We start from the raw sequence: 56037 nt of genomic DNA on the forward strand, positions 1-56037 counted from the left end.
GCCGCCGCGGCGAGCACGCCCGCGAAGACGGTCGCGAGGGTCACCAGCGCACGCAAGGTGAACGCGGTCGTCTCCGGCTCGGCGAGCAGCGCGGCGAGCGCTCGCGCGCGCCGGCCGGCCGAGGGGGCGTCGGCGAGCTCCCGGGCGCGCGGCGTGCCGACCGCGACGAGCGCCGCCTCGAGCGCCGCCACCACGGCGCGGACCGCGAGGAGCGCGGCGGCCGCGGCGGCGAGGAGGAGGAACTGGCGGAGGTCGGGGGCGGGGGGCATTTGGCCCCGGAACCCTAGCAAAAGGGCGGGAACGCGGCGGGGGTGGATCTGTTATAAAGCCGCGCATGGCGAAGAAGGCGCGGGTGTACGTCACGCTCAAGCGGGGAGTGCTCGACCCCCAGGGCTCGGCGGTGAACCGGGCGCTCCACGCGATGGGCTACGGCGAGGTCTCCGACGTCCGCCTCGGGAAGTACATCGAGGTCACGATCGACGAGAAGGCGCCGGAGGCGGAGGAGCGCAGGCGGCTCGAGGAGATGTGCAAGAAGCTCCTCGCGAACACGGTCATCGAGGACTTCCGGATCGAGCTGTGAGGCCGACGCTCGTGCTTCGTCAGGCCTGAGCACGAGCGGCCCACGGCGCTCGACCCGAGCGAGAGACCATGAAGATCGGGATCGTCACCTTCCCCGGCTCGAACTGCGACCACGACGTCTACCACGTGGTGAAGCACGCCTGCGGCGCGCCGGCCGAGTACGTCTGGCACAAGGACCGGCTCCCCGCCGGGCTCGACGCCGTGATCCTCCCCGGCGGCTTCAGCTACGGCGACTACCTCCGCTGCGGGGCGCTCGCGCGCTTCTCGCCGGTGATGGAGGATGTGGTCGAGTTCGCGAAGCAGGGCCGGCCGGTCCTCGGCATCTGCAACGGCTTCCAGATCCTCTGCGAGTCGGGGCTCCTGCCCGGCGTGCTCATGCGGAACGCCTCGCTCAAGTTCATCTGCCGCGACGTCACGCTCCGCGTCGAGGGCGGCGAGACGCCGCTCACCCGCGGCCTCGCCGGCCAGACGCTCACGATGCCGGTCGCGCACGCGGAGGGGAACTACTTCGCCGACGCGGAGACGCTCGACCGCCTCGAAGGCGAGGGCAGCGTCGTGTTCCGCTACGTGGGCGGCGCGCCGAACGGCGCCGCGCGCGACATCGCCGGCATCTGCGGGGGGCCGCGCCGGAACGTCGTCGGGCTCATGCCGCACCCGGAGCGCGCGGCCGAGGCGATCCTCGGGCGCGACGACGGGCGGCGGCTGTTCGAGTCGCTGCTCTCCTGATCGACGGCGGGCCGGCGCTCGGGCCGGCCTCGCGCCGCGCTCCCCGGAGGCGCCTCCAGTGCAGGTGGACATCCCAGGACCCGCCGGCCGGCTGGAGGCGCTCGTCGAGGAGCCCCTCGGCCTCCCCGCGGGCGGCGCGCCGCGCTTCGCGGCGATGGTGTGCCACCCTCACCCGCGCTTCGGCGGCACGCTGCACACGCACGCCGCCCACCGGCTCGCGAAGGCGGTCCGCGCCGCGGGCGGCGTCGCGCTCCGCTTCAACTTCCGCGGCGTGGGGCGCAGCGCCGGCGCCTACGACCGCGGCCGGGGCGAGGCCGACGACGCGCGCGCGGCCCTCGCCTGGCTCGCACGCGAGCGGCCGGAGCTCCCCCGCCTCGCGGGCGGCTTCTCGTTCGGCGCGTGGATGGCGGTGCTCGCGGGCGGCGCCGACGCGAGCGTGCGCGGCCTGCTCCTCGCCGGGCTCGCCCTGCGCTCCGCCGATGCCGACCTCGTCCGCGACACGGCGCTCGTGACCGCGGTGGAGAAGCCGGTCGCGATCGTGCAGGCGGCGAACGACGAGTTCGGCACGCCGGACGAGGTGCGGCTCGCGCTCGCGGGATCGCGCGGGCCGCGGCGGATCGCGGCGGTCCCGAACGCCACTCACCTCTTCACGGAGGATCTGGCGGCGCTGCAGCGCGAGGCCGAGGCGTCGATCGCCTGGTTGATGGAGGACGCGGGGCGCTGAGGGCGGCCGAGGGGCTACATCGGCGCGTGGGGCGAGTCGATCCGCCCGCCGCTGCCGCCCGCGTGACCGTCGGCGTACTCGCGGACCGCGTCGAGCAGCTCGTCGAGATCGAACGGCTTCTGGATGAAGCCCGCCGCGTCCATGCCGGCCACGCGGCCGAGCGCGGAGAGCACGACCACCGGGATGTCCGACAGCTCCGGATCGCCCTTCTGCGCGGCGCGGAACTCCCAGCCGTTCATGCCGGGCATCATGAGATCGAGCAGGACGATGTTCGGGTGGACGGCGCGCGCCTTGCGAAGGGCCTCGGCGCCGTCCCCGGCGCCGTGGACCACGTAGCCCTCGTCCGCCAGGACCTCCGCCACGGCTTCGCGGATGTCGCTCTCATCGTCCACCACAAGTACGGAGACCATTCTGGATAAGAATTACGGATGGTTGGACCGGGAGGCAAATCGGCGCCGCGCGGAGGCGCGGGTATGCCCCAAACGGCTCATGGAAGTCCGGCTCCTGTCCTCGACAGGGACCGATCGAGCGCGCGCCTTGCGCGGGCTCCCCTGCGGCACGTCCGGCCGAACGCGAGGCGAGGACGTGCACGCGCCGCCGGCGGGCCAGTCCCTTGACTCCGGGTCCGGGCGAGCGACCTCGGACTCCCCGTCCGTGTTCACGTACCGGCGAACTGAACCCCTTCGAAGACGAGCGTCGGCGTCCGCATCGCCGAGTAGGGGTACGGGTCGTCACCTACCGCGGCGAGCCGCTTCCACAGCTCGAGGTGGTTGCCCGAGACGTTCATCTCACCCACCGGCTCCGCGAGCCGGCCGCCGCGCACGCGGAAACCACGCACGCCCAGCGAGAAGTCGCCGGTCGTTCCGTTCGAGTTGCCGCCCAGGAAGCCGGTGACGAGCACGCCCTCGCCGAGGTCGGTGAGAAGCTGTGCCTGCGACCTTCCGCCCAGCGCCCACGCGAGATTCGAGCTGCGCGAGGTGGTGGGCGGGAGGCCGAGCTTCCGCCCGTAATACGTGTCGACGTAGTAGCTGCGCAGCACGCCCTCCTCGAAGACCGGGAACGGCCGCGCTGCGATCCCCTCGCCGTCGTAGAGGCGCGAGCCGAGGCCGCGCGGCACGAGCGGATCGTCCTTCACGGTGAGCAGCGGGCTGCCGAGCTGCACGCCGATCTTGCCCTCGAGGAACGAGCGCTTCTGCTGGATGGCCGCCGCGGCGAGCGGGCCGAAGAGCATGCCGACCATCCTGCCGGACGCGCGGTTGTCGAGCGCCATGGTGAGCACCGCCGACTCGCCCTTGCGGGTTCCGATGCGGGCGATGGCCCGCTCGGCGGCCCGGCGGCCGATCGCCTCCGGCGTCTCCATCGCGCTCCGGAACCGTCCACCCGAGGCCGCGTACTCCTCCGGCCGGCGGCCGTCGGGATCCAGGACCGTCACCTCGGCGCCGATCCAGAAGTCGGTCCCCCGCCGCTGGCCCTCGAAGCCGTTCGTCTGCACGAGGGCGCTCTCGGAGCGCGTGTCGGAGACGCTCGTGGTGACGGACAGGATCGCGCTCGCGCCGGGCACGCCGCGGGCCGCGGCCTCGATCGCCTCCGCCTCGGCGCGCCGCCGCGTGGCGTCGACCTTCCCGTAGTCGGGATCCTCGAGCTGTAGGTCGACGTTCGCCTGGCCGCGGTAGAGCTCCGGGTCGGGCAGCCGCCGGTGCGGATCCGGCGCGAGCGTGCGGGCGAGCGCGACGGCGTCCTCCACGAAGCGGTCGAGCGCGTCGGGGCGCAGGTCGCTCGTCGAGACGGCGGCGTAGCGGCCGTCGACGTACAGGTCCAGGCCCAGGCCGCGGGTCGTGGCCTCGGAGACCTTCTCCACCTTCCCGTCGCGCCAGGCGACCTCGACGTGGCGGGCGCGGTAGGAGCCTGCGGACGCGTCGGTCGCGCCCTTCTCGCGCGCGAGCGCGGCGGCGCGGCGGGTGATGTCGAGGAGGTCGGACATGGAGGACCGTTCTTCCGTTCTTCCGCTCGCCCTTCGCCAGGCTCAGGGCGAGCGGAGCAGAGGAGTCGCGTGGGCCCGCTCGTGGCGAGCAGGTCGAGCCACGGGCGCGAAGAGGATCACGTGCCGCGGCCGCCGACCGTCATCGACGAGACGCGCACGGTGGGGAGGCCCTGCGAGACGGGCACGCTCTGCCCGTCCTTGCCGCAGGTCCAGCCGCCCTCGTCGATGGCCAGGTCGTCCGAGACCATGTCCACGCGCTCGAGCGCCTGCGGGCCATTGCCGATGATGTTCACGTCCTTCACCGGCCGCGTGAGCTTGCCGTCCTCGATGAGGTAGCCGTTCTTCACGTAGAACGTGAAGTCGCCCGCGCCGATGTTCACCTGGCCGTTCGAGAAGTTCATGCAGTAGATGCCCTTCTTCACCGAGCGGATGATCTCCTCGGTGCGGTGCGGCCCAGGCAGCATGTAGGTGGAGCGCATGCGCGGCAGCGGCGCGTGGCGGTAGCTCTCGCGCCGGCCGTTCCCGGTGGGCCGCACGCCGAAGTGGCGCGCCGAGATGGCGTCGTGCAGGTAGGTCGTGAGCACGCCGTCCTGCACGAGGTGCGTCGTGCCGGCGTCGTTGCCCTCGTCGTCCACGTTGATCGCGCCGCGCGCGCCCGCGTTGGCGGCGTCGTCCACGATCTGCACGAAGGGCTGGGCGATCCGCTTGCCGATCTTGTCGGCGTAGATCGAGACGCCCTTGCGGTTGAAGTCCGCCTCCATGCCGTGGCCGATCGCCTCGTGGAGCAGGATGCCGGAGGAGCCGGCGGCGAGGACCACCGGCATCTCGCCGGCGGGCGGCGTCACCGCGTCGAACAGGATCGTGGTGCGGGCGACCGCCTCGCGCACCACGCGGTCGAGCCGCTCCGGCGAGTAGAAGTCGAAGCCCGCGCGGCCGGCGACGTTGTAGCCGTTCTGCTCGCGGCGGCCGTTCGCCTCGGCGAGCACCGACAGGTAGAGGAGCGTCATCGGCTGACGGTCCTCGACGATGCGGCCGGAGGAGTCGGCGATGAGGATCGCGCCCGACTCGTCGCGCAGGAAGAGGTTCACCTTCTTGATGCGCTCGTCCGCGGCGAACGCGCGCTCGTTGAGGCCCGCGAGGAGCGGCAGCTTCTCCTGGGGCCGGATCTCCTCCCACGGGCGGATGAGCGGGTACCGATCGGGCAGGCCGGCCCGGACGTGGAGCCGCTCCGGGACGGGCCGCGAGGGGCCGTCCGCGATCGCCGCCGCGGTGCGGGCGCACTCGAGGAGCGCCGGCAGGGAGAGGTCCTCCGTGTAGCCGTAGCCCGTCTGGTCGCCCTTCACGACCCGCACGCCGACGCCCAGCTCCACCGTCGCGTAGGCGCGGTTCACCGCGCCGTCCTCGAGGCCGAGATCGGACCCTACGCGGTGCTGGAAGAAGACGTCCGCGTGCTCGCCGCCCCGCGTGAGCGCGGTCGCGAGCGTCTGCGCGATCATCCGCTCGGTAACGCCGAAGCGCGCGAAGTAGCCGATGCCCTCGCTCGTCCCCGCCTGGGTGGCCGGACGAGCAGCCGTATCCTGGTTCACCATCCCGTTCCTTGCTCCGTCGCCGGTCGCGACGGCGGCCTCATTCATAACCGCCCCGGACGAACTTGGCCGCTCGGTATCGCCGGCGACGGCTGGCGCCCCCTGCCCGCCCGGGCCGAGCCTGCCGAAGCCCGAGGTAGGGGCCAGGGCGGCCCGGCCCCGCAGGGACGTCCGGCAACCAGGCCGAAAAGGGATAAACGTTGAGTCATGCCCATCGCAAACGTGAACGGCACGGAGCTCAACTACCGCGACGCGGGGACCGGCAACAAGGACGTGCTGCTCCTCCTGCACGCCTTCCCGCTCAACTCCGGCATGTGGCAGCGCCAGATCGCGGCGCTCGAGGGGCGCTGGCGGATCGTCGCGCCGGACTACCGCGGGCTCGGCCAGTCCACTCCGCGCGGCGAGGCGTCCACGATGCAGGTGCTCGCCGAGGACGTGCGGGCGCTGCTCGCGCACCTTCGCGTGGAGCGCGCGGCCGTCGCAGGCCTGTCGATGGGCGGCTACCTGTCGTTCGAGCTGTACCGGCAGATCCCGGGGTTCTTCCGCGGGCTCGCGCTCTGCGACACGAAGGCGACGGCCGACACGGACGAGGGGAAGGCCGGGCGGGAGAAGTTCGCCAAGACCGCGCTCGAGAAGGGGCTCGGGTGGGTGGCGGACGAGATGGTCCCGAAGCTCCTCCGGCCCGACCCCGATCCGGCGGTCGTGAAGGAGGTGCGGGACCTCATCCGCCGCGGCACGCCCGCCGGCGTGGCCGCGGCGCAGCGCGGGATGGCGCAGCGCCCCGACTCGACGCCCACGCTCGCGAAGATCACCTGCCCGACCCTCGTCATCGTGGGCGAGGAGGATTCCCTCACGCCGCCGGCCGAGTCCGAGAAGATGGCGAAGGCGGTGAAGGGCGCGAAGCTCGTGAAGCTGAAGAAGGCGGGGCACCTCGCGAACCTGGAGGCGACGGAGGGGTTCAACGCGGCGCTGCAGAAGTTCCTGGACGGGCTACCGGCCTGATCGCGATGGAGCCGCAGGGCACGACGGCTCCCCCTCGTCAGCGCTGGCTCTCGCGCGTCGACCTCTGGATCTTCCTCGCCTCCCTCGCCGTGGTGAACGCCCCGGCGCTGGTGCCGTACTTCCCCGCGGGCGATCTGCACAGCCACGTCTACAATGCGTGGCTCGCGTCGCTCGTCGAGCGCGGCGAGGCGCCGGGGCTGTGGCTCGCGCCGGGCTGGACGAACCGCCTCGTCGACGTACCGCTGGAAGGGCTGCTCCTCGTCCTGTCTCCCCGCCACGCGGAGCGCGTCGTGCTCGTCGTCCTCGCCAACCTGTTCTTCGGGTCGGCGTTCCTCTTCGTCCGGAACCTCTCCGGGCGGAGGGCCTGGGAGTGGCTGCCCGCGCTCGCCGTCCTGACCATCGGATGGGCGTTCCAGACCGGCCTCTCGAACTGGTTCGCGTCGGCGGCCCTCTCGCTGCTCGCCGTGAGCCTGCTGTTCGGAGCGCGTGTGCACGCGCGACGCCTCGTCGCCGGTTTGCTCATCCTGGCCCTCGCGGCGATCGGCAATCCGCTGCCGGCAGCCTGGGGGCTCGCGACCGGCGCGATCGTCTGGCTGCTCCGGCGTCCGGGGCTGCGCCCGGTGCCGATCGTAGTGGCTTCCGCGGGCGGCGCCCTGGCGGTCGGAGCAGCCGTGGTGGCCTCCGGGATCGGCGCCTACCGGAGCGGTCAACTGCTCGCGTTCTCGGGCGCGGATCAGCTCTGGGTGTTCGACGCCAAGTACGCGCTCTTCACGCTCCTCCTCGCCGCGGTGCTCGCCTGGGCAATCCGCGACGCGCATCGCGAGGGGGCGCTCGCCGGCCCTGCGATCGCGGTAGCGCTCTTCTCCGCCGCGTGCGCCGCGGGCACTCCCGACACGCTGCTGTTCCCTGGGTACGAGGTCCCCGCGTTCTATCTCTCGCGACGCGCCTCTCTCCTCGCCGGCGTCGGGTGGATCGCCGTCGCAGCCCAGGCCCGGTTCTCGCCGCGACGGCTCGCGCTGCTGTGCGCCGTCACGGGTTCCTGGACCGCGCTCGTGCTCGTGGACTGGGCGAGGCTGTCTGCCTTTCACGAGACGATGGAGGCCGCCGTCCACGACGTCCCGATGGGAGGGCGCGTCGTGGCAACTGTCTTCGGCCCCGGCCGGTACCCGCTACACAGGTCGCTCGACCTCGCCTGCACCGGGCGCTGCTTCGCGTGGGGGAACTACGAGGCGCCCACGCGCGCCTTCCGGATGAGGGCCTCCGCCGAGAACCCCTTCGTCATCGGAACGACCGACGCGTTCCTCGCGTTCGACGCGGGCGCCTATCGCGTTCCGCCGCCGCCGCTGGAGCTGTGGAAGATCGGTCCGTGCCGCCGCGGCGGTCCGGACGCGCGCCTCTGCGCGTCGCGGGCGACGCCGGGCGAGGTCCTCCTGCCCAGCTGCGTCGATCCGTTCGTCCGGCTCGTCGGCTCCGGCACCGTCGACCGCTGCGCCTCGGACCTCGACCGCGCACGGCCCTGAAGCGACCCACGTTGATGAAGCCGATCGCACCATGGGATGATGAGGGCGTGCAGGCCGGACCCACGGGACGCGTCGACCAGGCGCCCGCGCTCGCGGTGCGTGCGGGGATCACGGCGGTGGTAGTCGCGCTCGTCACGCTGCCGCCCCTGCTCGTCTCCGAGTTCCCGTCGGGAGACCTGCACAGCCACGTCTACAACGCCTGGCTCGCGCTGCTCATCGAGCGTGGCGAGGCCGGCGGGCTCTGGCTCGCGGCCCCCACGACGAACGTGCTCGTGGACCGGGTGCTCGGCGCCCTCGTTCGCGTCCTCACTCCCGGCCAGGTCGAGAAGGTCGCCCTCGTCGCGACAGCGCACCTTTCGCTCTGGTCCTCGTTCCTGTTCTGCCGGGCGCTGTCGGGGCGGCCCGCCTGGGAATGGCTCCCCGTGCTCGGGATGCTGGCGCTCGGGTGGAACTTCCACATGGGCCTGTCGAACTGGACCGCCGCAGCATCGCTCTCGATGCTCGCGGGCGCGGCCGTCCTGTCCAGCGCGCGCTGGCCCGTGCGGCTCAGCCTGGCGGCCCCGCTCCTCGCGCTCGCGGTGACCGGGAGCCCGTTGCCGGTCGCGGGGGTGGGGGCGGCGACCGCGCTGGCGCTCGCCGTACGGGAACGGGTCGCGCGCCCGGGGGTCCTCCTCGCGGCCGCGCTCGGAGTCGAGGCCGCGGCGGCGGCGGCCCTCCGCATCTCGCGCCGCTCGCTCTACTCGACCGACCAGTGGGCCACCGTCTCGGGCGCCGACCAGCTCTGGGTGTTCGACGCGAAGTACCGGCTGTTCATGCTCGCGCTGCTGGCCCTGTGGGCGGTCGTGATCCGGCGCTGGCTCCGTGAGGTCGGGAACGCCGCGCTCGAGCACCCCGTGTTCGCCGTCGCCGTGCTCGCCACGGCCAGCGGCGTGATCCTCCCGGACGCGATCCTGTTCCCGGGGTTCGACGTACCCGCGAGCTACCTCGTCCAGCGAAGCTCCGTCCTCGTGGGCATCGCGTGGACCGGCGTGGCGGCGTGCGCGCCGCGCTCGGGCCGCCAGCTCGCGGCGACGATCGCCCTCGCCGCGTGCTGGGTCGCGACCCTCTCGCTCGACTGGACCGCCCTCTCCTCGTTCCAGGGGCAGGTCAACGCGGCCGCGCGAGAGCTGCCGCGCGGGTCACGCATCGTCGGGGCCATCGCTTCTCCGCCCTCCCGCGTCGCGCCGTTCACCCACGTCGTCGACCGGGCGTGCGCGGGCCGGTGCTTCGCGTGGGGGAACTACGAGCCCTCGTCCACCGCGTTCCGGATCCGGGCCGCACCCGGCAACGGGATCGTGGTGGCCGCTCGGGGCGACTTCGCCGACATCGAGCTCGGCGGCTACCGCGCTCCCGAGCTGTCCTTCCCGATCTGGACGTTGCGCCCCTGCACGGACGGCCGGCCGGCGGGGACGATCTGCGCCTCCATCCTCCCCGCGGGCGGCACGCTGGAGCTCGCTTGCCTCGATCCCTTCGCCGGTCCCGGAAAGCCTCGCTTCTCGCGCTGCGAGCGGAAATATCGCTAGCCCGCCGCCTGCAAGCGGGCCTCCCCGAACTGGCTGGCTGCTGGCCCGGACGTGCGAGCAGTCACGGCGCGCGCGCCAGGGAGGCGCGCCGGTAGAGCGCCCCCGCGCTCGAGGTCGCCACCACGCTCCAGCGGCCGTCGCGCTCGAGGTAGTGCTGGAGGCGAGAGCCGTTCTGCACGAGCGCGAGGCTCACGCCCGAGCGGGCCACCCACCCGTCGAGCCAGCTCGGCTCTGCGCGGACGTACCCCAGCATGAAGTCGTCTCCGTACAGCTCCCAGCGATCGTCCACGAAGATGCGCAGCCGGGGGGTCTCGTAGGCGACGAAGGCCCCGAAGGGCATGTCGTTCAGGATGGGCGCACCCGAGGGCGCGTCGCGCGCTGCGGCACGGAGCGCGGGCAGGAGCTCCACGGGCCAGCGGTTCTTGTCGAGGCGAGCGAGCACCGGTGCGCCATCCGGCGAGCGCGCCCAGAGCGCTCCGACCGCGATCACGGCGGCCGCGATGGCTGCGAGCGCACCCAAGGCGAAGCGACGCCCCGGCATCGACCCCGGGCCGCCCTGCACCCGGAAGCCGCGGCGCGCGAGCGCCTCCACCCAGCGGGCGTTCGGGAGGAGCTCGGCGAGCGCGATCGCCGCGGCGACGGCGAAGAACGGCGCGTGGCGGATGCGGTCGAACGCGAGCGCGAGCCAGACGAGCGGCACGAGGCTCGTCGCGCGCAGGTCGCGGCGCGAGGCGCCCGCGAGGGCAGCCAGGTACACCGCCGCGAGGGCGAGCACCTGCCACGATCCCGTTCGCACGAGCGAGGCGTGCTCGATGATGAGCCGGGGCAGCGCCTGCGAATCGAGGATCGCGGACCACGTGCGCGCGGTGTCGAGGCCGTACGGGGTCAGCGGCACGGTGGCGACGCACGCGACGAGGAGCGCGGCGATGGCCGCGGCCGCGCGCGCTCCGCGGATCGGGGACCGCGCCCCCACGGCCGCGGCGCCGAGCCAGGCGAGCGCGAACAGGGCGAGCGTCGCGAGGCCCCCGACGGCGGCCCCGTGCGCGTTCACCCATGCGAGGAACACGAGCGGAGCTGGCCAGAGCGCGGCGAGGCTTCGCCTGCCGGCGTCGACGTCCGCGAGCCTCCCGTACAGCCAGGCGAACGCGAACAAGGAGAGCATGTGCGGCCGCACGTGGAAATGATGCGAGGTCGCGACCGCGGTGAGCGCGACCACCAGGACGGCCCAGAGCGCGCTCACTCCCGAGGCGACGAGGCGGGCATGGAGCCAGGCGAAGAGGAGCGCGATCCCGCCGGCGGTCGCGACGACGAGCGCGTCGAGCCCGCCGATCCGGTGGAGCGCGGCCATCAGGCACTCGCCGAGCCACTGGTGGGCGATCCACGGATGGCCGCCGAACGTGAAGCTGAGCCAGTCCTGGTGCGGGAAGCCCCCGCCGAGGATCCGCTCGCCCGTGAGCGTGTGCCAGAGCGTGCCCGGGTCCTGCAGCAGCTTCGAGCCTGCGCCGAGCGCGAGCAGCGCCCAGGTCGAGACGAACACGAACGCCGCGCCAGACGTGGGGGCGCTCGTGTCACGTTCGGCAGAAACCACGGCTGGGGCCGCGAGACTCACGGCCACGTCGTCGCGATCTGATCGAACAGCCCGTTCACCGCCCCGCCCAGCGACCCCACAGCCACGAAGATCGCGACGGCGATCCCCGCGGCCATGATCGCGTACTCCACGGTCGTGGGCGCCGATTCGTCCGCCCAGAGCGCGCGCAGGGCGACGTGAAGGAGTCGGCTCATACGGCCTCCTGCGCCGGTCAGTGCACGAGCTTAGGGGGAGGAAGGAGCCCGAAGAACTCGCAGCCGGCCGTCGCCTTCGTCGGTACGTCGCAGTGGAGCGTCAGGACCAGCACCTTGGAGTTCTTCTGCCAGCACTCCGAGCCCGGCGGGAGCGGCTGGTCCTTCGGGAAGTTCTTCACCAGACCTGCGTAGGCGACCGTCACGCTCGCGAACGCGACGAGCGGCGCGGACTTCACGAACTTCGAGTCCGTCCCCCCGGTGGTCGAGCACGTCCCGCTCGGCGGCGGAGCCTCGCAGGGGAGGTCCATGATGGGGACGGGATACGGCCCCTTGCCCACCAGGAACGCGAAGTCGTCGATCGTCGGGTTCAGGTTCGAGCCGTTCGAGACCTCGATGAGGACGTTCGGATCCGCGAAAATGGGCGACCCGCAGGTCGGGGGGTCGGTCTTGAACCCGTCGAGCATCATGCGGATGTAGCTCGTGCTGACGTCCGGGTACTGGTTCAGCACGGTGAAGCCGATGTTGTCGGAAGAGTCGCTGTGAAAGTAGAGCGGCAGGCCCTCCTCGCAGGTCTTGAGGCCGCCGGTCGCGTTCAGGATCTGGCACTTCGCGAACGCGAGCGGCAGGCCGCACTTCTCCTCGCACGGCCCCCCCCGCACGGCGATCGCGTCGGCGCCGACGTCGGCCGTGTTCTTGCCTCCGGCGAACACCGGAAAGAACACCGGGGCGGGATTGTTGCCCGCCCGGGTGGCGGTGACGTGCACCGCGTTCGTGGCGTGCAGGAGGTCGACGGTCGCGGTGGGGTCCGAGATGGGGAAGAACTTCTTCGAGTTCACGCTCCAGTACCCGAACTCGACGGTGGTGTCGGAGTTCTTGAGCTGCTGGATGTCCGTCGAGTGCCGGCCCGTGTAGTCGAACGCGGCGAGGCGCGCCTTCGCGACCCCCTCGGCCGTGCCGTCCAGATCCCACGCGCCCCCGAGCGCGCCCGCGTCACTCGCGTTCTGCAGCTCCCCCCGGACGGACATCAGGTGCCCGACGTTGAGCGAGAGCGCCATGAACCCGCCGAGCACGAGCAGCATGATCGCGACGATCACCGCGACCGCTCCGCGCTCCCGCCTCGTTCCTCGCGCGCGCATGACGTCCCTCTCACCGGCTGGGGGGCACCGACGGCGCGAGCGGCCGCTGCCGGTCGCGAGTGGTCTGGGGGGTCAGCATGAGGACCTGCGGCTCCTCGACCTTCTCTCCCTTCGGCGCGAGGCTCTTGCGGTAGGTCTCCGCGATGATCGTCGCCTCCTGCGAGTCGAGGCCGTTGAGCGCCGCGGGCGCGGGCACGCGAGGCGCGCCGGGGTTCGCTTGCTGCGCGACGAAGATCTCCCGCATGGCCCGGCCATGCGTCTCCGTCAGGTGCTCTCTCGCGCACCCGGCCGCGAGGGCGGCGAGCGCCGTGAAAACCAGCGTCTTCATTGCATCCTCCCCGAGGGCACCTTCTCCGGCCGCGCGGGCTCCGACGGAACCGCGCGGTCGAGCTTCTTGGCGACCTCTTCCAGGTTTGCGCGCGCGCGGGCGAAGCCCGGGGCGAGCCGCACGGCGTCCGAGTACGCCGCGAACGCCTGCGGCAGGTTTCCGGCGAGCTCGTACGCGTAGCCGAGGTTGTTCTTCGCCTCTGCCGGCGAGCCGCCGGAGGCGAACTGCTGCGCGGCGCGCGTGAAGTCGCCCGCCCGCGCGTACGCGAAGCCGAGGTTGTTGTGGTAGCGCGCCGGCATCGGATCGAGCCGCACCGCCTGCTGCAGGCGGGCGAGCGCGTCCTGCGTGCGCCCCTGCCGGTAGAGGGCCCAGCCCCAGTCGCTCAGGTACGCCGCGTTCTGCGGGGCAAGCTCCGCCGCGCGCCGGTGATGCCCCTCCCCGTCCGCCCAGCGCTTCGCCTCGTCGTCCATGATCGCCAGCGCCGCGTGGGCCGGGGCATAGTCGCGGTCCATGCGCAGCGCCTCGCGCAGATCGTCCTCGGCGTCGCCGGTGTTGCCTTGCCCGCGGTAGGCCCGTGCACGGAGCGTCAACGTCGCGGCCGACCGCCCTTCGCTCTCGTGGATGGCCTGGATGGCGGCGAGCGCGTCGCCGTACTGGCGGCGATCGACGAGATCGCGCGCGACCGCGAGCCTGACGCCGGACACTCCCTCCTGGGAGGCGCGACGCGTCGTGGCGCAGGCGGAGAGGAGGACGGCGGAGAGCATGACGGCGGAGGACACCGCGAGCGAGCGCGACCGGTTCATCGATGTCCCCCGAGCATGGGCATGAGGGTCTTCATGATGTTCACCGCGGCGGGGCCGATGATGACCGCGAACAGCGCGGGGAGGATGCAGAGGACGAGCGGCAGCGTCATCTTCACGGCGACGTACGCGGCGCGCTCCTCCGCGCGCTGCATGCGGCGGATGCGGATGCCCTCGGCCTGGACCCGCAGCGCAGACGCGATGCTCGTGCCGAACAGCTCGGTCTGCGTGAGGGTCGCCGCGAGCGCGCGCAGCTCGGGGGAGCCGGTCCGGGCCGCGAGCCGCCGGAACCCGTCCATCCGCGGGATGCCGGCCTTCACCTCCAGGAACGTGAGCCTCAGCTCGCTCGAGAGGAGCGGCCACGCCAGCGCGATCTCCGCCGACACCCGCTGGAGCGCCGCGTCGAGCCCCAGGCCCGCCTCCACGCACGTGACGAGCAGGTCGAGCGCGTCCGGGAGGGCGCGATCGATCTGGCGGAGACGCTTGGTGATGCGCGACGACAGCCACAGGTTGGGCAGGAAGAAGCCCGCACCGGCCAGCCAGATCGCGATGCCGAGGGCGAACCGCACGGGCTCGGCCCGGGAGGCGTTCACGAACAGGAACCCGAACAGCAGGCCGAACGAGAGCACCGCCTTGGAGGCGACGAACAGGTGAGGCGCCCGCGTCGAGCGGAACCCCGCCCAGACGAGCTGCCGGCGCAGTCGTGATGCCGCGTCCTCGTCACCCTGCGAGGTGTTCCCGCGCGACGCCTCCGGCGCGCCGACGTCGAGCCGCTCGCCCGAGACCACCGCCGCGGCGGGCGCGTGGGGATCCGGCGACGCCGCGCGAAGCCGCCGCACCGCGGGATCGGCGCCGGCGCGGAACGAGCGTGCTGCCGCCCCGAGCGACGCGACGGCGATCGTGGCGAGGCATCCCATCGCGAGCGTGAGCGGGTCGATCGGCATGCGCTAGATCTCCAGCTGCGTCAGGCTTCGGAGCCACACGATCCCCGCGGCCCAGCTCGCCAGGGCGTAGCCCACGATCCAGTGGCCCGACGGGTTCTCGGCCAGCGTGCGCAGGTATCCGGGGTTCATCACCGACACCGCGAGCGCGACGATGATCGGCAACACGCCGAGCACCCACGCCGACGCGCGACCCTCACCGGTGAGGGCGCGCAGCTTGCCGTAGAAGCGGTACCGCTGGCGGATGGTGTCCGAGATCTTCTCGAGGATCTCGGCGAGGTTGCCGCCTGTCTCGCGCTGGATCACCGCCGAGACGGCGAAGATCTTCACGTCGGAGTTCCCGGGGCAGCGATCCGCCATGTGAAGCACCGCCTGCTCGAGCGAGAGCCCCAGCCGCTGCTCGTCGTACCCGCGCGCGAACTCGATGCACACTGGCTCGGGCATCTCGCCGGCGACCACCTGGAACGCGGAGGTGAGCGCGTGCCCGGCCCGGAGCGAGCGCGCCATCATCTCGAGCGCCTCGGGGAGCTGCTCGGAGATCTTGCGACTGCGTCGGCTCCTGGCCGAGAGGACGGACAGGAGCGGCGCGCCGGCGCCCGCCACGCCGAGCAGCAGGGCGATGGGGAGCCCGAGCCGGAGGACGAGGCCGAGCAGCAGCCCCGTCCCCGCCGCCGCGGCGGAGATCCCGAAGAGCTGCGCCACGGTCCAGCGCGAGTCGGCCTGCTCGAGGAGCGTTTCGAGGTAGCTGACGCCGGGGAGCGGCGTCACCAGCCCCTCGGCCCACGCCTGGCGCGCGATGCGCCCGCGGCGGAGGAGCTCGGCGTCGAGCGCACCCTCCCTGCCGATGGCGCGCAGCCGCCGGCGCAGCTCGGCGCGGCGCCGGTCGCCGACGAACTGGAAGCCGTAGTAGATGGCCTCCACGCCCGCGAAGATGCCGAGCGCGACCGCGGCGATCAGGAGCTCGCGCATCAGCGCTCCTCCAGCACGTGCGCGGCGATGGCCGCGGGGTCCACGCCGAACTGCGCGATCCGGCTCATCGCCCGCGCCCGGATGCCGGTCGCCATGAACTCGCCGATGACCTTGCCGGTCGAGTCCACGCCGCGCTGCTCGAACCGGTAGATCTCCTGCATGGTGATGGCGGCGCCCTCCGTCCCGGTGATCTCCGCGATCGACATGATGCGACGGCGGCCGTCGGTACCGCGGTTCAGCTGGGCGATGATGTTGAGCGCGCGAGAGATCGTGGCGCGGGTCGCGCCCTCGCTGAGCGGCACGCCGCTCATGCCGATCATGGCCTCGATGCGGGAGAGCGCGTCGCGCGGCGTGTTCGCGTGGACGGTCGTCATCGAGCCCTCGTGGCCCGTGTTCATCGCCTGCAGCATGTCGAGCACCTCGCCGCCGCGGACCTCGCCGACGACGATGCGGTCCGGGCGCATGCGGAGCGCGTTCTTCACGAGGTCGCGCGCGAGGATCTCGCCCTTCCCCTCGATGTTGGCCGGGCGCGTCTCGAGCCGCACCACGTGCCGCTGCTGGAGCTGGAGCTCGGCGGAGTCCTCGATGGTGACGATGCGCTCGGCGTCGGGGATGAACGACGAGAGCGCGTTGAGGAGCGTCGTCTTGCCGGCGCCCGTGCCGCCGCTGATGAGCACGTTCAGCTTCGCCTTGACGCAGGCGCCCAGGAAGCCGACCGCCTCCGGAGTGAGCGCGCCGTTCGAGACGAGGTCGCGGACCTTGAGGGGGGAGACGCCGAAGCGCCGGATCGAGAGGATGGGGCCGTCGATCGCGAGCGGCGGGATGATCGCGTTCACGCGCGAGCCGTCGGCGAGGCGAGCGTCCACCATCGGCGAGGTCTCGTCCACGCGCCGGCCGACCTGGGCGACGATCCGGTTGATGATCTGCTGCAGGTGCCCGTTCGAGCCGAACCGGACCTGCGTGAGCTCGAGCTTGCCGCGCCGCTCGACGTAGACGGTCGAGTAGGTGTTGACGAGGATGTCCGAGATCGTCCCGTCGGCGAGGAGCGGCTCGAGGGGCCCGAGGCCGGTGAGCTCGTCGAGGAGCTCCCCCACCATGCGCTCCCGCTCGAGCTGGTTGAGCGGCAGCTCCGACCGACCGATCTCGCCGGAGAGCACCGCCCGCAGCTCCTCCCGGCGGCGCTCCGCCGGAAGCCGCTCGAACGCCTGGAGGTCGAGCTTGTCGATGATGCGACGATGTAGCTCGGTCTTGAGGTCGTGGAATACCTCCGGCGCCGACTCCGGCGCGAGCGCCGCGGCGGCCGGGGCCGCGCTCGCGCGCTGGCGCAACCGCTCACCGAGTCCCACGTCCGCCTCCCGTCAGCCGCCGCCACCACGAGGTGCGCGCGGAGGACTTCGCGCCCTCGGCGTCGAGCAGCGCCGCGAGCGCCTCGACGTCGCGCGTGATCGGGGCGCGGGCTCCCACCTCGGCGAGCGTCGCGCCGCGCCCGACCGCTTTCGCGAGCAGCGCGAAGTCGTTCGTGACCGTGGCCGTGACCGGCAGCCGGACCGTGTCGGCGACCACCTCGCGCGTGACGTTCGAGCGCGCCTGGTAGCGGTTGACGACGAGGAGCAGCTTCGAGTCGTCGTAGCCCAGCTTCCGGAAGATCTCGACCGTGCGCTGGGCGTTCCGCACCGCCGGGACCTCCTGCGTCACGACCAGGACGACGCGATCGGACGCGTCGAGCGCGGCGAGCGAGAGCTCGTCGAAGCCGTGGATCCCGTCGAGGACCACGCTCCCGTAGTGCTGGCGCAGAAACCCGATGAGCTGTGTGATCGCGGAGGCGTCGATCTTGTCGGCCTCGTCGAGCCGGTCGCCCTGCGCGAGCACGCTCATCCCGGCGCGGTGCCGCGCGATGGAGCTGTCGAGCAGGTCGCGGTCGAGCCGGCGAAGGTTCGCGAGAACGTCGGACACCGTGTAGGTGCTCTGCAGGTCGAGCAGCGACATCGCGTCCCCGAGCTGCAGCTCGAGGTCGACGAGGCACGCCCGCGCGCCGCGAGCCGCGATCGACGCCGCGGAGTTAGCGGCGAGCGTCGTGGCGCCCATGCCCCCCTTGGCTGGGAAGAACGCCGTCACCGAGCTCGCCGCGGCCGTGGGCGTGGGGCGCACGAGCGAGCGGACCGCCAGCTCCAGCCGCTCGGCCTCGCCGGCCACGACGTACTCGCGCGCGCCGGAGCGCATCGCGCGCAGGATGAGGTCCGGGTCCTTCGCCGCGCCGACCACCGCGACGCGCACGCCGCCCGCCGCGAGCCCGGAGATCGAGCGGAACGCCGTCTCGGGGTCGCCGTTCAGGCCCACCACCGCGACTGCGGGCTTCCCGGGCTCGGCGACGGCGCGGGCGGCGTCGCTGACGTTCTGCAGGGGAAGATCGTCCAGCGCCGAGAGCAGCGCGGTCTGCACGCTCGCCTCGAGCCCGGTGACGAAGAACGGGATCGTGTCCATGGTCGCTCCCTTCACTGGCTGAAGCCGCTCTGCCCGGACGCGCCACGCTCTGCGCTCGGCGGCTGCCTGCGGTCGGCGACCTCGGCGCTCGTGCCCTGGCTGCCGAGCAGGTAGAACGGCAGGTCGCCGGGATCGTTCATCTCGTACTCGGTCGGCAGCCGTGGCAGCTCGTGCGGCGCGACGGGCTTCACGAGGTGGGCGGTCACGACCACGACGAGCTCGCTCTCGTCGCGCTGGAACGCCTGCGAGCGGAAGAGCGCGCCGACGATCGGGATGGAGCCGAGGAGCGGGAACTTCGCGATCTGCGAGCGGATCCGGTCCGCCACGAGCCCCGCGATCGCGAAGCTCTGGCCGTCGGCGAGGCGGATGCTCGTCTCGCTCTGGCGCGAGGTGAGGCCGGGGACGCTCGTGCCCGCGATCGTGACCGCGAGGCTCGGATCGATGTCGCTCACCTCCGTCTTCATGGAGAGGTGGATGGCGTCGCCGATCACGGTGGGCGTGAACTGGAGCTGGATGCCGAACCGCTTCCACTCGACCGACGTCTGGCCGAACGAGGACGCGATGGGGATGGGCAGCTCGCCGCCCGCGAGGAAGCGCGCGTCCTGACCGGAGAGCGCGACGAGGGTCGGCTCGGCGAGCGACTTCGCGAGGTTGTTCTGCTCGAGCAGGTTCAGCATGACGCTGAACGGGAAGTCGCCCATGTGCGACAGGAACACCGAGAACGCGTTCTGGAACGTCCCCGACGGCACGTCCGGCGGAAAGCCGTTTCCGGCGAGGCCTCGCGGGCCCGTGCTCGGGATCGCGGGATTCTGTGCCGTGTTCAGGAAGTCTCCGGGCAGCGTGCGGTTGCTGAAGAGGCCGCCGACCGTCTTGAAGTCGTCCGACTTGTGGAAGAAGTTGACGCCGAGCTCGCGCAGGCCCGTGCGCGCGACCTCTGCGAACCGGACCTGGAGCTGTACCTGCTGCACGCCCGACACCTGGATGAGGTTCGCGACCTTCTCCGCGTGCAGGCGGGCGACCTCCGCGACGCGCTCCGGCAGCCGCACGTCCGTGACCTGCCCCGAGAGGACGACGAGGTCGCCGCTCGAGGTGATGTTCACGGTCTCGCCGGGGAAGAGCTGCTTCACCTGCGTGCGCAGCGCCTCGAGGTTCCGTCCGACCTGGAGCGCGATCACGAGCGGCTGGTTGTCACGGTTCCAGAGCGTGAGGTCCGTGGTGCCGACCCCCTTCGCCGTGAGCAGCACCTGGTTCGGCGTCACGACCTTCAGGTCCGCGACCTCGGGGTTCGCGACGGCGATGCGACCGATCTGCTCCGACAGGATGAGGAGCCGGTTCTGGCCCGCCTCGAGCGTCATCTCGCGGGCGGCCCCCATCTCGCGATCGATGCGCAGCGCGGGGGTGGTCTGCGCCCCGTCCTGCGCGGCGGCGGGCCCGGCGACGACGAGGAGCGAGGCGAGGAGCGCACGGGCGCGGTGGGGGATCATTGGCGCGATTCCTTCGTGAAGTCGCGGCGCTCGAACATGTCGCCGCGGAGGATCTCGACCGTCTGCTTCTCGGCGGGCGCGGGCTTCACCTCGACGACCGGTGCGCGCGCGCGGTGGCGCGAGGACACCGCGGTGACCTTCGGGCCGGGCGAGCCCGCCGTGGGCGCCGCCGCGGCGGGACGCTCCGGCTCGCGGCCGCCGGCGAGCAGGATGGGGGGCGTGATGCCGGGCGTGGCGAGCATGTCCTCGTCCGCGCCGCTCCGGAGGCTGAGGAGGATCTGGCCCTTGCTCGCGCTGAGGGCGAGCTTCTCGGACTGCTCGCCGTCGACCATGAGGGTCGCGACCGTGGCAGGCATCGCCTTGTCGAAGTTGCGGTCCGCGCGCTCGACCTCCTTGCCGACGGCGAGCACGCGCACGTTCTGGAGCACGATCTTGGACATCGGGGGCTGACCCGCGGCGTCCGACGGCTTCATCGTGACGATCACGTCCACCGCGTCACCGGGGTGCAGGAACCCCGCGACCCCGACGACGTCGTCCACGCGGACGGCCACGGCGCGCATCCCGGGCGGCAGGATGGCCGCGAGGCCGGCGGCAGTGCCGGGCGGGGCGAGCCGGCCCGCCAGGATCGGCTCGCCCTTCGTCGTCGCCGAGGTCACGACGCGGCCCACGAGCGCGGCCGGATCCGCCGAGGTCCCCTGCGGCGTCGAGCCGGAAGGCCACTCGATGACGGCGAGCGACTCCGCCCGGAGCGTGGTCGCCGACGGGATGTCCACCGCGGCGACGACGACCTTCGTGGTGGGGACCCGCGCCGCCGACGCCTTCGCCTCGAGGTAGCGCGTGAACAGCACCGCCGTCGCCATCGCCGCGATCGCGGCGATCCCGAGGAACAGCGCCGCTCGAAGACCGGTGCGCCTCGCGCCTCGCTCCGCCGCCCGCCGCAGGTTGCTGCCCGCCCGATCGCCACCGCCCGAGCTCGTCATCGTCGATCCCCCTGCTGCTGCGCTCAGCGGCGCATCTCGGCCGTCGCGACGATCCGCGCCGGCATGATGTCGTTGAAGAGAAGCGTGAACGATCCCCCCGGACAGTCGACCGCGACCCTCACGGAGCCGATGGGATCAGGGATGTCGAAGCTGCAGGTCGAGGCGTCGATCCCAGCGACGCCCAGGTACTCGCTCGCCCGGGCCTCGGCGACGCCGGCCGGATCCGAGTCGGCGATGCTCCCGGCGCGCGCGCCCTCCCGGGCGGCGTTGACGATGATCTCGCGCTGGAAGAAGTGGAAACCCCACTCGATGGCACCCAGGCAGAGCAGCATCAGCACCGGGACCACGAGCGCGAACTCGACGGCCGCAGCCCCCCGAGCCCACGCGCGACCCGTTCGCGCCTTCATGGCGTGCCCCCCGTGAGGATGGCGAACAGCGCGCCGACGGCGAGGGCCGCGCCCGCCGGGACGGGCGCGCGGCCGTGCTCCGCCGCGAGCGACACACGAGTGGGGGCAGCGCCGAGCGCCACCGCCACGAGGTTCCGCCGCATCTCGCTCCGCGCGCGCAGCGAGGATGCGCCGAACGCGACGAGCGAAAGGACGCCCGCCGCGATCGCCGCGGCGAGCAGGTACGCGGGGAGGCGCTCCAGCCCGACCCACGCGGCCGCCGCCGCGCCCAGCTTCAGATCCCCGCCCCCGACCATCCGGTGCGACCACGCGGGCCACAGCAACGCCCCGACGATCACGATCCCGCCGACCGCACCCGCCGCGCCCCTGCCACCGTGCACCGCCGCCTGCGCGGCGACGCCCGCGAGGGCGAGCGCGACGGTGAGGGCGTTGGCGATGCGGTGGTGCGCCACGTCGGACGCCGACGCGATCGCGAGGAGGGCGCTCAGGAGCGCGAAGTGCGAGAGCGGGTAGCTCATGGGGTCCGTTCGCGCCGGCCGCGGGACGCCTCGGCCGGCGCGTCGAGGATCACGAAGACCGCTACGGCGCCGAGACCGAGCCGGCGACGCTGTTGAACGTGGTGCTCAGGTTCGTCCCGAGGAGGCCCACGGCCGTGATGATCACGACCGCGATCAGGGCCACCATCACGCCGTACTCGACCGCCGTCGGCGCCGCCTCGTCCTTCCACAGCTTCCTCAGCATCTGAGTCATTGCCTGCCCCTTTCACTCACGCGAACGGTGCCCCCGTCGCGATGGTCCACACCGGCTGGGTGTGCCGTGCTCGCGCCCGCCCCCAGCCGGGCGTGCGGAGCGATCCCCGAGCGCCCGCGAGCGCCGGGAAACCTCTGCGGGCGGTCGCTCCTCCCAGGCCCATTCGGCGTCCGCACGGCGTCGTCGCCTCTCGAGGCGAAGAAGCTCGTCCGGTCGTCGCCGCGGCGCCTGCTCGGTTACTTCCCCCACATGCTCTCGACTGCTCTGCGGAGGTGCGGACGGTTGCCGTTCATCGGGAGTCCTGGGACCTCGGGACACTCGCTCGAGACGATCGTTCGTCGCCGGTCGAAAGCGAACGTTCTGCCTGCTGGACGCGCGGATCAGCGCGCGTCCCTGCTCGCTCTGCGAGTGAACGCGACCCAACAGGTTCCGGGCCTCGTATTAGGCCCGTCGGGTGCGTCGCGAAGGCGGGACCTTCTGCGGGGGCCCCACCGTTCGGGGCTCGTACACAGCGTGCTAGCATCGGAGCGCATGAGCGATCGGGTGACCAGCGCCGGGCTCTGGACGGCCTTCACGAACGTCGCGCTGGCAGCGCTCTACGGCGGGTTCGCCCTCACGCACGTCCACAGCTTCCAGGATCGCCCGCGCGCGAGCGTGCTGCTCATCGGCCTGTTCGAGACGCTGCTCGCGATCTTGTTCGTCGTCCGGCGCCAGGCAGCGGCCACCTCGAGCTCGCCTTCGGCGTGGGTGAGCACGCTCGCCGGGACGTACCTGCCGCTCCTCCTGCGCCCCGCGCCCGATGGGAACGATCTGTTCGCCGCGCAGGTGGTGCAGGCGATCGGAACCGCGCTCGGCGTCGCCGGCCTGATCTCCCTGAACCGCAGCGTGGGCCTCCTGCCGGCGAACCGCGGCATTCGCTCCGGCGGTGCCTACCGCCTCGTGCGCCACCCGCTCTACGCCTCGTACATGGTCGCGCACCTCGGCTACGTCGCGAGCAACTTCACCGTGAGGAATGTCGCGGTGGCGATCGCCGCGTTCGCCGCGCAGCTCGTCCGCATCCGCGGCGAGGAGGAGTTCCTCTCGCGCGATCCCGAGTACGCCGCCTACCGGGCGCGCACGCGCTGGCGGCTCCTGCCGTTCGTGTACTGAGCGGGCGCTGAGCGATGAAAGGGACCGCGGACACGCTCGACGGGGAAGCTCGGACACGGCGCGTTCGCCAGGGCGCGCGTCTCGTCGCCGCCTGGCTCGCCGGCCTCGCGCTGCTCTCCGCCCCCGTCGTGTGGCGCGCGATGGGGAGCGCCGTCGAGGTGCACGCGTTCGTGATCCCCTCGCCCTCGCGCGTGCCGGTGCTCGAGGTGACGCGCGGCGTCCCCGATCACGCGCGGCCCGTCGCGCTCCTCGTGCACGGGTTCCACTGCAACAAGTCGATGATGGTGCCGCTGGCGAGGCGGCTCGCCGCGAGCGGGGTCGACGCCTACGCGATCGACCTGCCTGGCCACGGCGCCTCGCGCGAGCCCTACTCCGACGCGCGCGCGGTGGCTGCCGCGCGGGAGGCGCTCGACGCCATCGCGGCGATGCGCGGGGTGGCGAGAGCGCGCGTCGGGCTCGTGGGCCACTCGTACGGTGCGAGCGTCCTCGCCCGCGTCGCGGGCCAGGACCCGGGCCGTCCCACGCTCGTGATGATCGGGCCGGGCTACGAGGGTGGGCTCTCGCCCGCCACCGGCAACCTGCTCGTCGTCACCGCCGAGCACGATTACGGGTTCATCGCGGAATTCGCCGAGGGCATGCTGCGCGACGCGACGGCCGGTACGCTCGAGCGGGCCGGCGAGCGGAGCGGTGAGCTCGCGCGGCGCGACGCGCGCGCCTGGCAAGTGATCCCCGGAGCGGACCACCTCTCGCTCCTCGTCAGCCCGGCGGTGATGCGCGACACGCTCGCCTGGCTCGAGCCCGCGCTCCACCCGACCGCCGACCGCGCCGCGGCCGTGGTGACGCCGCGCCTCGCCGGAGCGCTCGCGCTCCTCGCGCTCGCGGGGGCGGTCCTCCTGTCCGTGCTCGTCGCACGGGCGGGCGCGCGCGCCTCGGCGGCCGAGCCGCGCAGTCCGCCCGTGGTGAACCGCGCGTGGCTCGTCACGATCGGCGTGCTCGCGATCGGGATCGGGCTCCTCACGGCGCGCGCCGTGACGCCGCTCGCGCTCGTGCGGCTGGGGGAGGGAGAGCGCTTGGCGTCGCTGCTCGCGGTGGCCGGCGTCGCCGCGAATGCGCTCGCGGTCGCGCGGTGGAGGCGGGCGCCGGGACCGGGAGCTCAGCAGCTCGTCCGGGCGTTGCCGCCGGCACTGGTGGCGACGGCGCTGGTGTACGTCGCGGCGCTCGCCGGCGTGGACCGCGAGCTCTACCACGTGTCGCTTCTCGACTCCGCCCCCGAGCGGCGCGCAGCGGTGGTCGTGCTCGCCGCGGCGCTCTTCCCCTTCTTCGCGTTCGTGCAGGGGGTGGTCGGTCACGCGGGGGCGGACGAGGTCGGCGTCCGGCCCCGTGCGCGCACCGCAGCCGCTGTGGCGGTACTGTATGGCGCCGCCGCCGCCGTGCTCCCGCTCGCGGGCCCGCGGCTCGGCCGCTTCACGCTCTTCGTCGTCGCGATCGGCGCGTTCTGCGCCGTGGTCAGCGCGCTGCTCGACCGCGCCGCTCGCAACCCCGCCGTCGGCGCGATCTTCTCCGCGACGGTCACCGCGTGGGTGCTCGCGGTCGGCTTCCTCCGGTACTGACCATGTCGACCTTCGTCGGACACTCGCTCGCCGCCGCCGTCGTCGCCGCCTCTGCCGGCGATCGCCTCCGCGCGGAGCGTCCGCGCGCGGTCGTGGCGCTCGCGATCGCCGCTGCGCTCCTCCCCGACCTCGACGTGCTCTTCCTGCTGCTCGGGCCGGGGGCGGCGTCGCACCGCGGCCTCTCGCACAGCCTGCTGTTCGCGACGGCGTCGGCGGGCCTGCTGGCGCTCGCGGCGCGCCCCCTCGTGCGCGCTCCGCTGGGGCGGCTCTTCGCCGTGCTGCTCGTCGCGGCCCTGTCGCACCTGCTCCTCGACTTCCTCATGGGCGCGGGACCGCCCATCCGGCCGTTCGCGCCCTTCGACGAGCGCGGGTTCCTCTCGCCGGTCCGCCTCCTCCCGATCGCGTACTACGCGAGGTCGGCAGAGGGATACCGGTCGGCCGGGTTCCTGCTCCGGAACGGGCTCGCCGCCGCGCTCGAGCTCGCGATCCTCGCTCCCCCGCTCCTCCTGCTGAAGCCGGCGTGGGGTGCGAGGACGCGCGCGCTCGCCGCGACGCTCAGCGTCGCCGCGGTCCTCGCCACGCTCGCGCTCTACAACTGACGGCGCTGCCCCGGAGCAGCAACGTGCAGCGGCTTCGCGGCGGCGCTCGCGCCGTCACGACAGCTCGCTCACCGCCCCCTCCAGCGCCCCGGCGACAGTCGCGAGCGTCCGCTCCACCTGGGCCCGCGCCTCGGGCGTGAACGTCTCGTCGTCCTCCGCGAGCAGATCGAGCTGCTCGGAGACGTACGAGGCGAGGGCCGGCTGGGACGACTCGAGCGCGGCGGGCTCCTGCTCCAGCGTGCGCAGCGCGCCGAAGTCCACCGCGGCGAGGCGATCGCCGAAGGCCTGGTCGAACATCACCCAGGTCTCGAACGCCAGCTCCTGCGCGGCGCCAGCGCCGGACTCGGGCAGCGGCGCGGCCTCGAGCCAGGCGACGAGGTCGGGCTGCACGTTCATGAAGCGATCGCGCCGGCGCTGCACCTCGCGCGGCGCCTGGGCGGCGAGGTGTCGCCAGACGGCCTCCACGAGCTCGGGCGCGAGCTCGGTGCCGCTCTGCGAGCCGCGGTCGGGCAGCTCCGGCAGGGGCTCCTGCGCCGCGACCACGTTCGCCGGCGGCGGCGACTCCTCCTCCGGGCCGCCGCCCGCGGCGACGCGCGCCCACAGGCCGAACAGGTTCGCGTAGAGCCGGCGCGCCTCGTCGGGCGAGGCGAAGTGCGGCTCGCCGGAGAAGACGCCCGGGATCACCGCGGAGCGTGGCTCGCCCGCCGCCTGCGCGCGCCGGAACGCCTCGGCGACCTCGGCGGCGTCGTGGCGCGAGCCCGCGCGGGCGAGCAGCGCGGTCAGCACCTCGGCGCCCTCGTAGGCGGGCGGGATGCCCTGCGTGGCGTCGCGGTCGCGATCGCGGTCCTTCGGGGAACGGCGGCTCATTTCTCCTCCCGGTGCGCGAGCGCGGCGAGACGGCGGACGACCGCGCGCGGCATGAAGCGGACGGCGGTCGAGGTGAGGCGGTAGACGGCGGTGGGGACGTGGACGACGGCGCGCCGCTCGATCTGCGCGAGCGCCTCGCGCGCCGCCTCGTCGGCGGTGAGCAGCCCCGGCACGCGCTCGAAGCGGCTCCCGACCCCGGCCACCTCGCCGAACTCGGTCGAGACGGGCCCCGGGCAGTAGGCGCCGACGTATACGCCCGTGCCGCGCAGCTCCTCGGCGAGCCCCTCCGAGAACGACAGCACGAACGCCTTCGTCGCGCCGTAGACGCTCATGTAGGGCGTCGCCTGGAAGGCCGCGGCGGACGCGACGTTGAGGAGGACGCCGTCGCCGGCGGCGCGGAGGTCGGGCAGGAGCGCGTGCGAGAGGAGGACGAGCGTCTCGCAGTTCAGCCGGATCATCTCGCGCACCCGGGCCGGGTCGAGCCGCTCGAACTGGCCGTAGGCGCCGAAGCCGGCGTTGTTCACGAGCCAGGCGGCGCCGCCGTGCTCGCGCGCGGCCTCCGCGACCTTCTCGGGCGCACCCTCCCGGGCGAGATCGACCGTGAAGGGGATGATCTCGGCCTGGCCGAGCGCGCGCGCCTCGGCGGCGAGGGTCTGGAGCCGCTCGATGCGGCGAGCGATGGCGAGCACAGGGCGGCCGCGGCGGGAGATGTCGCGGGCCAGGGCGGCGCCGATGCCGGCGGAGGCGCCGGTGACGACGGCCAGCGTGGGACGAGGGTCGGTCGGGGACATGCGCGCCGCAAGGATAATGGCGATCGGGCGCGGTGGCGCGTGGGGCGACCGGCCGGGGCGTCGATTCGTCGCTCTCCGCCGGATCCGGCAGGTCCCGGCCGCCAAAGGCGAGAGCCCCGCCCTTACGGACGGGGCTCCCCCAAAGACGGCGCCGTGTCGCCTACTGGCAGGCGTTTCCGCCCTGGTTCTCCACCGGCTTGCAGGCGGGGCCGCGGATGCCGCTGTTCGAGCGGGAGATGCACACCGGCGTGCCGCTCGTCGTGTCCCAGAAGTTGGCGGGCACCCACTGCTCGCTGCTGGCGCCCTCGACAGGCTGCAGCGTCACGCCCACCACGCTGCACACGAGCTGGCCCTCGTAGGAGGACGAGGTGCAGGCGGAGTTGCCCGGCTTGTTCGTGGCGGTGAGCACGAGCGTGACGTTCTTCGGCGCGCATGCCGCGGAGCCGCCGCTGCAGGTGTCGAACGAGCGGCCGCAGCCGTCGCAGTGGTGCGTGCGGACGTTGCCCGTCGTGCAGTTGCAGCCGGACAGGTCCGCGTTGATGTTCCAGAGCCAGCCGCCGACGGGCTTGCCCTGCGCGTTCCTCGCGACGGGGGTCACGTCGGCCGCGGTCTGGATCGAGAACGTCTGCGTGCTGCAGCCGTCCACCACGACCGTGAGCTGCGCGTCGGCGAGCGGGTTCGGGACGAGGACCTGATCGTAGAAGCCCTTCGAGAGCTGGACGGTCACCTGGAGCGAGCCTTCGGTGACGTCCCCGGCGCTCGGGCTCAGGATGATCGCGGGGTCGGCGGCGAGAGAGAGGGAGGGGACGGCGAGGACGACGAGTGCGGCGAGGCGCATGCGAGGGAGTGCTCCGAACTGCGGGGATGCTTGGCACTCTCCGATGGAGGCGGAGGTGGGCGATATCGCGTGGGTGTGTGACACCCTGCCGCACTACACGACGCCGCCTCACCTCCGCTGCCGCGTCGTCCGCGTTCGTCGCGGAGCTGCCCAGACACGAGCGCCCTCTCCCCGCTGCTCGCGGGAAGAAGGCGCGGAGACTCCGGACCGCAAGCTAGTTGTCGTCGTCTCCGTCCGGCCCGTTCATCGGACAGTTCGGGTTCGGGCAGTCATCGCCCATCATCCCCATCCCCATGCCGCCGCCCATTCCTCCGGCGCCCATGCCCATGCCCGGCCCCATCCCCATGCCGCCGCCGCGCATCCTCATGCGGCCGCCCATGCCCATTCCCATGCCCGGGCCGGGGCCGTGCCCGAAACGCCGCTGGAAGCGCTCGAGGAAGAGCACCGCGCGGGCGCGCTTGTCGGGGGTGAGGTCCTTCACGAGGGCCTGCGTCGCGTCGCGATCGATCGATTCGAGCTGGCCGCGGGAGGCGTAGAGCCGCTGGATGGCCTGATCGACCTCGGCGGCGGTGACCTTCTCGCCGGATGCCGCGCGGCGAAGGGTCTGGTTGGCCTCCATGAGCTGCTTGTGCGCGGCAAGGCGCTTCTCGTCGGACCTGGCGAGCTGGTCGGAGAGCTTCACCGCCTCGGCCGGCTCGAGGTCGAGCGCCTCGGCGAGGCCGAGCGTGCGCGCGACGCGCATGCGCCGCTCCATCCGCTGCGGATCGGCGCGTCCCTGGCCCATGCCCATGCCCCCGCCCTGCCCGCGCATCGGGCCGGCGCCAGGGCCCGGGCCCGGCGGCTGCGCCTGCTGCGCGCCGCCCGGCTTCGGCGGCGGTGGCTGCTGCTGCTTCTGCGGCTGTCCCGCCTGCGCGAAGGCGGCGAGCGGGAACACGAGTGCCGCGATGAGGAGCTTCCTCATACGTCTCTCCCTTCGTTGTCGAACGGGGCACGGCCGGGGTGGCCGTGCCTCACTGCACCGCGGCTTCCGCCGCGAACGCCATCTCCTCGCCCTCGGCGAGGGACTGGAGGACCGAGCTGTCCTCCCAGAGCTCATCGGGATCCGGCTCCTGCCACGACGCCACCTGGACCTGGGCCGTCGCAGCCCCCGCCCCCGAGACGGACGCGGAGGCGAGCTCGGGGTGGTCGCGGTCGCCGGCGGCCCCGCCCAGCGCCAGGGCCGGGCCGCGCAGCTCGACCGCCGTGCCCGAATGGCCGGCGACGTCGCTCACCCGCGGCAGCTCCCCGAGCTGCGGCCGCCGCTCCCCGGTCACGAACGGCAGGAGCGGCACGAGCGAGAGCGCCGCCACCGCGCCCATCGCGAACGCGATGCGCCGGAGGACGCCGCGCCGCCGCTCGCCCTGGCGCACCGCCTCGACGGCGCGCTCCGGCAGGTCGGCGAGGACGCGCCGCTCCGCCGGGGTGGGCGCGGGCAGCCGCGCGAGCCGGAGCACCTCGGCGCTCGCCTCGACGTCGTCGCGGCAGGCCGGGCAGCTCGCGAGGTGCGCCTCGAGGCGGGCGCGCTCCTCGCCGCGCAGCGCGTTCGCCGCGTGGAGCGAGAGGAGCACGTCGTACTCGCTGCAGGCGGGCGCGGAGCTCATGGCTGGCCCTCCGGGGCGAGCGCGGCGCGCAGCTTTCGCGTGGCGTGGTGGAAGCTCACGCGCGCGGCATTCTCGCTGATGCCGAGCGTGTCGGCGATCTCGGCGAACGGCAGCTCCGCGTCCACGCGCAGCGTGAGGACCTCGCGCATCCGGCGCGGCAGGCGGACGACGGCGGCCCGGACCGCGGTGGCGCGCTCCGCCTCCTCGAGCGCCTCGACCGCGACGGCCGGGTGGGCCTCGCTCGGCCCGAGCGCCTCGAGGGGGGTGCGCCCGAGGCGCAGCTCGTCGCGGAGGTGGTTCTTCGCGAGGTTCACGGCGATGCGCACGAGCCAGCGGCGGAAGGCGAAGCCCTCGCGCTCGCCGCGGCGGAGCGTGCGGCGCGCCGCCTCGAGGGCGCGCAGGAAGGTGCGCTGCGCGAGGTCGCGGGCGTCCTCCGGCGTGCGCGCGTAGCGGCGGACGATGGAGAGGACGAGCCGCTCGTGGCGGCGGACGAGGTCGCCGAACGCGTCGTCGTCGCCGACGAGGAACGCGGCGAGGAGCGCGTCGTCGGGAGTGCCCTCGCCCGGGGACGCTCGCGCCGCGCCGCCGGGGAGCACCCGGAACGACGGCCGCCTCGTCCTGTCTCCGTCGTCAGGCATGCCGTTCGCGCGGGCCACGGCTCATGAGACCCCTTGCCCGCACAGAAGTTAAAAGCTACTCCTACCGGCCGATTTCACGCTCCTTTTCGGGGCGAGACAGGATCACCATGCTCGACCTCAGGGCCGTCGCCCAGGACTTCGAGAGCTTCGAGAAGAAGCTCGCCCGACGCGGGGAGGCGGCCGTCCAGGCGATCGCCCCCGTGAAGCCGCTCGCCGCGCGCCGCCGCGAGCTGAACGTGCTGCTCGAGAAGCAGAAGAAGGAGCAGAGCGACGCGAACGGCCGGATCCGCGAGCTCATGCGGACCGACAAGGCGGCCGGCGAGAAGGCGCGCGGCGAGCTGCGCGCGCTCGGCGACACCGTGAAGGCGACCGAGCAGGAGCTCGGGCAGGTCGAGGCGGAGATCGAGCGGCTCCTCCTGCTCGTGCCGAACCCGCCGCACGAGTCGGTGCCGGACGGCAAGGACGAGCACGACAACCGCGTCGTCTCGACCTGGGGCGAGAAGGCGAAGCTCGACTTCACGCCGAGGCCGCACTGGGAGCTCGGCGAGGCGCTCGGGATCCTCGAGTGGCAGCAGGCCGCGAAGCTCTCCGGCTCGCGCTTCACGATCTACAAGGGCGCCGCCGCCCGGCTCGAGCGCGCGCTCGCCGCGTTCTTCATCGACGTGCACGCGAGCCGCGGGTACACGGAGATCCTGCCGCCGTACCTCGTGACCGCCGAGACGATGACCGGCACCGGGCAGCTCCCCAAGTTCGAGGAGGACCTCTTCAAGACGCAGGGCGAGTCGCCGCTGTACCTCATCCCGACCGCCGAGGTCCCGGTGACGAACATGCACCGGGGCGAGATCTTCGAGGCGAACCAGCTGCCGATCTCGTACTGCGCGTGGACGCCGTGCTTCCGCGCCGAGGCGGGCGCCGCCGGCCGCGACACCCGCGGCCTCATCCGCCAGCACCAGTTCCACAAGGTGGAGCTCGTGAAGTTCGCGAACGCGGAGGAGAGCTACGCCGAGCACGAGAAGATGGTGGACGACGCCTGCGAGGTGCTGCGCCGCCTCGGCCTCCACCACCGCGTCTCGCTCCTGTGCGCGGGGGACATGGGCTTCTCGTCCGCGAAGACCTACGACATCGAGGTGTGGTGCCCGGGCCAGGACGCGTACCGGGAGATCAGCTCGGTCTCGAACTGCGAGGACTTCCAGGCGCGCCGCATCCGCGTGCGTTACCGCGGCGAGGGCGGGAAGCCCCGGCTCGCGCACACGCTCAACGGCTCGGGGGTCGCGATCGGCCGGACGGTGGTGGCGATCCTGGAGCAGTACCAGCAGGCGGACGGGACGGTCGTGGTGCCCGAGGCGCTCCGGCCGTACATGGGCGGCCTCGAGCACATCGCGGCGCAGGCGTTTCCGAGGGGGGTGGAGAGGTAGCGGGCGCCTGCCCTCCCCTCCTCCGTTCGTCCCGAGCGTGGCGAGGCCGCAGGCCCGAGCGGAGTCGAGGGACCCCTCCTCCGAACCGCCCGCCGTTACGCGAAATCGAGGGACCCGAGCCCCTCCCCTCGCCTCCCACCCGCCGCCGTGCTTCTCCCCTTGATCCCCGCCCGCCGGTGCCGTATATGGGCCGTCCGCTCGCGCGCGCCGGAAGGCGCCCGCTGGCAAGGTTTCGGAACGAGGACGGATTCGGAGGAGTGGCCGAGCGGTTTAAGGCGGCGGTCTTGAAAACCGCAGAGGGTTCACGCCCTCCGAAGGTTCGAATCCTTCCTCCTCCGCCAGGTGAAGGAGAACGAGGGTTCGGAAAGGTGGCCGAGAGGCCGAAGGCGCTGGTTTGCTAAACCAGTATACGGGGTAACCTGTATCGAGGGTTCGAATCCCTCCCTTTCCGCCAGTCAGTCGTGCAGCAACCCGGCCCAGCGCATCGCGGCCGGCACAGTCGAATAGGCTTCAAGGGCCCTTAGCTCAGTTGGATAGAGCGTCGGACTACGAATCCGAAGGCCAGAGGTTCAAATCCTCTAGGGCCCGCCATCTAGAGAGCCGTATGTTCCACGGGTTTCCCTTGGAGCGTCCGGCTCTTGCTGTTTCGGCAACGAGGGGTCCAGCAGCAGGTTAGCAGCAACACCGGACCGGTCCGCCGGGACGGACGGACCGCACTTCGTCGCCTTGTTGTGCAAGACGCCGATGAGCGGCGGTGGAGGTGGATGCTGTTCGTGGACGCGCCCTCATGCTCCATCTCGCGGAGACGCTCGGCAAGGCGCTCCGGCGTGACGAGCCGCAACGACAGCTTCTTGATCGTCTTCGAGACGAAGTGGAGCCGCGTCCTGCTCTGCTCGCGCGAGCGGCTTACCTTCTCCCGGAGCGTCGACAAGCTCGCCGAGCGTGGAGCTGCGCGTCGGACTGGAGCGGCTCGATCCCGAGGCGCTGACCCCGATTGGCGCGACCGGGCGGCATGGACGGCCGACGCGAGCGGCACTTCGGATCATCCGGCGCGCCGATAGCCGGCGCGCCACCGCGCCTGTTGCGGCGTCCGCCGCTCGACCGCCGCCCACGCGACGTCCGCCGAGCGTCGCATCCGGCGATAGCGGCATGCCAGGATGGGACCAAAGAGCTGGACTGCACGAGCGTGTCCCACGGCGAGGGCCTGCGTCGCGCACGCGAGCGCTCAGGCGGTTGCCCGCTCGCAGATCATCATCTACCTTCGGAACCTGGGCCAACACGAGGGGGCGGCCGTTGAAGCCGAAGGTGACCGCACGGCAGTACTTTGACCACCTGCCGGACCCGGAGCACCGGCCGGGCGACATTTGGTGTGGGCTGCCAACTCACGGCCTCCTCAAATGGCCGTCGGTTTCCGGGATCATCGTAACGCCCGCGTGCGACTTGCAGAACCGGAAGGTCGAGACCCTCACGTATCTACCGGTCATCCCGGTCCACGCTTGGTTCGCGACGACAGGGTTTCTCGCCGAAGTGCGTGCCGAGATGAACACCTGCCTCGACAAACTCGAAGCGGGTCGGAACCTGGGACTTCCCCGGTTCCCACGTGCGCTTCGGAAGCAGGATGCTGATGCACTTCGAGCGGCACTCGAGAACGCGAAGGCGTCCGGCGTGCAGCTCGCCGAACAGGCACTCGCCCGAGTCGCGGCTGGCCTACGCCACGTCGCAGTTGTGTTCTCGAATGCGCGCACGGCTTCGCTGGCAGACCTTGGCCTGCTGTTCTCGGACAAGAAGTGGCGGGACCTTCGTGAGCGCATCGTTACTAACGCACTCCGCACAGACCTGCACTTTCTCCCCTGCGACGAGGCGGATCTGGACTGGTCCGGAGTACCGACCCATTCCGTCGTGCTGTTCCGGTACCCGATGTCTGCCCCGATCGACGTGTTCGATACGGCCATGGATCCGCAGATGCGCGACTGGTCCGTCGCGCTTGAGCCGATTAGACCGCTGTGCCCAGGCATTGACGCGTTCGCGAAGGAGAAGCCGACGAAGCGCGTGCGCCTACAGAGTCGGTTCTTGGCAGATCTCTTGACGAGGTACATCGCTCTATACTCCAGGCTCGGGTCGCCCGATTTCTCCGAAGAAACGGTCAGCGCGTTCGCTGGTGAGCTGGGAGAACGCCAATGAAGTATCTCGCCATCACGGAACGTACGGCCGACTGGTTGTTGAGCCAGCCAGAGCATCGACGCGCGCTCGCAGAAGCCCTTCCTCAACTCTCAGATACCGCGGGGCTGTCGAAGACGGTTCTCGCGATTGGCTCTCTTCGTGTTTGCGCCACTGCTGACGCAAGGGTTCTTGCGCTTTGGAATGCTGACTACGTCTCGAACGTGGGAGAGGAGCCGTGGGGCATACTGCGCCTCGAATCTCCCTACGGCCTGCTGGATGTCTCATTTGTGGAAGAGGTCTTTGAGCGAGAACTCTACGTCTGCAGCCAACGGCTGAAGGGACTGGTGCTCGTTTCCACAGTCATTCACCACGCGCACGAGGGCGGAGTTCACACGTGCGTTTCTGGCCGTGGCCCCGACGCAATCCGGAACCGCATTGCGTTCGTCGAAGCGGATGTGATGACCGGGAGCACCCGGCAGCGAGCTGTGCTCTGCATCGGCCCGACTTTTGAAATGCCTGCATTTCGTGAGGCAGCGCTTAAGGAGACCCCGGCCCTGCATGTGGTCGCCAAGGCCGCGAACGGGTTGTTGGCGGAGGCGATGCTGCGGCCACAAGCCGAGACGACGCTCTTTGCGAATCTCAGGGACAGATTCACCCCCGTGAGCGCTCTTCGGGCGGACGCCGAGGGGCCAGTCGGAGAGATTCCAGCGCTGGAGCGGGTGGGAGAAACCTCGGGGCCGTCGTCCATCGATGAGCTCACGTATGAACAATGGACTGCGCCGGACAGCCGGCTCACGGCAGCTCAGCGCAGAATTCTCGAATCGGGTCACATGGATCGGCAGCCCATTAGGTTGGTCGGGGCCGCAGGGTCTGGCAAGACGCTGTTGATGATGCTGCTCGCTATGCGCCGACTAACTGCGGCTGAGACGGCAGCGGCTCCCGCTCGCGTGTTGTACGTCGTTCACAACTCGGCGATGAAGAACACGGTGTGGCTTAGATTTCTCGCGCTCGGCGGAGAGCGGTTCCTCGAAGGAAGCGAACGCCGTCTCGACGTGAAAACGCTGTTCGACTACAGTCGCGAGACTCTCGGCATAGAGGAGACACCGGTCATCGACGCAGATGCGTACGAGACGAAGCTCTTCCAAGTGGAACAGGTGAAGGAGTCGCTTCGGGCAGTACTCGCGAACGAAAAGCACGCCGCGAGCATTCGAGAGAGCAAGGTGTTTTCGTCGGCTTCTCAGAATGAAGCCATCTTTCCCCTTGTGGGCGGCTTGATCGCGGACGAGATTGCGACAGCGATCAAGGGCCACGGTCTGGTACGAGACCGCAAGCGGTACGTCGAGTCCGAGCGTCGGCTCAGCCGCCTGCATGGCGCTCTATCCCCTGCTGAGCGGGATATCGTGTTCGATGTGTTCGAGCACTATCACCGCGAAGTGTTCGAGAAGCTCGAGGTATTCGACGCGGACGACCTCGCCATGTCTCTTCTACTGCGACTGCGCTCTCCCATCTGGGAGATGCGGAGGAAGAAGCTCGGCTACGACCACGTGTTCGTGGATGAAACGCAACTGTTCGACGAAAACGAGCGCAAGATTTTCCCGCTCTTGACGACCGGCACCACACCTCATGTGCCGGTAGCACTGGCGATGGACGAAGCCCAGCAGACGCGCGCGACGTCGTCAGCGGGCCTGGGATTGCTCGGCTTCGACAGGTTGGCAGACGAAGCTTTGGAGACCGTTCACAGGAGCACGAAGGCGATCCTCGAGCTTGCGTTCTTCGTCGTGCAACGAACAACCGACTTGTTTGGCGCCGAGTTCCCGGACTTCACGGCAAAGACCGTCACCGTAATTCCGGACGAGCACCCGCTTGCTGAGAAGCCGGTCGTCGTCACCCCTGCATCCAGCGCAGAGTTTGGGAAATTCGTTCTCCGCCAGATTCGTGCCCTTCGGAAGAAGAACGTGCGCCAAATCGGGGTTGTATGCCATGCCGAAGCACGATGGGGCTCCACGGAAGCCATTCTGATGGCATCGGATCTCCCAGTACGCGTGCTCACGCGGCGCGGCGAGCGACTGGACGCGCAGCGCCCCGCAGTGGTTCTCGCGAGGCCAGAGGCCGTCGGAGGCCAGGAGTTCGACGCCGTGATCGCCATCGGGCTCGAGCAAGGGGTGGTTCCGCCTCGGGTCGAAGGTAACGACGCGTTGTCCATGGTGTTGGAGCAGCAGGCTTTGCGTGAGATGTACGTAAGCTTCACAAGGGCCCGGTACCGGCTCGTTATCGCGAATGGCCAGGGTTCAGCTCCGAATCCAGTTCTGGCTATGGCAGTGGAGCGAGGACTACTCGCAGCGGAAAGGGTCGCGGACTCCGCGTAACGGGCGCGGGTACTGCGCGCCGCTACGCCGTTCCCCGACAGCGAGCACGGCCTTCGCCACCTCCGGCCTGCCAAGCACGGCGTGATACCGCTCCTGTTCGCCTGTTCGTGCGCAAATCGAAGAGGGACCTCGCGGGGGGTGACGAGCGCGTTCCAATTCCTCGGACAGCAGTACCGGTGAACCCGCGCTCGTACCGAGGAGCGGCCGATCAGTAACCGCCCGGCCTTGGACGTATTGACCTAGCTCTCCGATGTGCCCGCGCCGCTGCGGGGCTCCCCCTCCTGGTCATCGTTATCTTCCGAGTTCGCCGCCGACCCTGCTCAGGCCGACGGCTCGGTTCAGTGGCGTCCAAGGGTGCGGCAGCGTAACCGGCGGAAATGGTCGTGTGGACGTAGGCGTCCCGCCGCCCGTTCCGGCGCGGGCTCTCGATCCTCCTCGTGTCTCTGTTCGTGTTCGCCGCCGACCAGCGTCAGGCCGACGGCTGGGCTTCGGGTGGCTTCCAGTTGTGCGGCAGCAGCTCGTCGATCCGCGACACGGGGTGCGTCTGGACGCGGAGCAGCATATCGTGCTCGACGACAATTACACCTCCCCACCGGCGACAACTACACCTCCCCATCACTGAGGCCCGCCGGAACCTAGCCCCGACCGCCTGCCTTCGCGGCAGAACGTGGCAGGGTGAGGACGACGGACGGGCAGGTGAGGAAGCTGATGGAGGAGATGTCGAAGCACGGGAAGGTCGGCCTGGCCGCCATGCGGGCCAGGGTGGACCGCAAGACGGCCCGCAAGTACGTGAAGGCGGCGAAGCTGCCGTCGGAGATGGCCTCGCCGAGGACCTGGCGGACGCGGTCGGATCCGTTCGCAGAGTTCTGGGACGAGCTCGCCGCCAGGCTGGAGCAGGCGCCCGGCCTCGAGGCCAAGACGCTCTTCGAGGTGCTCTGCGAGGAGCATCCGGGGCGCTACGAGCCCGGTCAGCTCCGCACGCTGCAGCGTCGCGTACGCCAGTGGCGCGCCCAGCGCGGACCTGCCCGCATGGTGATGTTCACGCAGGTGCACCGGCCAGGGGAGGCGTGCCAGGTGGACTTCACTGAGGTGGTCTCGCTGCGAGTCACCATCGCCGGCGAGCTCTTCGCGCACCTGCTCTGCGTGTTCACCCTGCCGTTCTCCACTGGCAGTGGGCGACGGTGTGCCTGTCCGAGTCGCTGGCCGCGCTGCGCCGAGGGATCCAGGCCGCGCTGTTCCAGCTCGGCGGCGTGCCGCAGTTCAGCCAGACCGACAACTCGACGGCGGCGACCCATCGGATCCCGAGCGGCGAGGAGGCGCGGGTGGAGGGGCACCGGCGGCCGTTCAACTCGGAGTACCTCGCGCTGCTGCGGCACTTCGGGATGACGCCGCGCACCACGGAGATCGGCGCCAAGGAGCAGAACGGCGACGTGGGCTTGATCCGGTTCGGTGGACAGGTTCGCTACGCCACTAACCGCAACCGTGCTGCCCTCTCAAACTCGGCCGGGCTGACGTAGCCGATGGCCGAGTGACGCCGCTGCTGGTTGTAGAACACCTCGATGTACTCGAACAGCTGCTCCTTCGCGGCCGCGTTGGTTTCGAACCGCTCGCCGAGCTCGGCCTTGAGCGTCGAGAACCAGCTCTCCATCGCGGCGTTGTCGTAGCAGTTGCCGCGCCGGCTCATGCTGCAGGTGATCCCTCGCGCGTCGAGCGCCGCCTGGTAGTCGTCGCTCGCGTACGTGCTGCCCTGGTCGGAGTGGTGGAGCAACTCGCCCGTCGGCCCGCGGCGCTGAAGGGCCATATCGAGCGCCTTCACGGTGAGGTGCCGGTTGTTCGAAGCGGAGAGCGCCCAGCCGACGACGAAGCGCGAGAACAGGTCCAGCACCACCGCCAGAAACAGCCGGCCCTCTCCGGTCGAGAGCTCGGTCGTGTCGCCGACCCACTTCTCGTTCGGCCGAGTCGCCTGGAACTTCCGGTCGAGGAGGTTCGGGGCGACGGGCTGGTCTTGGTCGCTCACCGTCGTCGAGCGGTACCGCCTGCGCTGGCGCGCAACGAGCTTCTCCGCCTGCATCAGGCGGATCACGCGCTTGCGGCTCACGAAGACCTTCTGCGCCTCGAGCTCGACCAGCACGCGCGGGCTGCCGTAGGTTCGCCGGCTGCGCTCGTGCGCCTCTCGGACAAGGATCGTGAGCCGGGCATCCTCGACGGCGCGAGCGGACGGCGGCCGTCCGCACCAGGCGTAGAAGCCGGCGCGAGAGACCTTGAGCACACTGCAGAGTTTCGTGATGCGGTGGTGGGCCTTCTCCGCGTCGATGAACGCGAACTTCACTTGTGCTGCTTCGCGAAGAAGGCCGCCGCATTTTTTAGGATCTCCCGATCCTCGCGGAGCTCCCGGTTCTCTTTGCGCAGCCGGGCCAACTCTTCCTTCTCCGCGGTCGTGAGCGCGCCCGGCGGGCCCTTGCCCCGGTCCACCTGCGCCTGCTTCACCCAGCTCCGGACCGCGGTCTCGGTGAGGTCGAGGTCGCGCGCGATCTGCCCGGCGGTCTTGCCGCTCGAGAGGACCTTCTTCACCACCTCGGCCTTGAACTCGTCCGTGAACCTACGCCGCTGCCGGTGCTTCCGCCCTTCGGCCATGTCGGACACCGTAGACGCCTTTCATCAGGTGTCCACGAAACCGGATCAAGCCCACAGATCGAGCTTCTCGCCGATGAGCGAGTAATGGACGCTGTAGAAGTGGTCGTCGTGCTCGACGTGGTAGTCGAAGGCCACCTTCGGCCTCGACCACTCGGCGAGGTCGTACGGGCGCACCGGCAGCGGCTTCAGCGCGCTCCGCTCGATCTCGTCGAAGAGCTGCCGCCGCGACTTGCCGAGCCGGCGCATCGGACGGGCGTTGATGCGCTCCATCAACTCCGCCACCGCGGCTCGCAGCTCGTCCATCGAGTAGAAGGTCCGGTGGCGGAGCGCGGCGAGGATCCACCGCTCCGCGATGAGCACGGCGGCCTCCACCTTCGCCTTGTCGCGCGGGCGCCGCGGCCGCGCCGGGATCACCACCACCTCGTAGTGCCGGGCCAGCTCCGCGTACGTGGGGTTGAGGTCGGGGTCGTACCGGTCGGCGCGCGTAACGCCGACCTTGGGATTGTCCGGCACCCACACCGCGGTCACACCGCCGAAGTACTCGCACGCCCGCACGTGGCAGCCGATCCAGGTCGGCAGATCCTGGTGCAGCACCGGTTCGACGTACGTTAGGTTCGATGCGCCCAGCACGGCGACGAAGAGCACCGCCTTGTGGCACTCGCCTGTGACGGCGTTCACCACGTCGATGCCGTCGCCGCTAAAGTCGATGAAGGTCTTCTCGCCGACCCGATGCGCCTGGCGCATCGTCGCGGACAGCGGCCGAGCCCACCGCAGGTACTTGTCGCAGAACTGGCTGTACTGGAGGCCCGCCGGCTGCGCCTCCTTGTACTCCTGCCAGAGCAGCATCTTCGTGACGTGCCGCCGCTGCAGCTCGGCGTGCACCCACGCCCAGTCCGGCTCCGGCCGGTTAGACACCGGCTTGTGCTCGTCGGGGAAGAGCAGCTTCTCGAGGACCTCGTCGTCGTCGAGCCCGGCTGGCAGCGGCCACCCGAGCTTCGCGAGCTCGATGCGCCCGATGTACTCGCGCGCCGTGCTCGGCGAGATCCCGCAGCTCCGCGCGATCGCCCGACCCGACTGGCCGGCCTGCAACCTCAGCCTGATGATCTCCCGCAGCTTCCGCATCGGTAGCCTCTCGGCCGCCATCCCGCCTCCTTGTGGAGGCGGCATCAGCGGCGGACTACCCAGCGGCGTCAACGCTTCCGAGCGCCCGCTACGGCGAGTCACCGGGTCAGGCGTTCAGCGATCGGCTTGCTCCGGAATCGGTGATCGGCTTCGACCGGAATCCCCGATCGGCTTGGACCGGAATCGGTGATCGGCATGGGCCGGAACCCGCATGCTGGACGTGGACCTGGCGCTCGACGCGTGCGGGGACGAGCTCGTACAGCTCCGTTGTCTTGCCCTCGCCGAGCGTCGTGAAGTCGTGACCGCCGCACTTGGGGCAGGTCTTCTGATCGTCGCGGACCTCGTGGACGATCTTGCGGGTGACGAGTTGGCGCTTCTTCTCGGCGTTCTCGCAGCGCTTCTGCTGGGAAGCGATCCGCTCGGTCTCGGCGCGCGCCGGATCGCGGATCGCCTCCGAGACGGGCGGCATCTTCTCCGAGCGCGGGCCGAACCGGTCACGCTGCAGCTTCTCGAGCGTAGACTCGACTTGGGCGAGCCTGGCCTCGAGCGCCTCGGCCCGCTCTCGCCACTCGCACCGATGGTCGCCGCCGCCCATCGGTGACTGTAGATCACGGCGGAGCGGGCTTGTCCATGGGATGACCGTCCGGACGATCCGCGTGGGGCTGCCAGTGCTCCGGTCGGCGGACGCGGCCGAAGTCGATGCCGTCGAGCAGCATCGCGAGCTGCGTCGCGTCGATCTCGACGGCCATCGTCGATGGGTCCATGTGAGGGAGCTTGAACTGCCCGCGCTCGAGTCGCTTGTAGACGAGGACGAAGCCGCCCTTGTCCCACGTGAGGATCTTCACCCGGTCGCACCGGCGCGAGACGAAGACGAACAAGTGGCCCGAGTACGCATCCTTGGCGAGCTCGTCCTGGACGATCGCGAGCAGGCCGTCGATGGACTTCCGCATGTCGATCGGCGTCGAGCCGATAAAGATGCGGACCGAGCGCGGAATGGTGAGCACGGGCTACAGCGAGGCTGCGAGAGCGCGGAGGTACATGACGTCGGTGCCCGCCGGGAACCGGATGCGCGTGCCCGACGCCAGCGCCAGCTCGAGTAGCCCGTCGTTGGCGGGCATCGCCGCCGCTTGCCGCGCCTTCGGCGCGGAGGCTACCACGCGCACCGGCACGAGACGCGAGCCCTCCGGCGCGGCGGCGCGATCGGGGCCTTGATCAGAGCGCTCCGCGCCCTCCGTCACGAGCGGCCGCGACTGTTTGCGGAGCGTATAGATCCAGTACCGCAGGTTGCTGAGCGAGATCCCTCGTTCCTGAGCAAACTCGCGCTGGCTGAGATCCACCGACTCGTAGTCCGCCACCAGCTTCGTCCACCTCGCCCGATCGTCCTCGCGCATCGCCCTCTCCTTTGTGAGAGCAGCGAGGATCGCCCGGCCGAGATCACGCACGCCACACGCCCACCCCCGGGCGGTTACGTAGATGCGGTCTACCGGGCGGTCACCATGCAGCCGCGGATACCCGAAGCGGGGCCGCGCCGCGGCGAGCTCACGGAGCCTCGTTCGCAGTGGCGTCTGGTTTGTCGCCTTGCTCCGCCAGTAGTACGTGGACCGGCCGAGCCGGATGAGTCTGCAGGCCCGCTGCCTGCTGATGTGGAACGCGCCGACGAGCCAATCGGCGCGCTGTCGCAACGCAGCGGGCCTTAGAATTTTTTTTGCAGGACCTCCTGGAGCATGTGCTTGTCCAGGGTGAGGTCCGCGACGAGGGTCTTCAGTCGCCGATTCTCGTCCTTGAGCTGCTTTACCCGTCGCATCTCGGTGATGCCCATCCCAGCGTACTTCTTCTTCCAGACGTAGAACGTCTGCTCGCTGATGCCGAGCTTCCGGCAAAGCTCGGCAGCCGGCACCCCGGTGTCGACCTGGCGCAGCGCGTGCGCGATCTGCTCTTCGGTGAACCGCGACTTCCGCATCGGTGATCCCCTTCCGCGAGGGACTCAACCAAGCGAAGTCCTGAAGTCACTTTCCGTCCAGTTTTCGGGGGGAACGTCACTACCCCTCCGCATACTCATAGGGATCGGGGAACGTCACGGCGGACGTGAGGACACCCTCGTGCCGGTCCAGACCAAACGCCGACACAAGCTCCTCGGATGAGACACCCTCCACCACCTCATCGGCGGAGCTCACGATATCGCGTGCCAGCGCAACAATCGCATCTGAACCGCAAGCAGCCGGCGTTAGAACCTCGAGCGACCCGCCGAACTCTCCCACTCGCGCTATCGTAACGTCCCGCTCGTTACGCGACAGCAGCGCCGTGACCCGCTGAGAACTTAGAGCACCAGCACTTCTCTTCAGCCGCAGCGCAACATGGTGCCCCACAACCGCCGCGCTTAACTGGTCACCAGGGGGGACCGCAACTCCCGCAAGCTCAGCAGCAACGGGCTCGAGCGAGTGCTTCCGCAAGAGACCGAGCACCTCCTCCGTCACATCGCCCGGCGCGCTCCATGACACTTCAAACTCCCGGAGCTTACGATACGGCCGGGTCCATCTCGTGAGGTCCTCCGCAAACCTGACCACCACCTTCGCATCCCAGTCGGTGACCGGCCTGAAGTGGGCCACCTTGTTCCGCACGGCGATCAGCTTCTTGAATTCACTCTTGACGATATCAAGGGATGCACGCCAATGACGCGAGCACTTTGCCCACAATGGACCTACTAACACGTCCTTCAGGTCGGAAAGATGCACGTACGAAAGCAGCCCGGACTCCAGCGGGTCGATAATGCCATCCGCCAGCTCCTGCGCGCGCCGGCTCTCGGCATCAGACCGCACCGTTGCGCTCAGAGTACCGGCCCAACTACGACCGGCGTGGCCGCGCAATTCCCACCGGGCCAGCAACCGGAGGTACGCCTCGATATCGAACAGCGTCCGGTAAGTGTCGGCGTCCGTGTCGCGACAGAGGCGCGCTGGCATCGCGGCCATTATTGTCCAAGCATGCCACGAAAGGCATCGTAACGCCTTTCCAGATACTCTCTCGCTGTGGCCTCGATCTTCGCCTGCGACGCGTTAGCCGGGAGTTGGCTTCTGGCCAGATCTTCGAAGCCTCTTCGCACCGGCGTCTTCTTCAGCAGGTTTAGGAGAATGAGAGAGAGCCCGTCGTCCGCCTTCTGGAGCTCATTAAACGTCGGTATGTCCTCCAACGCGCCCATGACGATCCACGCGGACAGCCACTTCGACAGTCTCTCGCAGCCAGCGTTGCTGTAGTCCACCTTTCCGTCAGGCTTCAGTCCGATCCCCTTCCAGAACGCCTGCGCCGGACGGGAAAAAGTCGCGTCCTGCAAGCACAGGTCAGTCGCGAGAAGTCGGTTCACTCCCTTGATCCACAGCGTCGTAAACCGTTCAAGCGCAGGCCCATTTCCGCCACGATCACTCACGAACTCGGGATACTGACGCCGCAGTTCCGCGTAGGAGCGAAAGAGCGCCTTCTGGAACACGACGAAGAACGGCCACCGCCCCTTCTTGTACTTGACCTCGATTTCGTCGAGCGGCTTCGAGAAATCTTCGGTGGCGCTCCAGTCGGGAACCTTGCGTACGATCTCCTCCTGAATCTCCATCGCGCGCTTCTTCGCCCTCTCGCCAGTCTCGATCTCCCGGGCAGAGTAGAGGTTCACCAGCTCAGGCTTCAGCAAGCCCTTGGACCTGCAGAAGTCCCACAGCTCTCTGTATGGCTGGATCTCGCTAAAAATCCGGAAGAGGTGCGGGCTCCATAGCGCTTCGAAACGGTCGGCGAGCTGATCAAGGTTTTCTGGAGTCCAGGCGAGGCGCACCTGCTGATCAAAACAGCGCCTAACCTGCGCCATCAGCGCATCCAACATCTTCTTCGAAGGATCGAACTTGTCCGTCAGCCAGCTCTGGATCTTTTCGATCTCCTGCTCGATTCCGTCCGCCCACTCCTCGTCATCATCGAACTCACCATGGGCGATACGCTTCCCAAGCACCTCAATCGCAAGCGCCTCCAGCAGCAGCACCGTCGTGACGAACGGCCCAGTGTCGATCTTGTTGTCTTCGGACATCCAGTCGACAAGCCCGAGCGGGATTCGATTTTCCTGCTCCTTTTCTGTCAAGCGATCAGCAACTAGCCGTCGGACGCACACCCGATGAACGTCCTGATCGTCAAGCAGGATCTCTCGCGCCTGCGGAATGTCCTTCGCGTGCTTGTTCAGGTCGATGAAGATTCGCCGTAGCGTCGCCTTGATCGGATCCGTCCCCTTTGGTTGAGGGGGTAGCGACAGACCTGCGGCCGGATCCGGCACGAGGAACAATACCGGCACCGACGACACATCCCGCTTCGCTGCGTCAGCCAGGTTTCCGAGTTCCTTGATCGCCGCAAGCCTGTGCTGCCCGTCCACAGCGACAGCGACTGTAGTCTTTGCGTCCCAACGCAGCTTCCCGGCCGAGTTCCCTGAGTCCTTAAAGGCTTGGAGCTGGACGCCGCCTACCGAAGCTACCGGCTCGAGGTTCGGATCGTCCATCGCAGGCAACTTCTGCGGCTTATACTCGCCACCGAACGTGTCGCCCTCGCGCGGGAGTAGCGCAATCGTAAGCGCGTTGAAGAACTGCGGCTGGGTCTCAGACTTCAGGTACTTCACCAGCTCCGTTTGAATGCGCTTCCAGTCAATCTCACGCTGAAACAGCTCCGACAGACTCCACTCCTCGCGGGCGCTGCTCGGCAGCTCGTCGATGAGCGTAAATCGCGTTCTCGCGAAGTCCCACGGGACCGCGCACAGGTAATACGGGATGCGGTACTGCCACAGGTGGAACTGACCTCGGAGGTAGAGGAGCTCCGGGGTGAGTTCTACTTGCGCGGTCTTCGTGATTTTCACGCATGTCTCCTAGCCTGGGCGCCGAACGAAAGCAGCAGGACTAAGCCGCGTCAACAATTCCTCGACGAGAAGGCACACGGCATCGGACGCGGCGCCTCCGATCCCCGCACGCTCGATCGCGGCGGCGAGCGTCGCACTGTTGTCAAGGTAGCGATACCTGAGAATGCACTGATCGAGTCTGATGCCTGCTTCCCCGAGCAGCGACTTAAGCTCGGACGCGAACCCACCGGCGATATGGTCTGCGATGCGACGCCTTAGGGAGACCGTCTTCCCGACGTACAACGGCGCCTGCAACGGCGAGGCGAGCTCCAGGATCGCACTCAGCTCCCGCCGCGCATCAGCAGAACGCGACACGGCCTCAAGGAGCTCGGCCCCCCTCTCGCTAAGCCCACCGGAGGTCTCCTGGACTGTTACGGCGTACAGATACCCTAGCGTGGCGTCGTGCGGCGGCGAAAGCCGTGCGGCGAGCAGTTCATTAACGGCGGCGACGAACTGCTCTGCGTCGCCTGCTTCCTGCCCAAGCTGTAGACGCCGATACCAGGCGTAAACGGCGGGACGATCCTGCAGCCGCAGCGCCCGATCACGAGCAGACGCGATCTGGCAGTACTGTACTGTTGTGAACACCTCGTCCATCCGCGTCCTATAGCTGGCAAATCAGGCACGGCAGATCGCCGTCATCATCGTCGTCTGTTGCAGCCGGCGGCGCCAGAATTCGCGCGAGCGTTGTGGGCCGGGCGCCCGCTACTCGCTTTGTGCTCTTGATTTCGGCGACACGCTCAGGACGCGACAGCTCATCGAGGGTTTCGCCCTGCTGCCAGGTGTACCGCTCACCGGTTTCCGGATTCTGCTTCTCGTATTTCTTCGCGAGTTCGAAAAGCTCCGGGTGGTTTTCCATCAATCCGACCCATTCGCTCTTGCGCTGGAAGAAACAAAAGTAGCAACCGGATCTAGTACGCCATCGATAGTACTCCGGAAGCCCGAGGCCCGACTCCTCCAGTATGCGAAGAACTTCCAGCCTTGTGACGCCGTCCTCCTTGAAAGGGAACCGCGCCTGGATGTTCGGCTTAGTCGAAATGTAGCCCTCGCGATCCTCGTCGGCCCTGATTCCTACGTAGCTCACAACGGGATCATCTCCGACGTACTGCTCGAACGGCTTGAGCTTCAGCTGCCGCGTGCACCAGCGCATGCGAGAGGAAGGAAGGTATCCGCCGTACACTCGAAGCCAGTGATCGAAACCCCGTTCAGCATTCAGCCGGATGATTCGCTTTCCCAGAAAGGCTTCAAGCTTGTCGAGGTACTCGTACGTCTCTGCGAGCTCCTTGTTTGTGTCGCAGAACACGTACTCCATCTCGGGCACTCGGTTCTTCATATAGACGGCGAGTGCGGAGCTGTCCTTTCCTCCCGAGAGACTCAGGATGTGGCGCACACTCTTCTTCACCGTACCACCTCGGTATCGTCACGGTTGTTGCCGTGGAATTCGACGATAAGGTCTTTCGCCACCTTGGCGAGCGCAGCAATGACGGCCTCACCTGACACGTCGCCCCGCATAGAATCGACATTCAGGCGCACTTCACGAGATAGCGCCTCGACCATCCGGCGCTCTCCTTCGCGGACAAAGACTACCCGCTCGACGTCGTCGCCTCCCACCTCGGTCACACTGAACCGCACGACGGTGGTTCCCGCCGGAAGCGCCTGTGTGTCCTGAGCGACGAAAGCAGCTTCCAATGCCGCGAACCGACGCGCGAGCACAGTCAAGTTGATGCTGAACCTCGGGAGATCCAGGTCTGTCCACGCTTCTGGGGGTTTCGAAACAACGAGAGTGCCCACGGACACAGCCCAGGCCGCAGGATCGAGCGCGTCGTCGCTGAGCCGAATTAGCAAACCCTTCAACTTAGTGTCCGTGGCGACCTGCAGCAATCGCCTGGCGCGCTCCGCCAGCTCCACTCGCCCCCTGCCGTCATCGTCGGGAACCTGCAGCGCCTTGAATATACTGCCCTGGATGTTACGAAGCAGTTCCGGATACGCGCCTCTCAGCTCCTTCAGCGCTCCAGTGAGCCGAGCCACAAGTTCAGATGGTACAGCACTGGTGCGCTTCGTAGTGATGGGCTGCAGATCGCACGCGCGGGGCAGATCGCGGAAGAGCAGGGTACCTGGTTCTTCGGCCCGCAAGATCGCTTCGCGCACTCGAACGGCAAGCTGCGAAACCTCGCCCGTGTTTCGCGCAAAGTCGGTGAGTTCTTGAATTTCGCGGACAAACTGACGGATGAGCGGGAGAGGACCGTCGTCGACGGAGCCTGCGAGCTCACCGAACAGTCCGGCGCGCGCTCCCGCGACCCTAAAGCGCTGCAGCTCAAACTGGTCTGGCGCCCTCAAGAGGCGTTCCACAACCGCAGGCGTGAGCTCTGGAACGAATGCGCCTTCCTCGTAGATCGCAATCTCCCGATGGGCGAGTGTGACAGCGAGCACTGCGAGGACCGGGATAACGCCGTCCTTCATGCCGAACGGCGGTTTCCTCAAGGCAGCATACACCTGCACCAGCGGGACTCGAACGCCTTCACCTCCCAACGTCGCGATGATCGTATCGAACGCGGCGCTCAAACCGCCCTCATCCTTCGCCCGGGGCTCACAGAGCTGCCACTGGGACTTCCGCTCGCGGTGCGCACCGTGCTGTTCGAGGAGAGTGCGGTACATCGAGAGCTCTGGCGGATGCCCTTCGATGCCAAGGCGTGGCAGCGAGCTGGCCGTCAGCATGCGCTGGATCAGCTCCCTGCGCGCCGCCGCAGCCGCTGATGAGAGCTGGTTACGGTTTAGCAGCTCATTGAAGACAAACGGCGCTTGCGAGTAAGCACGATCACACACCGCAGAAACAGCTTCGGCGAGCTGCCGGCCGGTACTGATAAGAAGGAGCCCTTCTCTGCAGTACCACGCGGACTCTCGCGATCCGTTCAGCAGGGCGGTGATCTCCTGCTGGATGAGATTCTCCGCGTCGGCGATTCTGCCGGCGAGCTCCCGCCGAGCAACAGGGTCACCTTCAAGCTCAACGGTATGGCTCTGAGTCCACTCCAGCGCCGCCAGGTCAAGCCCGATTTCGCGCACACGAGCGGCTTCATTTAAGATGCCGATGATAACGGGCTTAGCGTCGTCAGTGATAGCACTCCACGCCTGCGGGTCGTTCAGCCGAGTCTTCACCTCACGCGCTGCCGCGTCACTCGAAGGAACGACTAGAAAGATCACGCCGTCGGCAGACGAGTCCTCGGGGGCCCATTCGCGTCCGACGACCGACTCGTCTCCGTACTGCACCTCGAAGTAGCGGAAATTCCCCGTGCGAAACAGGTGGCGCCTTGCGACCACCGGGCGAGCGGGAACGATGCGATTCAAGGTCCGCAACAGCTGCGCTCGTGGATCGACCTGCGCATACGCGGCTCGGACCCTGCTCTCGATGTCTAGGTCGCTGCCGTCCCAAAGCTGGAACGAGTTACGGAACTTGCGAAACACCAGGACGGATGACGCCTGGAGGCGGACGAGTGCATCACGGACCCTTGCGCGCGACGACGCACTACCATCCGCGACGCAGAGCTCCAGAATCCGCTCTGAAACCGGCACCCCCGTCGCTTCCGCCAGTGGGCTAAGAAGCCCAACAGTCTTGACGAGCGACGACTCGATCGCGTCAGCGTCAGGCGGCAGCCTACGTAGCGCTGCCTCAGTCTGAGCCCAATGGCGTCCGGCAAGCGAATACAGGCGTTCACCGAAGGCACTCATCAGATAGTCGTAGAGACGATCTGGGCTGAAGAGGCTCGGCTTCTCGTCGACGAACACGGGGGTTTCGAGGAACCCCTGAAAACCGAGGGGCTCGGCGGACGTCAGAAACGCGAAAAGCGAGCGCTCATTCTGAGCTAGCAGCCGAAACATCGGGCCCAGGATCAACGCGGTGACGGGGTGCAACGGCAGGGTAGCGCCTAGGAGTTCCTCCAGGTTCCGCTTGTTCGTAACCGCTCTCGGGCTCGCCTCGGAAGCAACAGCCTTGACGATCTCGTTACAACCAGCACGAACGGCGGGCGGAAGCGGCAGCCGGCGCAACGCGAGGCCTACGAGGCGCAGCACCTGATCCGAATCTTCCTGGAAGGGCACGTCCTCGAAACGGCCCTGCACCTTACCCCATTCGTTGCGCTGCGAGACACTGAGCCGTCCCGCGTACTGGTCGAACGACTGGTGAAGGAGAACTCCGAGGATGATCGGCCGATCACCGCTTCGAGTGGCAGATTCGGCGAGCTCCTGGAGGAGGTGGATATCCGCGCGCTCAGGGTGATGCGCCGCGAACTCAAGGGCCTTACCAGCCTCGTCGATGAGAATGAGCAAACCCTCGCCGTGCTCGCGCAACGCCGCGACGGCGTCCGCAAGCTCCTCAAGGGTCCGGACGACATCGCGCGAGGGGATCCGCTCACCTTGCTCGGCTCTAGCGGCGAGCCGATTCAGTGTCGTCACTAGTCGTGGCGAATTCCTCCGCCAGACCTGCGCGGCCGTTGCCGCAGCAGCCCCAAGCAGCACAGCTTCGAGCGACTTGCGGTCGCCGGTCGCAAGTACAGGGCAGAGCAGCGGGACGGAACGGGAGTGGAAGATCCGGCGATGAAGAGCGGGGTCTTCTTTTGCGAGGAGGCCTCGTGCAACACTGGTCCGCCTCCCATCAGAGCCACGGAGCAGATTAGCTGCAAACACAGCAAATGCCGACTTACCCGAACCGTACGGCCCCGTGAAACTCCACGCCCGCGCGCCGCGCCCCGTCAAGCCGTCGACGACGCGACTCAAAGTGTTCCTCACGAGAGGCGTTACAACATACCCGTTGAGAGACCCGTTGCTGCGATAGTCGCGCTCGAGGTTCACGGAGCGCTCGTAACGCGGCTCTATGTCGACTAGCTCGCGCCACCGACGCTGCTCGTACAGCTTCGTCATCGCGAGACCGCCTTCGCCATTACAAGCTTCCGCGAACTCGAATAGTAGCGCGCAAGCATCATTGTCGGGTCGACCTTACCCTTGATCAGCACCTGCCTCAACCCCGCCGTGTCATCAAAGGTCATGCGGCCGCCAGTAACATGGTCGAGGCGCTCGAGCCTCGCCAGCAACGCATCCTCTGCAAGAGCGAAGATCCTTCCGGGCGAGCCCGGAGAATAGGCCACCTTCTCCAACGAGAGCGTAGACGACCCCTTCACGCCTCCCGCCTGGCGCGCGATCGCGTATGCGACCATCTCGTCCGGTAAAGATGGCTGCGCGCCTCGCGACAACACAAAGCCAGTGCGTCGCCCGAACTCTCTCACTAGGCCGAGCTCGGCGAGTGGACAGTCAAGAGCATCTTCGAAGGTACCCTTCTTCGGCAGGTTCGCCGGCACGTAGGTTCGGACAAAGCAATCTACATCACGCCTGACAGACCCTTCAGACACTCTTGATAGCTGCCGCTCCGAAGCGTATGCGAGCAGCCACTTAACGAGCTCCACCTTCGTGAACTCTGGCTGGGACATTAGATTGAACACCCAGTACCAGGTGGTTGCCCATTCCGGAGAAGACACCAGATTCGCGTGCAGCAGCCACAGCGTACCGGGGTCCTCCAAGTACGGGTCCCAACCCTCATCACCTAGCAAGCTTTCGCCGAGCGGGGTAGGACATAGATGACGCCCGCGATTGTTACGGACCGATGAATCCTCCGCGATGATCCCGCACGCCATGCTCCAGTGGCGCATCGACCGGACCATGTTCTTCCCGACACCGAGCCTCACCAAAGCATCGTCCGCGCCGAACCCACCGGGATCAGCCTTCACGAAGGCGAGCGCCTTCGGAAGCCACGTGTACCGGAACGGAAACGTCTCGTGCCCGGCGAACGACCCCTTCTGCGATGCTTCATCGGCGCGGCTCATGGTCCTGACCTTGGGAGAAGTCGGAGCAGCCTACTCGAACGGGCTGACGGTGCCACTAACCGCGCGTCATTTCGCGTGGTTCGAGCCTTGCGGATGCGAGGCTGGCACGTCGGACGGGACGCGCCAGCGGCGCGCCTGCCAGGTGGCTGAGCGGGTCACGGCAACGGGCTGAGGCTACGCGGGCGTCCCGCTCCCCAGGGCATGCCCGATGACGACCAGCTTCCGCGACGCGAGCAGGGCTTCCCATCCTACCCTGAACCCGATCTCGCCCTGGCCGAGCAGGCCGTACGCCTCTTCTGCGTCAGTCAGCTCACGGAACGCACGGTACCGGGGGTAGCTGGCCGTGACCAGAGCGTCCTTGCGATGAAGAATGGGCGGATTCGCGTATGACGAGTAGTCACGGACGTCATACCGGGCAGTCGGGAGATGGACCTTGACACTCCTCACTAGCGCGGGATGGCCTTCATCATCGAATCCGGGGTACGACAGGAAACTGACGGATCGACCATCCATCGACACCTTGACTATGTCGTAGTCAACATCGCCAACAACCCGCCGCGCCGCGAATATCAACACGCGGACTAGCGCTGGAAGCTCGTCCTCGGCGGAGCGGTGCACGTAGAGCTCGGTTGGCAGGAGCTTGCCAACTGCTGATGCAGCACAGGCGCTGCGGACAACGCTCGGCTGCCCAAGCGAGAAGAGGAACCGGTTTCCCTCCGTGCAGGCCGCCCGGTAACTCCCCCAGATTGCCTTGATGTCCTGTTGGATCGGTTGTGGCAGCGCCTTGAACGGCGGGGCCGCGATCCCCTGCAGCCTCAGCATCGCCAAGTACACAAGAATGTCGTTCTGCCGCTCGACCCGCGAACCGGTATAGGCGTCGCGGTCCACTTCGCTCAGCACTAGCCGAACTAGCCGCTGCGGTGACCCAAACGCTTCTTGCAGGGAAGCAAGCTCCGGAAATTCTGCCTCACCGGGGAAGCGCCCTAGAGCAGTCGCGACTCGGACCAGCTCACGGGCGACCGGATGCGCTGCGAACTCGGCGAATAGATCTGCTCTGTACTCCAGGCGCCGAGTGAACGCTTTGTTCGCAAGGTAACGTTGCTCAAGGCTCTCACTGCGGAACACGTAACCGATACCGAGCGACGCTACGTGCATTCGCGCGGCCAGCGTCTGCTGAATGTATTCCTTGAATTCGTCCTGCGTGTAGAGCTTTTGAAACGTTCCTCGACTAGTTCGCACGCCGTCGGCGCAAGGCTCGCCGTGATCGAGCGCTCGATCCACCCGGACTGCGACAACGAGCAAGTCCTCCGCCAGGCCGTACGCGCTCCTGAGCGCTTCCGCTCGTTCTGCCGAATTCTCGATGACGTTGAGAACGTAGCCGATGTTGACGACCTGCGCGTTAGACAGCTCAGACTGCGGCGCGAAGAATGGATCCCATCCAGTGCATTGGACGCCTCGCGCCGCGAGGAACCGAACGTCGGCTCCATGTCCACAGCCGTAGTCAAGGACGCGAGTCCCAGGCACGATCAGACCGTCTCCGAGCGCGAGCGCTACTGGGCGCGAGCACGTCACGCGGCGAAGGGCAGTTCGCTCGCGACGGATACGGGTAGCGCCCACCTCGTCGGCTTCCATCAGAGCTCCTGGCTTAGAAGTCTAGTGGGGGACGCCTGCATCGGGTACGTTCACACTCGGGTCCATCTCGACGGTCCGAGCCCTCCGGTCACGGACCGCCCACATTCGAGCGCTCGATGCGTCCATCAGACTGCGGTGGGATCAGTTTCGTACCTGCACTCGATCAGCTGCGCGCCACCGGCCGCGCGTGGACGGACCCGATCAGTTTCCGCGAGTACGTTTCCGCTCACTTCGGTCCTGACCGTGCGGCCGCCACGAAGACGGCACAGTTCGTTTCCGTCCAGAGCTGGGGCGGTTTGCGCCCCGAGCTCAGAGAGGCTGGCGCGATGGTGTTCCGCCTTGGCGTGGGCACGTTCGCGCTCGCGAAGGCTGGGCCGGCGGGAGTGGCACGGGACTACTTCCTGCTGGACGACGAGCTCTTTGCAAAGGCAGCGGCGACCTTCATCCCGGACGCGAGCTTCCTGGACATCTACCCCTTTCAGCTCCTCGGCACTCTTCAAGAAGGCGGGGCGGTCAACCTTGCGATCGCGTCCGGAGCACTTGCCCACAGTCTCCGCCTTGACCGTCCGTTCTCTCGCGTCGCCCCAGGTCGAGGAGCCTCCGTCTACGACTTTACGGTTCGGCCGCACGACGCCTACCCGGCTGTTTGGCCGCACGTCGGCGGCCAAGTGGAAGTCGACTGCGTGTTCTTCGGGAAGCGCGATGACAAGTGGAAGCTATTCGTGGTCGAGGCAAAGCTCGGCAGACCGGACAGCTCGTCGCGCCTACCGAAGTACAAGCTTGTATACCCGGTTTCGGCGTTGAGTGGGAAAGGCATCCCCGAGGACATCGAGGTTATTCCCGTGTACCTTCGCTCGTGGTTTGACGAAGACGCCCGCATGGCGTTCTTTGCAACAGCGGAATGCTCTTTGCCGGATGTATGGTCCCCCGTCGTGTCATCCCTGCAACCAGCGTCATCCTCCGTTTTAGCGATGCCCATGGCAATGCTCGGCGCCACACGGAAGCGGCCCAATGTCTGACCCGCTTACCTGGGCGTGCATCGGCGTGCATGGAACGACGTGGTATGTAGATGCCCTCACGGCCAAGTTCTACGAGGTCGCCGCGCTTGCGGACGCACGTCTCTCGGATGGCGACATCACCGTTGACGTGCTGCTCGCGCCACACAAGCCGCCGAAGCGCCTCCCCCGAGGGAAGATTGCGGTGTACGTCTTTTCCTATCGCAGCCGCGCTCTCAAAGTTGGCAAGGCAGGCCCGAAGACAGCCGCGCGATACACCACCCAGCACTACACTGGCAGCGCGCCAAGCACCTTGGCTGGGTCGCTGCTGGCCCACGGGAGCGACATCGGCATTCAATTGACAACTCTTGCAGAAGCCGACGCATGGCTTCGGAAGAACTCAGACCGCGTTAACCTGCTCCTCCCGGTTGAACGCGGCGGGTTCGTACTCACGCTTCTCGAAGCTTTCGTTTCTTGCTGCGTTCGCCCAGTGTTCGAGGGGCGATATGCCAACGAGTACACCGCCTAGCTTCAGCGGCTCCGTTAAACCCGCCCAGTTCTGCGGCCGCCGCTCTTGACCGGCGAAAGCCGTTTATCGTGTCCAGATCCTGTCCAAACTCGCGTGGACTCCGGTGGACTCGGGTTCCCTCGTGTGGACTACCTCCGCGCCCGCAAGTTCGCGTGATTCCTGCAAACCGTAGTGGTAACGTCCATTTGCCCATTAACCCACAGTCAAGCTACGAATCCGAAGGCCAGGCACGCACCAGCGTTGAAGCGAGCGAGTTCGTTTAGCCGCGAGGAGTAGGCGATCCGGGCCGCTCGTGGAGCGACCCGGACCGCCTCGCCGCGGAGCAGCGCGCCGATTACGGACCGATCGCGCTGACGATCGCCTGCAGCTGCTCGTCCGTCAGGCCGAACGTCATGTTCCTGTCCTTGATCAGCTGGACGGTGATGCCCTTGCCCTTCAGGTTGCTCGTCTCGAGCGGCCCGTGGCAGCTCGCGCAGGACTGGCTGTACAGCGCGGCGCCGTCGATCGGGGGCGTGTACGTGCAGGCCTGCTGGACGATGGGCGTGCCGCCGGTGCAGCCGTCCGGCGACGAGGTGAGCACGGTGCGCGTCTGCGTGCCGTCCGCCTGGCAGGCATTCCAGTCCGAGTAGGTGAAGGAGGCGCACTCGACGGCGGGCGGCGTGTACGTGCAGGCCTGCGAGAGCTCCGGGCTACCGCCGGTGCAGCCCTCGGGGGAGGACGTCAGCACCGTGCGCGTCTGCGTTCCGTCGGACTGGCAGGCGTTCCAGTCCGAGTAAGTGAAGCTCGTGCAGGTCGCCGGGGGGCTGTAGGTGCACGGCTGCGAGAGCACCGGGCTACCGCCGGTGCAGGCCTCGGGGGAGGACGTCAGCACCGTGCGCGTCTGCGTCCCGTCAGGCTGGCACGCATCCCAGTCCGAGTAGGTGAAGCTCGAGCAGGTCACCGGGGGCTGGCCGTACGTGCACGACTGCGTGAGCGCGGGCGTACCCGTGCAGCCCTCGGGGCCGGAGGAGATCACCGTCCGCGTCTGCGTCCCGTCCGGCTGGCAGGCGCTCCAGTCCGAGTACGTGTACGCGCACGCCGTCGGAGGGGTCACCGCCGCCGGAAGGTTCTCCGCATGGAACACGCCGGAGGCGAGGTCCGTGAGAGGTGCCGAGAAGATCAGCCCGCCCGTCTCGCGGTTGGTGACCGCCACGTTCCCCTCGCGGTCGCGGGTGACCTTGATGACGCTGAGCAGCGGCACGAGGCCGGTGCTCCCGTGGTCACCCTCGAGCGCCACGGGCCTCGGGACCCGGTAGTTCTCGAAGAGCGGAGCGAGCGCCGGGACCGTGCGCAGCTCATTGAGGACGTCCATGAACGTCTTCACCGCCCGCTCGGGCGCGACCCCAGGTGACAGCTCCGTCGCGGCCGAGCGGACGGCCGCGGTGACCTGCGCGTTGGCCGCGGGCGGGGAGCTGCCGTCACCGCATCCACTGGTGGTCAACCCGGCGACGAGCGCACCGACGGCGAGCGAGTTGAGAATCCGGTTCATCTGCATTGCGTCTCCGATCTCGGCGGCGCCGACCTCCGCTGCGGAGGCCGCGCCGCGCCGTAAAGGGGGCGCCGCGCGCGCCGCGTCCGGATGAGAACGCGGCGGGCGCGGCGTGGGGACGTGTGCCGCGGTCTCGCCTCCTGACCACATCGCGCCAGGGCGGATCCCCGGAGGCGTGCGATCGGACGGGTCACGTCAGCACCAGGCGTGCCCGCGGCGAGTGGACCGATTATCGGTCGCTTGCGCGCCCGGTGCGCCCGCGCGGGCTGCCAGATTTTCGATGTGCGATATCGCTAATCCGAGGTCTACGTGACCCACCCGTGGTGCAGGCCCGCGCGTTGCTGACGGGCAATCATGATTCGCGAACAGGACGCCGAGTGCGGGGAAGGCGTCCCAGCGAAGCTTCGGAGGGGCTCCGACTTCGCCGGCCAGGCGTCAGCGGGCGGCGGGCGCAGCACCCGTGAGATCATGGCTGAACGACAGCGTGATTCACGAATTCGCGCCGCTCGCCATCCCCGGCCAGCGCCCTTCTCCGGGATGGGGCGCCACGATCCGCGCTGCGACCAGCGCGCGCGTGAGCGCGATGTGCATCCGCGTCCCGAACTGCTTCAGGCCAGGGTCCACGTCAGCCACCACGATGGCGGGACGCTCGAGCCCCTTCCAGCGCAGGAAGGTGTCGGCGACGAGTCGGCTCTCCATGTCCGGATCGTCCGCGTGCACGAATGCGTGGCGTCCGATGCGACCGCGCTGGTGGATGGCGTCGGGCGCGGTCTGGCCGCGCAGCGACACGACCCCGATGTCCGCGAGCGTCAGGCCCTGCGAGAGCAGGCGATCGATCTCCTCCCCCACCCGGTCTGCCGTCTTCGCGGCGTCGGCGCACTCGACGAGCGCGATCGTGCGATCGCGCACGGCGGCCGCGATCGCCTTCTCGTCCCCGCTCTCCTCAGCGTAGAGCGCGGCGAGCGCGCCGATGCCCGCAGGGCAGCGCTGACCGCGCGTCAGCCGGAACGTCGTCG

General features: G+C 69.2%; 53 protein-coding genes, 3 tRNA genes and 2 pseudogenes (1 of these 58 only partly in view). 18 read left to right on the plus strand and 40 right to left on the minus strand.

The window, feature by feature from the left end:
• The coding region (locus MNY60_RS01065; protein WP_242359849.1) for a CNNM domain-containing protein at positions 1–269 on the minus strand (269 nt) is incomplete at its 3' end.
• Between the two features lie 65 nt (positions 270–334).
• Here MNY60_RS01065 and purS point away from each other — a divergent pair.
• From purS to MNY60_RS01080, 3 genes are all read left to right on the plus strand, one after another.
• A complete protein-coding gene (purS, locus tag MNY60_RS01070; RefSeq protein ID WP_242333452.1) occupies positions 335–580 on the plus strand; it encodes a phosphoribosylformylglycinamidine synthase subunit PurS in 246 nt (81 codons plus the stop codon).
• A 68-nt stretch (positions 581–648) separates the two neighbouring features.
• A complete protein-coding gene (gene purQ / locus MNY60_RS01075; protein WP_242333450.1) occupies positions 649–1305 on the plus strand; it encodes a phosphoribosylformylglycinamidine synthase subunit PurQ in 657 nt (218 codons plus the stop codon).
• Positions 1306–1369: 64 nt separating this feature from the next.
• Positions 1370–2029 carry an alpha/beta hydrolase gene (locus tag MNY60_RS01080; RefSeq protein WP_242352212.1) on the plus strand — a complete coding sequence of 220 codons (660 nt, stop codon included), beginning with the start codon at positions 1370–1372 and terminating at the stop codon, positions 2027–2029.
• Positions 2030–2043: 14 nt separating this feature from the next.
• Here the strand turns inward: MNY60_RS01080 and MNY60_RS01085 are convergent, their stop codons facing one another.
• The 3 genes from MNY60_RS01085 to MNY60_RS01095 form a co-directional block, all read right to left on the minus strand.
• The gene (locus MNY60_RS01085; protein WP_242333447.1) at positions 2044–2439 is read right to left on the minus strand and encodes a response regulator transcription factor; all 396 of its coding nucleotides are present in this window, start codon (positions 2437–2439) and stop codon (positions 2044–2046) included.
• Positions 2440–2687: 248 nt separating this feature from the next.
• A complete protein-coding gene (locus tag MNY60_RS01090) occupies positions 2688–4010 on the minus strand; it encodes a TldD/PmbA family protein (RefSeq protein WP_242352208.1) in 1323 nt (440 codons plus the stop codon).
• A gap of 116 nt (positions 4011–4126) precedes the next feature.
• Positions 4127–5599, minus strand: coding sequence for a TldD/PmbA family protein (locus MNY60_RS01095; protein WP_242352205.1), 1473 nt, complete (start codon positions 5597–5599; stop codon positions 4127–4129).
• Between the two features lie 204 nt (positions 5600–5803).
• Between MNY60_RS01095 and MNY60_RS01100 the strand changes: the two genes are divergently transcribed.
• From MNY60_RS01100 to MNY60_RS01110, 3 genes are read left to right on the plus strand one after another with little or no spacing between them, the layout of a single operon-like run.
• On the plus strand, positions 5804–6598 hold the full coding sequence (locus tag MNY60_RS01100; protein WP_242352202.1) for an alpha/beta fold hydrolase: 795 nt from the start codon (positions 5804–5806) through the stop codon (positions 6596–6598).
• A 5-nt stretch (positions 6599–6603) separates the two neighbouring features.
• Positions 6604–8118 carry a hypothetical protein gene (locus tag MNY60_RS01105; protein WP_242352198.1) on the plus strand — a complete coding sequence of 505 codons (1515 nt, stop codon included), beginning with the start codon at positions 6604–6606 and terminating at the stop codon, positions 8116–8118.
• 47 nt (positions 8119–8165) lie between these two features.
• Positions 8166–9680 carry a hypothetical protein gene (locus MNY60_RS01110; protein WP_242352195.1) on the plus strand — a complete coding sequence of 505 codons (1515 nt, stop codon included), beginning with the start codon at positions 8166–8168 and terminating at the stop codon, positions 9678–9680.
• A 61-nt stretch (positions 9681–9741) separates the two neighbouring features.
• Here MNY60_RS01110 and MNY60_RS01115 read toward each other — a convergent pair whose 3' ends face one another.
• The 14 genes from MNY60_RS01115 to MNY60_RS01180 form a co-directional block, all read right to left on the minus strand.
• The gene (locus tag MNY60_RS01115) at positions 9742–11268 is read right to left on the minus strand and encodes a hypothetical protein (RefSeq protein WP_242352192.1); all 1527 of its coding nucleotides are present in this window, start codon (positions 11266–11268) and stop codon (positions 9742–9744) included.
• Positions 11269–11285: 17 nt separating this feature from the next.
• Positions 11286–11462, minus strand: a complete 177-nt coding sequence (locus tag MNY60_RS01120; RefSeq protein ID WP_242333433.1) for a Flp family type IVb pilin — start codon at positions 11460–11462, stop codon at positions 11286–11288.
• A gap of 17 nt (positions 11463–11479) precedes the next feature.
• Entirely contained in the window at positions 11480–12598 is a 1119-nt protein-coding gene (locus tag MNY60_RS01125; RefSeq protein ID WP_242333432.1) for a TadG family pilus assembly protein, read from the minus strand.
• A gap of 10 nt (positions 12599–12608) precedes the next feature.
• Entirely contained in the window at positions 12609–12926 is a 318-nt protein-coding gene (locus MNY60_RS01130) for a hypothetical protein (RefSeq protein ID WP_242333430.1), read from the minus strand.
• Positions 12923–13729 (minus strand): tetratricopeptide repeat protein, encoded by an 807-nt coding sequence (locus tag MNY60_RS01135; RefSeq protein ID WP_242333429.1) that lies wholly within the window; start codon positions 13727–13729, stop codon positions 12923–12925. Before MNY60_RS01135 ends, MNY60_RS01130 begins: the two co-directional genes overlap by 4 nt.
• Positions 13726–14670: a type II secretion system F family protein gene (locus tag MNY60_RS01140; protein ID WP_242333427.1), complete on the minus strand. Its 945-nt coding sequence runs from the start codon at positions 14668–14670 to the stop codon at positions 13726–13728. Before MNY60_RS01140 ends, MNY60_RS01135 begins: the two co-directional genes overlap by 4 nt.
• A 3-nt stretch (positions 14671–14673) precedes the next feature.
• Positions 14674–15636 carry a type II secretion system F family protein gene (locus tag MNY60_RS01145; RefSeq protein ID WP_242333425.1) on the minus strand — a complete coding sequence of 321 codons (963 nt, stop codon included), beginning with the start codon at positions 15634–15636 and terminating at the stop codon, positions 14674–14676.
• Positions 15636–16982 carry a CpaF family protein gene (locus tag MNY60_RS01150; RefSeq protein ID WP_242333423.1) on the minus strand — a complete coding sequence of 449 codons (1347 nt, stop codon included), beginning with the start codon at positions 16980–16982 and terminating at the stop codon, positions 15636–15638. Before MNY60_RS01150 ends, MNY60_RS01145 begins: the two co-directional genes overlap by 1 nt.
• Positions 16969–18117, minus strand: coding sequence for an AAA family ATPase (locus MNY60_RS01155; protein WP_242333421.1), 1149 nt, complete (start codon positions 18115–18117; stop codon positions 16969–16971). The genes MNY60_RS01150 and MNY60_RS01155 overlap by 14 nt, the downstream gene beginning before the upstream one ends.
• Positions 18118–18128: 11 nt before the next feature.
• The gene (locus MNY60_RS01160; RefSeq protein ID WP_242333420.1) at positions 18129–19601 is read right to left on the minus strand and encodes a type II and III secretion system protein family protein; all 1473 of its coding nucleotides are present in this window, start codon (positions 19599–19601) and stop codon (positions 18129–18131) included.
• Positions 19598–20581, minus strand: a complete 984-nt coding sequence (gene cpaB / locus MNY60_RS01165) for a Flp pilus assembly protein CpaB (protein ID WP_242333418.1) — start codon at positions 20579–20581, stop codon at positions 19598–19600. Before cpaB ends, MNY60_RS01160 begins: the two co-directional genes overlap by 4 nt.
• Positions 20582–20604: 23 nt before the next feature.
• Positions 20605–20988 (minus strand): TadE family protein, encoded by a 384-nt coding sequence (locus MNY60_RS01170; protein WP_242333416.1) that lies wholly within the window; start codon positions 20986–20988, stop codon positions 20605–20607.
• Complete coding sequence (locus MNY60_RS01175; RefSeq protein ID WP_242333414.1) at positions 20985–21506, minus strand: prepilin peptidase; 522 nt, start codon at positions 21504–21506, stop codon at positions 20985–20987. The genes MNY60_RS01170 and MNY60_RS01175 overlap by 4 nt, the downstream gene beginning before the upstream one ends.
• Before the next feature lie 61 nt (positions 21507–21567).
• Entirely contained in the window at positions 21568–21729 is a 162-nt protein-coding gene (locus MNY60_RS01180) for a Flp family type IVb pilin (protein WP_242333412.1), read from the minus strand.
• A gap of 540 nt (positions 21730–22269) precedes the next feature.
• On the opposite strand from MNY60_RS01180, the gene MNY60_RS01185 reads away from it, so the two are divergent.
• The 3 genes from MNY60_RS01185 to MNY60_RS01195 are packed head-to-tail and all read left to right on the plus strand — an operon-like array spanning position 22270 to position 25096.
• Positions 22270–22887: an isoprenylcysteine carboxylmethyltransferase family protein gene (locus MNY60_RS01185; RefSeq protein ID WP_242333410.1), complete on the plus strand. Its 618-nt coding sequence runs from the start codon at positions 22270–22272 to the stop codon at positions 22885–22887.
• Between the two features lie 14 nt (positions 22888–22901).
• Complete coding sequence (locus MNY60_RS01190; protein WP_242359850.1) at positions 22902–24497, plus strand: alpha/beta fold hydrolase; 1596 nt, start codon at positions 22902–22904, stop codon at positions 24495–24497.
• A 2-nt stretch (positions 24498–24499) separates the two neighbouring features.
• Positions 24500–25096: a metal-dependent hydrolase gene (locus tag MNY60_RS01195; protein ID WP_242359851.1), complete on the plus strand. Its 597-nt coding sequence runs from the start codon at positions 24500–24502 to the stop codon at positions 25094–25096.
• Between the two features lie 54 nt (positions 25097–25150).
• Here MNY60_RS01195 and MNY60_RS01200 read toward each other — a convergent pair whose 3' ends face one another.
• From MNY60_RS01200 to MNY60_RS01225, 6 genes are all read right to left on the minus strand, one after another.
• Positions 25151–25963, minus strand: a complete 813-nt coding sequence (locus MNY60_RS01200) for a hypothetical protein (protein ID WP_242359852.1) — start codon at positions 25961–25963, stop codon at positions 25151–25153.
• Entirely contained in the window at positions 25960–26754 is a 795-nt protein-coding gene (locus tag MNY60_RS01205; RefSeq protein ID WP_242359853.1) for an SDR family oxidoreductase, read from the minus strand. Before MNY60_RS01205 ends, MNY60_RS01200 begins: the two co-directional genes overlap by 4 nt.
• Before the next feature lie 160 nt (positions 26755–26914).
• Complete coding sequence (locus tag MNY60_RS01210) at positions 26915–27592, minus strand: hypothetical protein (RefSeq protein ID WP_242359854.1); 678 nt, start codon at positions 27590–27592, stop codon at positions 26915–26917.
• Positions 27593–27806: 214 nt separating this feature from the next.
• On the minus strand, positions 27807–28553 hold the full coding sequence (locus MNY60_RS01215) for a hypothetical protein (RefSeq protein ID WP_242359855.1): 747 nt from the start codon (positions 28551–28553) through the stop codon (positions 27807–27809).
• Positions 28554–28602: 49 nt separating this feature from the next.
• On the minus strand, positions 28603–29232 hold the full coding sequence (locus tag MNY60_RS01220; protein ID WP_242359856.1) for a zf-HC2 domain-containing protein: 630 nt from the start codon (positions 29230–29232) through the stop codon (positions 28603–28605).
• A complete protein-coding gene (locus MNY60_RS01225) occupies positions 29229–29870 on the minus strand; it encodes an RNA polymerase sigma factor (protein ID WP_242359857.1) in 642 nt (213 codons plus the stop codon). Before MNY60_RS01225 ends, MNY60_RS01220 begins: the two co-directional genes overlap by 4 nt.
• A 107-nt stretch (positions 29871–29977) precedes the next feature.
• Between MNY60_RS01225 and serS the strand changes: the two genes are divergently transcribed.
• The 6 genes from serS to MNY60_RS01255 all read left to right on the plus strand — a co-directional run bounded on the left by serS (position 29978) and on the right by MNY60_RS01255 (position 35811).
• A complete protein-coding gene (serS, locus tag MNY60_RS01230) occupies positions 29978–31285 on the plus strand; it encodes a serine--tRNA ligase (RefSeq protein WP_242359858.1) in 1308 nt (435 codons plus the stop codon).
• A 251-nt stretch (positions 31286–31536) separates the two neighbouring features.
• Positions 31537–31626, plus strand: a tRNA-Ser gene (locus MNY60_RS01235).
• 21 nt (positions 31627–31647) lie between these two features.
• A tRNA-Ser gene (locus tag MNY60_RS01240) sits at positions 31648–31739 on the plus strand.
• Positions 31740–31799: 60 nt separating this feature from the next.
• Positions 31800–31876: transfer RNA gene (locus tag MNY60_RS01245), tRNA-Arg, on the plus strand.
• 702 nt (positions 31877–32578) lie between these two features.
• Positions 32579–33466 (plus strand): hypothetical protein, encoded by an 888-nt coding sequence (locus MNY60_RS01250; RefSeq protein ID WP_242359859.1) that lies wholly within the window; start codon positions 32579–32581, stop codon positions 33464–33466.
• Positions 33463–35811, plus strand: a complete 2349-nt coding sequence (locus MNY60_RS01255) for a UvrD-helicase domain-containing protein (protein WP_242359860.1) — start codon at positions 33463–33465, stop codon at positions 35809–35811. Before MNY60_RS01250 ends, MNY60_RS01255 begins: the two co-directional genes overlap by 4 nt.
• A gap of 635 nt (positions 35812–36446) precedes the next feature.
• Here MNY60_RS01255 and MNY60_RS01260 read toward each other — a convergent pair.
• Complete coding sequence (locus MNY60_RS01260; protein ID WP_242359861.1) at positions 36447–36728, minus strand: hypothetical protein; 282 nt, start codon at positions 36726–36728, stop codon at positions 36447–36449.
• Between the two features lie 264 nt (positions 36729–36992).
• On the opposite strand from MNY60_RS01260, the gene MNY60_RS01265 reads away from it, so the two are divergent.
• On the plus strand, positions 36993–37328 hold the full coding sequence (locus MNY60_RS01265) for a hypothetical protein (RefSeq protein WP_242359862.1): 336 nt from the start codon (positions 36993–36995) through the stop codon (positions 37326–37328).
• Here MNY60_RS01265 and MNY60_RS01270 read toward each other — a convergent pair.
• From MNY60_RS01270 to MNY60_RS01330, 13 genes and pseudogenes are all read right to left on the minus strand, one after another.
• A protein-coding gene (locus MNY60_RS01270) for an IS3 family transposase (protein WP_242359863.1) occupies positions 37274–38445 on the minus strand; the annotation gives its coding sequence in 2 pieces (ribosomal slippage) (positions 37274–38178 and positions 38178–38445; 1173 coding nt in all). The genes MNY60_RS01265 and MNY60_RS01270 overlap by 55 nt on opposite strands.
• Positions 38446–38490: 45 nt before the next feature.
• A complete protein-coding gene (istA, locus tag MNY60_RS01275) occupies positions 38491–39567 on the minus strand; it encodes an IS21 family transposase (RefSeq protein WP_242359864.1) in 1077 nt (358 codons plus the stop codon).
• A 214-nt stretch (positions 39568–39781) separates the two neighbouring features.
• Positions 39782–40162: pseudogene (locus tag MNY60_RS01280) on the minus strand (IS66 family transposase zinc-finger binding domain-containing protein); the annotation flags it as partial.
• A 13-nt stretch (positions 40163–40175) separates the two neighbouring features.
• On the minus strand, positions 40176–40571 hold the full coding sequence (gene tnpB / locus MNY60_RS01285) for an IS66 family insertion sequence element accessory protein TnpB (RefSeq protein WP_308197107.1): 396 nt from the start codon (positions 40569–40571) through the stop codon (positions 40176–40178).
• 3 nt (positions 40572–40574) lie between these two features.
• Positions 40575–40958: an IS66 family insertion sequence element accessory protein TnpB gene (locus MNY60_RS01290; RefSeq protein ID WP_242359933.1), complete on the minus strand. Its 384-nt coding sequence runs from the start codon at positions 40956–40958 to the stop codon at positions 40575–40577.
• A 105-nt stretch (positions 40959–41063) separates the two neighbouring features.
• A pseudogene (locus tag MNY60_RS01295) lies at positions 41064–41527 on the minus strand (transposase); the annotation flags it as partial.
• Positions 41528–41606: 79 nt separating this feature from the next.
• Positions 41607–42524 (minus strand): hypothetical protein, encoded by a 918-nt coding sequence (locus tag MNY60_RS01300; protein ID WP_242359866.1) that lies wholly within the window; start codon positions 42522–42524, stop codon positions 41607–41609.
• Between the two features lie 8 nt (positions 42525–42532).
• Positions 42533–44434 (minus strand): DNA sulfur modification protein DndB, encoded by a 1902-nt coding sequence (locus MNY60_RS01305; RefSeq protein ID WP_242359867.1) that lies wholly within the window; start codon positions 44432–44434, stop codon positions 42533–42535.
• A gap of 9 nt (positions 44435–44443) precedes the next feature.
• Positions 44444–45067 (minus strand): GIY-YIG nuclease family protein, encoded by a 624-nt coding sequence (locus tag MNY60_RS01310; protein ID WP_242359868.1) that lies wholly within the window; start codon positions 45065–45067, stop codon positions 44444–44446.
• 7 nt (positions 45068–45074) lie between these two features.
• A complete protein-coding gene (locus tag MNY60_RS01315; RefSeq protein WP_242359869.1) occupies positions 45075–45872 on the minus strand; it encodes a phosphoadenosine phosphosulfate reductase family protein in 798 nt (265 codons plus the stop codon).
• Entirely contained in the window at positions 45869–49381 is a 3513-nt protein-coding gene (locus tag MNY60_RS01320) for a hypothetical protein (RefSeq protein ID WP_242359870.1), read from the minus strand. Before MNY60_RS01320 ends, MNY60_RS01315 begins: the two co-directional genes overlap by 4 nt.
• Positions 49378–50337, minus strand: a complete 960-nt coding sequence (locus MNY60_RS01325) for a DUF4007 family protein (RefSeq protein ID WP_242359871.1) — start codon at positions 50335–50337, stop codon at positions 49378–49380. The genes MNY60_RS01320 and MNY60_RS01325 overlap by 4 nt, the downstream gene beginning before the upstream one ends.
• Before the next feature lie 174 nt (positions 50338–50511).
• Complete coding sequence (locus tag MNY60_RS01330) at positions 50512–51969, minus strand: DNA phosphorothioation-associated putative methyltransferase (protein ID WP_242359872.1); 1458 nt, start codon at positions 51967–51969, stop codon at positions 50512–50514.
• Positions 51970–52085: 116 nt separating this feature from the next.
• Here MNY60_RS01330 and MNY60_RS01335 point away from each other — a divergent pair, with 116 nt between their 5' ends.
• Together MNY60_RS01335 and MNY60_RS01340 are read left to right on the plus strand one after the other, a co-directional pair.
• Positions 52086–52988 (plus strand): hypothetical protein, encoded by a 903-nt coding sequence (locus MNY60_RS01335; protein WP_242359873.1) that lies wholly within the window; start codon positions 52086–52088, stop codon positions 52986–52988.
• A complete protein-coding gene (locus MNY60_RS01340; RefSeq protein WP_242359874.1) occupies positions 52981–53493 on the plus strand; it encodes a hypothetical protein in 513 nt (170 codons plus the stop codon). The genes MNY60_RS01335 and MNY60_RS01340 overlap by 8 nt, the downstream gene beginning before the upstream one ends.
• 334 nt (positions 53494–53827) lie before the next feature.
• Here the strand turns inward: MNY60_RS01340 and MNY60_RS01345 are convergent, their stop codons facing one another.
• Complete coding sequence (locus tag MNY60_RS01345) at positions 53828–55021, minus strand: cytochrome c (RefSeq protein WP_242359875.1); 1194 nt, start codon at positions 55019–55021, stop codon at positions 53828–53830.
• 489 nt (positions 55022–55510) lie between these two features.
• Positions 55511–56037: the final stretch of an NERD domain-containing protein gene (locus MNY60_RS01350; RefSeq protein ID WP_308197108.1), read on the minus strand. It continues 1099 nt past the right edge of the window; 527 of the gene's 1626 nt are visible here — the last part of the coding sequence; its start codon lies off the right edge, out of view; its stop codon occupies positions 55511–55513.

It is taken from the genome of Anaeromyxobacter sp. SG17 (genome assembly GCF_022690695.1).
In the GTDB taxonomy this organism is placed as follows: Bacteria; Myxococcota; Myxococcia; order Myxococcales; family Anaeromyxobacteraceae; genus Anaeromyxobacter; species Anaeromyxobacter soli.

Bases quoted from the DNA above. Each gene is read 5' to 3' on its own strand.
- MNY60_RS01185 (WP_242333410.1), top strand. From the start codon at position 22,270: ATGAGCGATCGGGTGACCAGCGCCGGGCTCTGGACGGCCTTCACGAAC.
- MNY60_RS01330 (WP_242359872.1), bottom strand. From the start codon at position 51,969: ATGGAAGCCGACGAGGTGGGCGCTACCCGTATCCGTCGCGAGCGAACT.
- MNY60_RS01345 (WP_242359875.1), bottom strand. From the start codon at position 55,021: ATGAACCGGATTCTCAACTCGCTCGCCGTCGGTGCGCTCGTCGCCGGG.
- MNY60_RS01310 (WP_242359868.1), bottom strand. From the start codon at position 45,067: ATGGACGAGGTGTTCACAACAGTACAGTACTGCCAGATCGCGTCTGCT.
- MNY60_RS01325 (WP_242359871.1), bottom strand. From the start codon at position 50,337: ATGAGCCGCGCCGATGAAGCATCGCAGAAGGGGTCGTTCGCCGGGCAC.
- MNY60_RS01205 (WP_242359853.1), bottom strand. From the start codon at position 26,754: ATGTCCCCGACCGACCCTCGTCCCACGCTGGCCGTCGTCACCGGCGCC.
- MNY60_RS01225 (WP_242359857.1), bottom strand. From the start codon at position 29,870: ATGCCTGACGACGGAGACAGGACGAGGCGGCCGTCGTTCCGGGTGCTC.
- purS (WP_242333452.1), top strand. From the start codon at position 335: ATGGCGAAGAAGGCGCGGGTGTACGTCACGCTCAAGCGGGGAGTGCTC.
- MNY60_RS01145 (WP_242333425.1), bottom strand. From the start codon at position 15,636: ATGCGCGAGCTCCTGATCGCCGCGGTCGCGCTCGGCATCTTCGCGGGC.
- MNY60_RS01320 (WP_242359870.1), bottom strand. From the start codon at position 49,381: ATGACGAAGCTGTACGAGCAGCGTCGGTGGCGCGAGCTAGTCGACATA.
- MNY60_RS01160 (WP_242333420.1), bottom strand. From the start codon at position 19,601: ATGATCCCCCACCGCGCCCGTGCGCTCCTCGCCTCGCTCCTCGTCGTC.
- MNY60_RS01140 (WP_242333427.1), bottom strand. From the start codon at position 14,670: ATGCCGATCGACCCGCTCACGCTCGCGATGGGATGCCTCGCCACGATC.
- MNY60_RS01090 (WP_242352208.1), bottom strand. From the start codon at position 4,010: ATGTCCGACCTCCTCGACATCACCCGCCGCGCCGCCGCGCTCGCGCGC.
- MNY60_RS01105 (WP_242352198.1), top strand. From the start codon at position 6,604: ATGGAGCCGCAGGGCACGACGGCTCCCCCTCGTCAGCGCTGGCTCTCG.
- purQ (WP_242333450.1), top strand. From the start codon at position 649: ATGAAGATCGGGATCGTCACCTTCCCCGGCTCGAACTGCGACCACGAC.
- MNY60_RS01130 (WP_242333430.1), bottom strand. From the start codon at position 12,926: ATGAAGACGCTGGTTTTCACGGCGCTCGCCGCCCTCGCGGCCGGGTGC.
- MNY60_RS01100 (WP_242352202.1), top strand. From the start codon at position 5,804: ATGCCCATCGCAAACGTGAACGGCACGGAGCTCAACTACCGCGACGCG.
- MNY60_RS01170 (WP_242333416.1), bottom strand. From the start codon at position 20,988: ATGAAGGCGCGAACGGGTCGCGCGTGGGCTCGGGGGGCTGCGGCCGTC.
- MNY60_RS01195 (WP_242359851.1), top strand. From the start codon at position 24,500: ATGTCGACCTTCGTCGGACACTCGCTCGCCGCCGCCGTCGTCGCCGCC.
- MNY60_RS01155 (WP_242333421.1), bottom strand. From the start codon at position 18,117: ATGGACACGATCCCGTTCTTCGTCACCGGGCTCGAGGCGAGCGTGCAG.
- MNY60_RS01300 (WP_242359866.1), bottom strand. From the start codon at position 42,524: ATGCCAGCGCGCCTCTGTCGCGACACGGACGCCGACACTTACCGGACG.
- MNY60_RS01135 (WP_242333429.1), bottom strand. From the start codon at position 13,729: ATGAACCGGTCGCGCTCGCTCGCGGTGTCCTCCGCCGTCATGCTCTCC.
- MNY60_RS01180 (WP_242333412.1), bottom strand. From the start codon at position 21,729: ATGCTGAGGAAGCTGTGGAAGGACGAGGCGGCGCCGACGGCGGTCGAG.
- serS (WP_242359858.1), top strand. From the start codon at position 29,978: ATGCTCGACCTCAGGGCCGTCGCCCAGGACTTCGAGAGCTTCGAGAAG.
- MNY60_RS01335 (WP_242359873.1), top strand. From the start codon at position 52,086: ATGCGTCCATCAGACTGCGGTGGGATCAGTTTCGTACCTGCACTCGAT.
- MNY60_RS01215 (WP_242359855.1), bottom strand. From the start codon at position 28,553: ATGAGGAAGCTCCTCATCGCGGCACTCGTGTTCCCGCTCGCCGCCTTC.
- MNY60_RS01190 (WP_242359850.1), top strand. From the start codon at position 22,902: ATGAAAGGGACCGCGGACACGCTCGACGGGGAAGCTCGGACACGGCGC.
- istA (WP_242359864.1), bottom strand. From the start codon at position 39,567: ATGCGGAAGCTGCGGGAGATCATCAGGCTGAGGTTGCAGGCCGGCCAG.
- MNY60_RS01085 (WP_242333447.1), bottom strand. From the start codon at position 2,439: ATGGTCTCCGTACTTGTGGTGGACGATGAGAGCGACATCCGCGAAGCC.
- MNY60_RS01220 (WP_242359856.1), bottom strand. From the start codon at position 29,232: ATGAGCTCCGCGCCCGCCTGCAGCGAGTACGACGTGCTCCTCTCGCTC.
- MNY60_RS01340 (WP_242359874.1), top strand. From the start codon at position 52,981: ATGTCTGACCCGCTTACCTGGGCGTGCATCGGCGTGCATGGAACGACG.
- MNY60_RS01120 (WP_242333433.1), bottom strand. From the start codon at position 11,462: ATGAGCCGACTCCTTCACGTCGCCCTGCGCGCGCTCTGGGCGGACGAA.
- MNY60_RS01095 (WP_242352205.1), bottom strand. From the start codon at position 5,599: ATGGTGAACCAGGATACGGCTGCTCGTCCGGCCACCCAGGCGGGGACG.
- MNY60_RS01255 (WP_242359860.1), top strand. From the start codon at position 33,463: ATGAAGTATCTCGCCATCACGGAACGTACGGCCGACTGGTTGTTGAGC.
- MNY60_RS01290 (WP_242359933.1), bottom strand. From the start codon at position 40,958: ATGCGCGAGGACGATCGGGCGAGGTGGACGAAGCTGGTGGCGGACTAC.
- MNY60_RS01200 (WP_242359852.1), bottom strand. From the start codon at position 25,963: ATGAGCCGCCGTTCCCCGAAGGACCGCGATCGCGACCGCGACGCCACG.
- MNY60_RS01175 (WP_242333414.1), bottom strand. From the start codon at position 21,506: ATGAGCTACCCGCTCTCGCACTTCGCGCTCCTGAGCGCCCTCCTCGCG.
- MNY60_RS01125 (WP_242333432.1), bottom strand. From the start codon at position 12,598: ATGCGCGCGCGAGGAACGAGGCGGGAGCGCGGAGCGGTCGCGGTGATC.
- MNY60_RS01210 (WP_242359854.1), bottom strand. From the start codon at position 27,592: ATGCGCCTCGCCGCACTCGTCGTCCTCGCCGTCCCCTCCCTCTCTCTC.
- cpaB (WP_242333418.1), bottom strand. From the start codon at position 20,581: ATGACGAGCTCGGGCGGTGGCGATCGGGCGGGCAGCAACCTGCGGCGG.